Origin of the sequence: Brevibacterium luteolum (assembly GCF_025147615.1) — a bacterium.
Lineage (GTDB): Bacteria > Actinomycetota > Actinomycetes > Actinomycetales > Brevibacteriaceae > Brevibacterium > Brevibacterium luteolum.
Map to the genome: position 1 here is coordinate 1 of NZ_JALXPM010000011.1, position 54,955 is coordinate 54,955.

A 54,955-nucleotide genomic window follows, 5' to 3' on the forward strand; every position below is an offset into this window, starting at 1 on the left:
TGCCGAAGGAGTGCCTCAGCCGCGCGCTCGGCAGACGACGCTGCGGACCCGGTGACGACAGCGGACCTTTCGCGACTATCGTGGAACACAAGGAGCGGCGTATCCGCAGCGGCCACCCCGCAGCCGCCTGGCCCGCCTGGACTTCGCGCTCATGGCTGCAACGTCGCCAACCCGGCCCTGCGGGGACCCTCCGGCCAGATGCCGGACGCGAGCCGCGCCTCGGGAACGGACGAGAACGCCGCACAGCAGAACGGAGACCACATATGAGCCAGGACACTACGCGCGACGACGCCTTCCTCGCCGACTGGGACGTCCACACCACCTTCGGCGCGGTGCCCGGCACCCACGGAGTCGACCGGCAGGCAGCCACCGAGCCCGATGGCCAGCAGCGCCGCTGGTTCGCCAGTCTCATGCAGAAGCACGGGATGACGGTGCTCCGCGATGAGATCGGCAACCAGTTCGGGCTGCTCGAACTCGTTCCAGGTGCGCCCTATGTGCTCACCGGCTCGCACATGGACTCGCAGCCGACCGCCGGCCGCTTCGACGGAGCCTACGGCGTCATGGCCTCAGCGCATGCGGCGTTCCGGCTCGGCGAGCACTTCGCCGCCAATCCCGGGGAGGCGGCCTGCAACATCGCCGTTGTCAATTGGTTCAACGAGGAGGGCAGCCGGTTCAAGCCCTCGATGATGGGCTCAGGCGTGTTCACTGGCAAGCTCGGGCTCGACGAGGCGCTTGAGACTCGTGACAAGCAGGGAGTGACTGTTCGCGAGGCCCTCGATGCGATCGGCGAGCGCGGCGATGGACCAGTTGAACTCGACCTGGCCGCCTATGCCGAGATCCACGTCGAACAGGGCCGCAGCATGGACGAGGACGGCGTGACGATCGGCCTTGTCTCCGCGACGTGGGCCGCGCATAAGTACGAGCTGCGCATCCGCGGCGAGCAGGCGCACTCCGGCTCGGCGCTCATGGCCGATCGGCGCGATGCGCTGCTCGGGGCGGCCAAGCTCATCGTCGCCGCACGCGAGCTCGTCGACGACTACAACGAGGGTGCGCTGCACACCGCCGTCGGTGAGATCACCGTCTACCCGAACTCCCCGGTCGTCGTCGCCAGCGAGGCCCGCATCCTGCTCGACCTGCGCTCACCGAGCATGGAGGTCATCGACAGTGCGGCGAAGAAGCTGCAGGCGACCATGGCCGAGGTGGAGGAGAGCGTCGGTGTCGAGATCGACATCGTCCACGAGCACGCCTGGGACCAGAACCCGTACCAGCCGCAGGGCACTGCTCTCGCGCGTTCCGTCGCCGAGGCGCTGGGGCTGTCCCACGGCGAGGTGCTCACCGTCGCTGGGCACGACTCGACGAATATGAAGGACCTCGTGCCGACGGTGATGCTGTTCGTGCCGAGCGTCGAGGGGATCTCGCACAATCTCAACGAGTTCACCAAGGACGAGGATCTGCTCTCAGGCCTCGACCACCTCACCGAGGTGCTGCGCCGGATCGTGACCGACCCTGCGGTGGTGGCCGGGGCCTCAGGAGTCTGAGAGGTAGCCGGGGCCTCAACCGTCTGAGAGGTAGCCGGTCTCAGGGTCGATGTCGGCGAGGAAGTCACGGATCGCCTCGACATGGTCGTCGTCGGTCAGCTCGCTGGGCGGATAGGTCCCGCCTGCGAAGCCGTAGTCCGGGTTGGGTCCGGTGAGCCAGTCGTAGTAGTACTCTGTGCGACCTGTCTGCCGGATGCGGAACTGCTCGCCATCGACGGTGAGGCGGCGATCTTTCGCTGATGGCCTAGGCACGGCGGTGCACCTCCTGCAACTGATAGTCGGGCGCCTCGGTGCCATCGTAACGGGCCTTGAGCTGCAGCGACAGGTACAGCGAGTTGTGCCGGGGCTGATGCAGGTTTGCACCGTGGAACCACAGTTGCTCCTGCTCAGTCGGCCTCCACATGTCCTTCTCCTCACCCTGCCACGGGCCTGGGTTCTTGGTGATTTCCGGGCTCACCGCCGGACGGGCTGCCCAGGGGATGCACGAAGGCCCCCGCATGATATGCGAGGGCCTTCGTGACTGTGGCTCCGACCGGCGTCGATCCGGTGACCTTTCGATTTTCAGTCGAACGCTCTACCAACTGAGCTACAGAGCCAGATCCGCTGACAGCGAGTGCAGCTCGCCTGTCTGCTGATAGAACAAAGGCTCTTCTGAAACAGAAGAGCCGAATGCTCCGCGACCCTGACGGGACTCGAACCCGCGACCTCCGCCGTGACAGGGCGGCGCGCTAACCAACTGCGCCACAGGGCCATATTCATTTGTGTGCCGGATGGGGCGAACTCCATCCTACACGTACCCCCAACGGGATTCGAACCCGTGTCGCCGCCGTGAAAGGGCGGTGTCCTAGGCCACTAGACGATGGGGGCCTCCCGCATCAGTCTCCCGATGAGGCTGTCAGCTCCGGTTGCCCGGCGCATGAACCTCCGATAGCTTAGCGCACCGCTTGGTGGATTTGCAAAACGGGTCGGCGGGCTTTCCCTGTGACCTCGCTCACCGCGCCCGAGGTGGTCCGCGCCCCCGTGCTCACTCCGCCTGCCAGTCGGCTCGCCTCAGTGGACTGAGGTGCCTCAGTAGACTGAGGCCATGACATGCGGTCACCCTGATCATGCGGGTCCCGGCGAGCACGAGCCGCTCGAGCCGATCGACGATGCGACCTTCGAGGCGCTGTACGCGATCTTCGACGACCTCGTCGACGAGGTGATGGTCGAGCTGCCGGAAGGTGTGCTCGACTACATGGACAATGTCGTCCTCTTCGCCGAGGACGAGCCCCCGCCGGAGGAGCCGGACATCCTCGGTGTCTACGACGGCATCCCGCTGACCGAGCGCGGCGACCCGTGGGCTTTTGTGCCCCCAGACGTCATCTTCCTCTACCGCATCAACCTCATCGAGTTCTCCCGCACAGCCGAACGGCTGCGGGAGGAGATCCTCACCACGATCGTCCACGAGATCGCCCACCATCACGGCATTGATGACCAACGCCTCCACGAACTCGGCTGGGGCTGACAAAAACGCTTCTGGATCCGCCCGTCATCTCCTGCCGGATTGTCGAGCACGGACAAAAAATTGGTCATCGGACTGATCGGTCATTTAAAGTAGCAGTCGTCCACCCGTCCGATCAGCACCTACACACCGGCCCGCCGAACCGTCAGGTCCCCGACTGACCCGGCAGGCAGGAGGCAGCGAACACCCATGTCGATTGCAGCTCGATCACACGCCGCGGCTACCCCCGCCCTGCGCGTGCTCAACCTCGCCGGCATCGATTACTCGGTTCATGAGTTCGACCACGATCCGGCCCGCCGCCGCTACGGCACCGAAGCCTCAGAGAAGCTCGGCGTCGAATCCGGCAGAATCCTCAAAACGCTCATGATCCACGTCGATCAGGAACCAGTCGTCGCACTTGTGCCCGTCTCCGGACAGCTTGATCTCAAGGCGATCGCCGGCGTGTGCGGCGGCAAGAAAGCTCAGCTGACCGGCATCGCCGAAACCGAGCGCCGCACCGGCTACATGATCGGCGGCGTCAGCCCCTTCGGCCAGCGCAACTCCTCGCCGGTGGTCATGGATCTTTCCGCTCAGGACTTCTCCACCGTCTACGTCTCAGCCGGCCGCCGCGGCTTGGAGATCGAACTGCGTCCCGATGACCTCGTCATGCTCACCAATGCACAGGTCGCCCGTATCGCCAGCCTCGACTGACGACGCACCGATCCCAGCCGAACACCGGTCCCAGACGGGCACTGATCCCCACCGGCATTGCTCCCAGCCGAGCACCGACCAGCCGGCGCAGTGACACCAACCGATCCGGCACTGCAGCCGGCCTAGCGATAGACCGGATCCCCCACCTCGGGAGCGGCGAGTCCTGCCGAGACGTCAGCGAGCATCGCTGCACACGCTTCCACCTCGTCAGCTGGCACCGCGAAGACATGCCGCACGCTGGCACTGTAGTCGCTGTCGATGACCTCCCATCCGGCCTGCTGGGCCTGCCGCTGGGCGGCAGCCGCCGTGGCATAGTTCAACTCAACCGTCACCGGGGTCAGCAGCGTACGGGTCACCACCTGCGCGTCCTCGAGTGCCGCGGAGACCGCCCCGCCGTAGGCGCGCACGAGCCCGCCGGCGCCCAGCAGCGTGCCGCCGAAGTACCGGGTCACCACCGCCACCACATACGTCAGCTCATGGCCGGTGAGCACCTCCAGGATCGGGGCACCGGCCGTACCGGCCGGCTCGCCGTCGTCGTTGAAGCGCTGTGTGCGCCCATCGGCATCGAGGATGAAGGCCGTGCAGTGATGGCGAGCCTTCGGATGCGCAGCCCGCTGCTCCTCAATGACCGCACGGGCGGCCTCCTCGGTCTCGACTGGAACGACGCGGGCGATGAAGCGCGAGCGCTTGATCTCGATCTCGGCATGCGCCTCCCGACGCAGTGTCTGATAGCCCATGGGTGCCACTGTAGCCGCCAGCGACTCACGCGCTGGGAAGACGCTGGAGTGCCGGCCGGTTCACCGGTGCGTCCACTGCCCGCCGCGCATCGTCGCCTGCACGTCCAGCTCGGTCACCGCCTCAGGTGCGGTGGTGAGCGGGTCGCCGGTGAGGATGACGATATCGGCCAGCGCCCCGCGGACCAGCTGGCCGGCCTGGCTGGCATGTGCGCCGGTCATGCCCATCGCGGCAGCCGCGTCCGAGGTGTAGGCCGCCAGCGCCTCGGAGGCGGACAGACGCTCGTGACCGGGTCCCGACAGGCGGCCGGAGCGGGTCAGGCGAGTCATGAACAGCTGCATGCCGCGCAGCACATTGCCCTCCGCGCACGGCCGATCCGAGCTGCCGGCCAGCATCACCCCGGCGTCGAGGAACGAGCGGCCGCGGTAGAGCAGGTGGGCGCGTTCGGTCCCGATCGCTGCGAGCATCCCGTCACCGATGTTGTCGAAGAACGCCGCCTGCGGGGTCACCGCGATCCCGTATTCGGCAAGCACCGACAGCTGCTCGGTGCGGATCATACCGGCGTGTTCGATCCGGTTGGGAAACGCCGGCTTCCCGCATTCATCGACGGCTGCGGTGATGTTGGCGATCGCCTCATCGACCGCCCGGTCGCCGATCGCGTGGACGGCCAGCGACCAACCCGACCGGTAGGCCGCCAGCGTCTGGGCGCGCAGCACCTCGGGGTCCTCCTGCAGGTACCCGGCATCGGACTGGCCGACATAGGGGTCATTCAGCGCCGCCGTCCGGCCTGACAGCGCCCCGTCCATAAAGATCTTGACCGGGCCGAGGCGGATCTCGTCATCGCCGAACCCGGTCACCATCCCTAAGTCGAGGCCGAGCTCCGGACTGTCGGCGGCATGTCCGCTGACAGCATGGAGGGCATCGATGACGGGCATGAGCTGGGCGCGGGCGCGCAGCAGCCCCGCCTGGCGGGCCTGCTGATAGGCGAAGACCTCTAAGGGGGAGTGGCCGATCCAGCCGGCGGCGATCCCAGCCTCACCGAAGCTCGTGATCCCCTCCTTCGCGTAGTGGGCGGTGGCCAGGTCGAGGGCGTGGACGATCGTCTCAACCGAATACGGCCGGATGAGATCCTGCACCTGCGTCTGCGCGGTCTCCTCGACCAGTCCGGTCGGGCGGCCGGATGCGTCACGGACGACCTTGCCGCCGGGCGGATCCGTGTAGCCGGGTTCGAGCATTCCGGCAGCACGCAGGGCGGCGGTGTTGACGATCGCCGAATGGCCGCTGACCTGCCGCATGAACAGCGGCCGGCCACCGGTGATCCGGTCGAGCACCGCGATGTCCGGATAGCTGCCGGCATAGTCGTGGTGGGAGTACCCGGTCGCCTGAACCCACTCACCGTCAGGCAGCTGCGCTGCTGCGGCGGCCAGGCGGTCGTAGACCTCGTCGAGCCCGCCGGGGCAGTTCTCGACATCGACACTGGCAAGCGTCAGCCCGAACCACGTCGTGTGACAGTGCGCGTCGATGAACCCGGGAACCACCGTCGGCACACCCGCGCCGTCATCACCGTCTGCGCCGCTGCTGCCTCGACCGCCTCCACGGACGCCACCACCTGCGCTGCCGGTCAGCTCGGCGGCATCGACGACCTCGCCGGCCGAGGCGTACGAGCCCTCCAGCTCATCATCGAAGGCGACGATCCGGCCACCGGCGATCCCCACCGCCTCGGGCGCGGGCGGGGCATCACCGGGCTGCCCGCCAGCCCGGTCAGCTGCCATCGTGTGGATGCGGGCGTTGCGGATGATCGTGTCGAGTCGCATCTCGGATCTCCTTCTGAGCTTCTCAGCTGCGGGTGAAGCGGATCGCCGGGTCAGTGCGCACATGCACGAGCGCCGGCCCGGGATGGGCGAGTGCGGCCTCGAAGGCGGCGCCGAAGTCCGCGGTGCGGGTGACGCTGAATCCGGCCCCGCCGAAGGCGTTGGCGTAGGCGGCGAAGTCCGGGTTCTTCAGCCCAGTGCCCTCCGGCCGGCCGGGATAGTCGCGCTCCTGGTGGCCGACGATCGTGCCGTAGACGCTGTTGTCGTTGATGATGACGGTGATATTCAGGTTATGGGCGACCGCGGTGGCGAACTCCTGGCCGTTCATGAGGAAGCAGCCGTCGCCGGCGACGGCGAGCACCGGGCGGTCCGGGCACACGAGCGCAGCCGCCACCGCCGCCGGCATCCCGAAGCCCATCGCCCCGTTGCGCGGGCCGAGCACTGACGGGAAGCTGTGCACCGGCAGGTAGCGCGAGGCCCAGCCGGAGTAGTTGCCCGCCCCATACGTGATGATCGCATCATCCGGCAGCAGGCGGCGCACCTCGCCGAAGGCGGTATCCATATCAACATAGGCCGGGTCCTCATCACCAGTCGGTGCTGGGATCTCGCGCCACTGCTGGAACCGCTGCCGGGTCTCGGTGACCCAGTCGGGCAGGTTCGTCTCCGTTCCCGAGGCGGTGGTCGCCTCGGTGCCGGTCGTTGCGTCAGTGCTGGTGGTTGCGTCGGTGCTCGTGAGTGCTTGGGCGAAGCCGCGGGTGGTCGCGATGATCTGCTCATTGACCGGCCCGAAGTGCGCATGCAGATCCGGATCAGGGCTGATGACGATCGTGTGCTCAGGGCTGCAGCCGATCGAGTACGAGTTAGTCGAGACATCGGTGCGCTGGCAGCCGAGGTAGACGTGCAGGTCGGCCTCGTCGAAGGCCTTGCGGGTCAGGGGTGCCGAGCCGAAGCCGAGCGCACCGAGGTAGTGCGGTTCATCATGGTCGATGCCGTCATAGGCGCGGAAGTCGGCGATGATGCCCATCCCGAGCCCGGCCGCCCAATCGGCGACGGTGCGGGAGGACTGCTCATCCCAGCGTTCGCCGCCGACGATGAGCACCGGGCGGCGGGCTTTGGCGACCGCCTCGGCCACCGAGGCGATCTGTGCGGCGATAGGCACCACCTCGGGAACGGGACGCGGGGTGACGGTGGCCGCCTGGGTGGTGATGAGCTGCGGGTCCTCGGGCAGGCCGACGATGACCGGGCCGGGCCGGCCGGAGGCGGCGGTGTGCATCGCATCGGCGACGATGGCAGCGGCGCTGTCCGGGTCGTCGAGGATGAGGGCCTTCTTCACGGTCGTTCCGAACCAGCCGGCCAGATCGAACTCCTGGAAGGCTTCGCGGCCGCGGTGGTCGGTGGGGATGAGGCCGGCGAAGATGACGAGTGGGGTGGCGTCCTGGTAGGCGGTGTGCGCAGCGATCATGACATTGGCCGCGCCCGGCCCGCGGGTGACCATTGCGATGCCCGGCCGGCCGGTCATCCGGCCCTCGGCCAGCGCCATGAACCCAGCGCCTGCCTCCTGCCGGCAGGTGATCGTGCGGATGGCCGAATCGTGCAGGCCGTCGAGCACGTTGAGGTAGGACTCGCCGGGCACGCAGTAAATGCGCTCGACGCCCTCGGTTTCGAGCTGGGCGACGATGAGGTGCCCAGCCGAACGGGAGGCAGGGGTATCGGAGCCGGCGGCGGAGTCCTGTGCGGAGGCGGCAGGGGAGGAGTCAGCAGTGGAGGTGATGCGCGTCATAGCAACACTCAATCACAGATTCCCACCCGCGTGCAGGCGGGCGGCGCGGTGCTCAACGCAAACCAGTGGCGGTCGTCAACCCAGGTATCGGACATTCGGAGATCGCAGCGTCGAGGTTCGAGTGCTCGGCGACGTAGGCGTACGCATCTGGGTCGATCAACTCGAACAGTGTCTTGACCTCGACCAGACGATCTCCCAAACCAGTGCGAGTCGAGAATACGGGCTCATTGTGCGCTAGTCTGTTGCGGAATTTCACCACGCGAGCGACGAGGTCGTGCACCCTCGCTCGTTTGGTGCCCTTGGGAAACGCTCGGTGCAGCATCGGATTCCACAGCGTCGGCGTTCGCTCACCTAGGGTCAGGCTTGACCAGAACCCGAACGTTAGAGCGGCCACGACCTCCGCATGCGTTGGTGCAGAGCTCAGGCCCCGCTTGGCGTCAGTGATCCGCGCCTGGCTTGCAATATTGCGGCGGCGCTGCTGAGCGCGAGCACGCTGAACGCCCTGTTCCAGGTGGAACAGCGACGATTGCGGGTCAACGGTCCAGTCCGGAAATCTCCGCGTGAGTTCGCGGTCGTAGGCGTTGCGCAACGCGACTTCAAGATGTCCTACATCAACGATTCCGGCGGCTGCGACTTGCGAGTTCCATAGGTATGTCTCCATCGCCAAACAGTGGTCTCCACCTGCTACGTCGAGGTAGCGGCGGTACCGTGGCTCGCTTAGCCACCGTGCCGCTTGCGCGGCATCGAGCAAGGGCGCGTTATTGGCCGTATCTGCTATTCTAGAAGCATCGCCCCGCGGCAACCGCCCTCTGTCTGGCTTCGGTCAGTTAGGCACCGCGGGGCTTTGTTCTGCCAGCTCTCACACGTGCTGGAGGACTTCGACAACCCGGGACCGCTCGAACACGACCGGCATATCCGGGCTGAACGTGTAGCCGAACTCGGCGGCTTCGGCGGTGAAGAACCGCCGGTGCTCGGCCTGCCACGAATCAAGGTCGTCGTCTTCGCCCTTGAGCTGGACGAGGTCGAAGGTCAGCTCGTCGAAGGGGATCACCTGCACATCGGTGATCTCGACGATGCAGCCCGGGGTTCCGGCCCAATCGGTGATGATGCTCCGCTGGCCCGGCTCCGGCAGCGGTTCGTCTTCGATCTCGTAGGCGCGCAGACTGCTCGACGTCGCCGTCTTGCGACCGTCGAGCACGAGAGCCAGCAGCGTGTTCGCCTCGTCTTCGGTCATCCCGAAGTGCCAGGACTGAAGTTCTTCTGACATCGGTGCGTCTCCTCTCCACGCGCCGAGGCGGGGGCTGCCGGAAGGCGACCCCGGCCTCGGGAGCGGCAGTACTCAGCGCAGGTAACCGGGGATGTCCTCGGAGACCCGCGGGGCGATGAGCGAGCAGATGCCGGTGATCGCGGCGATGACGGCAAGCATCGCCGGGGCCGGCCACCAGGCGTTGTCGGTCGCGGCGAGGAACATCGTGGCGAGCATCGGCACGAAACCTGAGACCATCGCTGAGAGGTTCGCTGAGATCGCCACACCGGACAAGCGGTGCGAGGGCGGGAACAGTGCGGTGGTCAGCGCACCGTTGACGGCGTATGGGATCGACAGGCAGGCCACGCCGATGGTGACGCCGAGGATCACGAGCACGGGGACGGTCGATTCGATCATGAGGAAGATCGGGAAGGCGATGACAATCGTCGCGACACTGCCGATGACCGCCACGCGGGAGACACCGAGGCGCTCGGCCAGGCGGCCGAAGTAGATGAGCACGACGATCTCGATGGCAGCGGCAGCCAGGGTTGCGCCGAGCATGAGCGGCTTGGTCATGCCGAGCACGCCGGTGCCGTAGGAGACAACAAAGGTGGTGACGAGGAAGAACCCGCCGACGCCGAGGAAGTTCGCGCCCATCCCGACGAGCACCTGCGGGAACGACTTGCGGAACAGTTCGAGGACCGGGGCGGACTCCTTCTCACCGGCCTCTTCGAGCTCGCGGAAGATCGGGGATTCCTCCAGCTGCTTGCGGATGTAGACGGCGACGAGCAGCAGCGGGATCGCGGCGAGGAACGGGATCCGCCAGCCCCAGGCGTCGAAGGCCTGGGAGGGCACGATGACCGCCATGAGGAAGAACCCACCGGAGGACATGAGCGTGCCGATCGGGGAGCCTATCTGCGGGAACACGGCGTAGCGGGCGCGCTTGGCCGGCGGGGCGTTCTCGACGGCGACGGTGACCGCGCCACCCCATTCGCCGCCGACGGCCAGACCCTGGACGATGCGCAAAGCGACGAGCGCGATCGGCGCCCAGATGCCGATCTGGAAGTACGTCGGCAGCAGGCCGATGAGTCCGGTGGCCACACCGATGCCGATGATCGTGATCATGAGGACGGCCTTGCGGCCAATTCGGTCGCCGAGGTGGCCGAAGACGAAAGCGCCGATCGGGCGAGCGACGAAGCCGACACCCATGGTGGCGAACGACTGGATGGTGGCCATCGCCGGGTCCTCGGAGTGGAAGTACTGGACGTTGAAGACGATGGCTGCCGCAGTGGTGAAGAGGAAGAAGTCGTACCACTCCATCGCCGTGCCGACGAGCGCGGCGGTCGCGGCCTTGCGCGCGGTGGTCTCATCGACCTCGATGTACGGGGCGCGCGCTGAGGCGGCCTCGGACGGGCCGGCCTGATCTGACATTGGATCTCCTGAAGCGAAAGTGACTGCGACTGGCCGCCAGGCGCGCTGGGGAGCGCCGTGAGCACAGGCGTATCCCCGAACCACGTTACTCTCTCTGCCCGGCTCATGTGTGGGCTGATGCACAAACGTGACATCCGAACCGCAATGCTGTGCGGATGTACTGTGCGGCTGCACTGCGCGTGGTCATCCCAGCTCCACTCAGCGTCAGATGCCCGCACCTGCTAGCGTGGCAGGTACTCGGCAGTGACGCCGGCCGGCTCCTCAGCTCCGGTTTCGCTTACCGAGCACCCGCCCCTCACATCCCCAACCGGAGCCCCTCATGATCACCGACGGATTCCTCTTCCTCAGCCTGCTCATCACCATCTCGGCCGTCCTCGTCTACCTGGAGAAGCGCCGCGGGGTGCGTGTCTTCAGATTCGTGCCCGGCTTCGTGTTCCTCTACCTCATCGCCGCGCTGCTCAACACCATCGGCGTCTTCGGCGAATCCGACTCGATCACCGACGTCGGCGGTGGGGTCAAGGACGCGCTCCTGCCGGCGATGATCATGCTCCTGCTCTTCCAGTGCGACATCCGCCAGATCATCAAGCTCGGCCCCAAGCTGCTGCTGACCTACGCGGCCTCGGCCCTGTCGATCCTGCTCGGCTTCGTGCTGACATTCCTCGTCTTCCGCGGCCTGCTCGACCCCGAGGCGTGGAAGGGCCTGTCCGCGCTCGCCGCCTCGTGGACGGGCGGGTCGGCCAACATGGTCGCCGTTCAGGGGATCCTCGATGCTCCGGAGAACGTCTTCGGCCACGTGCTCATCGTCGACACGATCATCTACTCCGCGTGGCTGCTCGTGATGTTCTCCTCGGTCACCGTCTCCGACCGCTTCAACGCCTGGACCAAAGCCGACACATCCTATCTCGACGTCCATTCCTCCGCCGCAGCGACTGCCGTCACCGGCGCGCCCGCTGCCACCCGTTCGACCGGTGCGCCCGCTGCCACCGGTGCGCCCGCTGCCACCGGCGCCGAGGCGGGGGAGACTCTCGACCTCGTCTCTCTGTTCCGGGTGCTCGCCCTGGGCCTGTTCGCCTCAGCTGCTGCGACATGGATCGGCGGACTGCTGCCGGAGATCGGCGTCGTCGTGACCTCGACGACGTGGACGATCCTCATCGTGTCCGTCCTCGGCCTCATCATCGGCTCGACCCGCTGGGGCAAGATGCCCGGGTCTTCGGAAGTCGCCCAGATCATGCTCTACATCATCATCGGCGTCATCGCCGCAGGATCGGACTTCACCTCGCTCGTCGAGGCGCCGCTGTACCTGCTCGCCGGCGTCATGGTGGTGCTGATCCACCTCGTGCTCATGGTGCTGTACGCCAAGGCGACGAAGACCGAGCTGTTCAGCATCGCCGTGGCTTCGACGGCCAACATCGGGGGAGTGGCCTCAGCACCGGTCGTCGCGAGCGCCTTCAACCGGCAGCTCGTCCCGGTCGGTGTGCTCTTCGCACTCATCGGCGCCTTTGCAGGCACCTTCCTCGGTCTGGCCGTCGGTCAGGTGCTCGCTGCGTTCGCCTGATCGCTGGGATTGGCCGGCGGGCGCTGCCGGGGCCTCCGCGAATACTGGTCACACTTTGACCCTTTGAAGCACTAAACGGGGCCAAAGTCTGACCAGAGAATCCCCTGCGCGCCCCTGACCGCGCAAAGTTTGTAGAGCTGTTCATATTCTGAGGGCCGGATCATATGAATAGTTCTACAAACTTTCTCCCGGAGGCTTCCGGCAGACGACGAGCCAGCCTCGGCCCGGGGCATAGGGCAGATCGCGGACGTCGATTTCAGCCGCGCTGGTCCTCCGGGATCCGCGCGGCATCGGCGACCTCGCCGAACCACTCGTCGACGAGCTCGTCATACGACCCGTCCTCATACATCTCACCGAGCATCGCGTTGAACTCCCCGGCCAGCTTGTCGTTGCCCTTGACGACCGCAGCACCGAGCTGCTCATTGGTGTCGTAGCTTTCGACGAGCTCCAGGTTGTCATCAGTCTGCACCGCGGAGTAGATCATCGACACGTTCGAGACCATCGCGTTGACCTGCCCGGAACTGATCGCCTGGATCATGATCGTGTTGTCCTCGAACTGCACGGTCTCCGCGCCCTGCTCCTGGGCGTACTTCTCACCGGTCGTCGCCTGCTTGACGCCGACCTCCTTGCCCTTGAGCTCGGAGATCGACTTGATACCGGAGTCCTTGCGCACCATGAGCGCGAGGTTGTCGAGCAGGTAGGCGTCGGTGAAGTCCATCTTTGTCGCCCGGTCATCGGTGATCGTCATGCCCGCCAGCGAGATATCGCACTGCTGCGTATCGAGCACCGAGGCCGACTCGATCGCCTCGAAACCGGTGTCGACGAGCTCGTACTCCAGGTCGAGCCGCTCGGCGAGCTTCTTCGCCAGGTCGATGTCGAAGCCCACCGATTCCCCGTCGCGGGTGAACTCGAAGGGCTCGTACGGCAGCGTCGAGCACATGATGAGCTTGCCCTCCTGGGCCAGCTGGTACTCGTTGCCGCCGTCGGCCTCGCCGGATCCGCCCCCGCCGCAGGCAGAGAGCAGCAGGACACCGGCGGCAGCCAGTGCGGTCAGGGAGGTGAGGTGCCGTGTGCGTGTCATGTCGTCTCCTGTGCTGGTGAGCCTTCCGCTCGGGCCCGTTCCCGAGGCGGTCGCCCCGTTCCCGAGGCGGTCGCCCCGTTCCCGAGGCGGTTCTGGCCTAGTCCTCGTCGAGTCCGCCGGGGTGCAGGACGCGGGCGAGGAAGGACTTGGTGCGCTCGTGCTGGGGGTTGCCGATCACCTCGGCGGCCGGCCCCTCTTCGACGACGACGCCGCCGTCCATGAACACGACCTTGTCAGCGACCTCGCGGGCGAAGTGCATCTCGTGGGTCACGACGATCATCGTCATGCCCTCATCGGCGAGGTTGCGCATGACGTCGAGGACGTCGCCGACCGTCTCGGGGTCGAGCGCAGAGGTCGGCTCGTCGAAGAGCATGAGCGAGGGCTCCATCGACAGGGCACGCGCGATCGCCACGCGCTGCTGCTGGCCGCCGGAGAGCTGGTCGGGGTACCGGTCGGCCAGGTGGCCGAGGCCCACCTTCTCCAGACTCGCCCGCGAGACCTCGTTGGCGGCTGACTGGGAGCGCCCCAGGACCTTGCGCTGGGCGATCGAGCAGTTCTCGATCGCGGTCATGTGGGGGAACAGGTTGAAGGCCTGGAACACCATGCCGACGTGCCGGCGCATGACGTCGAGGTCGATGTCGGGGTCGGTGGCGATGAACCCGCCGACGTCGATCAGCCCGGAGTTCGCGGTCTCGAGCACGTTGATGCAGCGCAGCAGCGTCGACTTGCCCGAACCGCTCGGGCCGACGAGGCAGACGACCTCGCCGGGGGCGACGGTGAGGCTGATGCCCTTGAGCACCTCGACATCGCCGTAGGACTTGTGCAGGTCGTTGATCGTCACACCCGAGCGGGCGGCCTGCTCGGCGGTGGCGGCTTCGGCGGCTGCGCGGGCATCAGCGGCGGAGTGGGATCCGGTGCCGCCTGCCGCGGCATTCGCTTCGTTGTTGAACACAGGTGGCACCTACTTCTTGATCTTGGCGGTACGGGACTCGAACTTCCGGGCCAGGATGCCCAGCGGCACGGTGATGACGAGGTAGCAGGCACCGGCGACCACGAGCGGGGTTAGGCCCGCATCGGGGGCGGTGATCGCCTCACGGCCGAACTTCGTCAGCTCGTACTGGCTGGCGGCCAGACCCAGCAGGTAGATGAGCGAGGAGTCCTTCGTCATGAGGATGATCTCGTTCGTCAGCGGCGGCAGGATGATGCGGAAGGCCTGCGGGATGATGATCGTGATCATCGCCCGCGAATGCGTCATGCCCAGCGACCGGGCCGCCTCGTACTGGCCCTTCGGCACAGCCTGCAGGCCAGCACGCAGGGTCTCGGCGATGTAGGCAGAGGACACGATGCCGAGTGCCAGCATGACGGTGAGGTACGTGTCCATCCGCATGCCGAAGGCGTACGGGATGCCGTAGCCCAGCGCGATGAACACAAGCAGGGCCGGCACCCCGCGGAAGAACTCGATGTACAGGGTCGAGATCCACCGGTAGGGTCCGACGGAGGAGATCTTCATGAGCGCGAGCAGAACGCCCAGCGCCAGCCCGAGCACGAAGCCCAGAGCGGTGTAGATGAGGGTATTCTTCAGCGCGATCGTGATGATGCCGGGGAACTGGTCGGCCATGACCTGCGGGTTGAAGAACTTCCCGAAGATCGTGCCCCAGTCGGCGAGGAAGGCCGCGACGAGGATCGCGAGGACGAGGATCGCGTACTGGATGCCGCGGGACATGCGGGCCCGCTGGCGCATGGTCATTGCCACCGTATAGCTCCTAGTGGGGTGGGTGGAGTCGTGCTGCTGGCCCGGCTGCGGTTCGCGCCGCCGGCTGGCCGTTCGCTCAGGCGCCAACCCTGCCGCGCCCGAGGCGCGCCGGCGTCAGTGCGTCGGCACGCCGCGGGCGCAGGGCAACTGGATCAGGATCCGCGCTGGTCCTCCGGGACCTTCGCGGCATCGGCGACCTCGCCGAACCATTCTTCGACGAGCTTGTCGTACGAGCCGTCTTCGAACATCTCGCCGAGCATCGTGTTGAACTCATCGGCGAGTTCGGTGTTGCCCTTCTTGAAGCCGGCGCCGAGTGCCTCGTCGGTGTCGTAGTCCTCGGCGAGCTCGAGCTTGTCGCTGGCCTGGGTGGCGGCGTAGATCGTCGAGAGGTTCGCCACCGCAGCGTCGATCTGGCCGGAGGTGATCGCCTGGGTCAGCAGGCCGGAGTCCTCGAACTGCACGACCTTGGCTCCGGCGTCCTTGGCGTATGACTCTCCGGTCGTCGCCTGCTGAGCCCCGACCTCTTTGTCCTTGAGCTCGTCAAGGGACTTGATGCCGGAGTCCTTGGTGACCATGAGGCCGAGGTTGTCGAGCAGGTACTTGTGGGAGAAGTCGAACTTCGTCGCCCGCTCTTCGGTGATCGACATGCCCGACAGCGCCAGGTCGCACTGTGCGGTGTCGAGAGCGGAGCCTGATTCGATGGCTTCGAAGCCGGTGGTGACGACGTCGAGTTCGAGGTCGAGTCGCTCGGAGAGCTTCTTGCCCAGGTCGATGTCGAAGCCGACGGTCTCGTTGTTCTCGTCGGTGAACTCGAACGGCTCATAGGGGATGTCGGAGCACAGGGTCAGCTTGCCTCCGGAGACAGGCTGGAAGCCTTCGGCGCCGTTGCCGTCGTCTCCGCCTCCGCCGCAGGCGGACAGGACAAGGACAGATGCCGCCGTCAGGGCAGCAATGCTCAAGGATCGCTTCACGGAATTCCTCCTGGTTGCGGTGCGGTGAGGTTGTCACCGGGTGGTGCGAACCCGGCGCCGGTGCTCCGGCGCCCACCGAAAGTGCGGTGTGCGGTTGAGCTTATCGTGAAGCATGTCACAAGTCATAGGCGGCTGTGCGGCACTGGTGATTGTGTCCAAATCGTGTCCGCTCCTCCCGGTGCCCGAGGCGGGATTCAGACGGGGCCGGTCACCGGTGCCGAGGCGGTGGATGGCCCCGCTCCCGAGGCGGTGGATGGCCCCGCTCCCGAGGCGGTGGTCCCGGTGGTCTCGACTGCCTCCGTGGCGATCGCCGCCAGTGTCCGCTCAGCCAGAGCTGCAGCCCGCGGGCCGGTCATGAACTGCGGCTCGGTCGCCCGGGAGATGGCGATGCCGTCGAAGGTCGCCAGCGCCCACCCGGCTGCCGCTTCAGGATCGGGGTGCTGCGGGTGGGCTGCTGTGATGAGTTCGCTCATCTGCTTCCGCAGCTGGGTCCATGTGCGGGTGTGGATCTGGGCGAGTGAGGGGGTGACACGGGACAGGGCGACGAAGTCGAGCCAGATGCCGGCGGCAGCGAGGTCGTCCTCGCTGATCGAGCAGAGCATGAAGGACAGGTGGCGCAGCACTGAGGCGGCCTGCCCTGCCGCTTCGGCGGGAGTGCCGGCCGGTTCCAAGGTGCTGAGGTAGTCCTCGATGTCGGCGGTGACAGCATCCGAGGTCGCCGCCATCGCTGCAGTCAGCATCGCGGCCTTGCTGGGGAAGTGGTGCTGGACCGCGCCGATCGACACCCCGGCCTGACTGGCGACCGTGCGGACGGTGGCCTTCTCGATTCCGCCTGCAGCGATGACGGTGACGATCGCCTCGACGATGTGGTCTCTGCTGGTGCTCATGGATCCTTCTCTGTCGGCGGTCACGGTGCTTGCGCACCGGGAATACAAGCGTATTGCACACCTGACCATACGACTGTATTGTTTCGGCTATGAAGACCTCACCCACCCGCGGGGCAGCGGCTCCCGCCGTTCGTGACGACCGGCCAGCCAGTCCCGCTGATGCCTCCGCTCGTGACGTCGCATCTGCCCCTGGCTGCCGACGCATCGCCGGACTCGACATCGCCCGCGGTGCCGCCGTGCTCGGCACGCTCGGCACCAATATCTGGCTCTTCACCCACCCCGCCGGCCTGCTGGGCTCCCTCCTCGATCCACTCGCCGGGATTCCCGCAGGTGCTCAGACGCTGGCCTTCCAGGTGCTCAGCTCCCTGAGCAACGGCAAGTTCCTCTCCCTGCTCATGATGATGTTCGGCATCGGCGTGTTCCTGCAGTTCACCGCCTGGCGCAAGCGCAGCGGGCGCCGCGGCTGGCTGCGCACCTACGCCCCGCGCGCAGGACTGCTGTTCCTCGACGGGCTCATCAACTTCATCCTCATCGCCGAATTCGACGTGCTCATGGGCTATGCCGTCACCGGCTTCATCGTCGCCGGCATCATCGCCACCTCCCCACGCAGCGCACGCATCTGGGCCTGGGTGACCGGGGTCCTCCATGTGCTCGGCATCGGCCTGCTCAGCCTCCTGCTGCTCACCCAGCCGGGAAGCGCCAACGGAGGTGCCGGTTCCGAGCTCACCGGCTCGGCCGCCGACTGGCCGCTGTGGCACGGCGTCAACCCCTACCGCGAGGCCGGCTTCACCGAACTCGCCGTCTTCCGCCTCGACAACAGCCTCATCTTCCGCGCCGAACCGATCTTCACCCTCGCCATGGGCATCTGCCTCTTCCTCATCGGTGCCCGCCTGTTCGCAGGAGGCATCTTCACCCCAGGCGGCGCCCGGCTGCGCCGCCGCTGCCTGCTCATCGGCGCCGCTGCCGCACCTGTCGACCTGCTCTTGGGCATCATCGGCTCCCCGGCCGGGATCGTCGCGCAGCGCTACCTCACCGCCAGCCTCGTCGCCGTCGGTCTGCTCGCCCTCATCGCCCATGCCAGCCTGCACCGCTGGATCCCCCGGGTCATCGAGACCGCGTGCGCGGCCGCCGGGCGGATGTCGCTGAGCGTCTACGTCGGCCAGAACCTGCTCGCCGGCGCCCTGTTCTTCGGCTGGGGTCTCGACCTCGCCGGCCGGTTCCCCGATGCCCGCCTGGCGCTCACCATCACCGGTTTCGTTGCCGTGCTCGCAGCCGTCATTGCCTTCGCACTCGTCTGGCAGGCGATCGCCGCCCGCCGCGGCGTGCGCGGACCGGCCGCCCGCGGCCCCCTCGAATGGCTCACCCACCTGGCACTTCAGAAGCTCACCTGACTACCCAGCCACCGCCTCGGCGCCGGCGCGAACCGAACCGCGCAGCGGCCCCTGTCCACACCCCCTCCCCTCGCGCTCATTGTTGAACAATTGCTAGAGTGTGTCGCGTCACAGGGCAGCCACCGCACCGGTGCCGCCCGCGCCCACCCGAGCGAGGAAGCACGATGAGCAGCCACACCCCGGACCCCACGCCCGATCACACCGGCGCCCACACAGCCCAGCCAGGCGACACCGCCCCGGCAAACGGCACCCAGGCCGATGCGAAGAAGGCGGTGACGATCGGGGCGACCGGTCGCACCGCGATCTTCGGGGCCATGTTCCTCATGGCCACCTCCTCGATCGGCCCGGGTTTCATCACCCAGACCTCGGTGTTCACCGTCCAGCTCGGCGTGGCCTTCGCGTTTGCGATCCTCGTCTCCGTGCTCGTCGACATCGCCATCCAGCTCAACGTCTGGCGGGTGCTCGGCGTCACCGGGCTGCGTGCCAACGAACTGGGCAACCGGGTGCTGCCGGGTATCGGCTGGGTGATGGCCGCCTTCGTCTTCGTCGGCGGGCTCATCTTCAACATCGGCAACATCGGCGGTGCCGGCCTGGGCACCAACGCGATGCTCGGCATCGACGCGAAGATCGGCGGCGCGGTCTCAGCGCTCATCGCGATCTTCATCTTCCTGTCCAAGCGCGCCGGCGTCGCACTCGACCGCATCGTCGTCGCACTCGGCGCGATCATGATCCTGCTCATGCTCTACGTCGCCATCGTCTCCCAGCCGCCGGTCGGCGAGGCGCTGAAGAACACCGTGCTGCCCGAGGAGGTCGACTTCCTCGTCGTCACTACCCTCATCGGCGGCACCGTCGGCGGCTACATCACCTTCGCCGGCGCCCACCGCCTCATCGACTCGAAGATCACCGGACGTGAGAACGTCGGCCACATCACCCAGGTCTCGGTGCTCTCGATTATCATCACCGGCGTCATGCGCGTGCTGCTCTTCCTCGCCATCCTCGGCGTCGTCGCAGGCGGCGTGACGCTGTCGCAGGACAACACCGCCGCCGATGCGTTCCTCGCCGCCGCCGGTGAAGTCGGCCTGCGCGTCTTCGGTGTCGTGCTGTGGGCCGCCGGCCTCACCTCGGTCATCGGCGCCTCGTACACCTCGATCAGCTTCGTCACCACCCAGCGGACGAGCGCGCGCACCCGCAACCTGCTCACCATCGCCTTCATTGCCGTGTGCGCGACCGCCTTCCTCATCCTCGACCAGGCCCCGCAGACACTGCTCATCTTCGCCGGCGCCTTCAACGGCCTCATCCTGCCAATCGGCTTCGCCGTCGTCCTGTGGGTCGCCTGGGCCCGCCGCGACCTGCTGCACGGCTACCAGTACCCCAAGTGGCTCGCCGCCCTCGGTACGCTCACCTGGCTGGTCACGATCTGGCTGGGCTGGAACTCGCTCACCGGCATCGCCGCACTCTGGCAGGGATGACGATGGACACCGCTCCCGAGGCACCGGCGGGCTCCCCGTTCACCTCACCTGCGCAGGCCAGGGCGGCCTTCCGGGCCGGTCTCGACCGGCCGACCGCCGGCCTGTGCCCGGGGTTCACGCCGACGAACCTGCTTGCTGTGCCGCGCGAGCATGCCTTCGACTTCCTGCTCTTCGCCCAGCGCAACCCCAAGCCGATGCCGATCATGGGAGTGCTCGAAGCCGGGCAGACGAGCTCGCCGCTGCTTCAAGGCGGGGATATCCGCACCGATGTGCCGGCCTACCGGATCTACCGGAACGGTGAGCTCGCCGAGACCGTCACGGATGCCACCGCGTTCTGGCGAGACGACATCGTCAGCTTCCTCATCGGCTGCTCGTTCACCTTCGAGACCGCGCTGCTGGCCGCCGGTATTGACATCGCTCACATCAGCCAGAACGTCAACGTGCCGATGTACCGCACCTCGATCGACACCGAACCGGCCGGGATCTTCTCAGGCCCGCTTGTTGTGTCGATGCGCCCGCTGCCGGCGAACCAGGTCGCCGAGGCGGTGCGCATCACCTCCCGCTACCCGGCCGTGCACGGAGCACCGGTGCACATCGGCAACCCGGCAGAGATCGGCATCCGCGACCTCGGCAACCCTGACTACGGCGATGCGGTGACGATCCCGGATGGGCATCTGCCGGTGTTCTGGGCCTGCGGGGTGACCCCGCAAGCCGCGCTGCTGGCCGCCCGCCCGGAGATCGCGATCGCCCACTCACCCGGGAAGATGCTCATCACTGACGCCCGGGATGCCGAGTTCCAGGTCCCCTAAGTCCAGGTTCCCGAGGTCGGTTCCTCATAGGCCGGGCGTACCTGCGTGAGGAGACCAAGTTCAGGACAGCAGCTCGCGGACCTCGCTGCGCGCCCGGTCGAGGTAGCTGCGCATCTCCTCAGCGGCCTCGCGGCGCCGGCCGCTTGCGGCAAGGTCGGCGATCGTGGCGTTGAGCTCGATATAGGGGTAGTGGAAGCCGCGGCGCTCGGCTGAACCGCGGATGAAGACGAGCCGCATGAGCGCGAGCACCCGGGTCATGACCTCGTTGGCGTAGTAGGACTCGGCCGAGGCGATGATCGCCGAGTGGAACCGCTGGTTGGCATCGCCGACCGCATGGGGGTCGCCCGCCTCGCGTGCGGCCCGCCCGGCGGCCACACAGTCCTTAAGCGTGGCCGTGTCGAGCCGGTCCGACCACTGCAGGACGGCCGGTTCGAGCAGCGAACGGCACTGGTAGATCTCATCGACGTGCGAGATCTCCGGCAGCGTCACATGCACCCCGCGGTGCGGCAGCCGCACGACGACCCCGTAGCCCTGCAGTGCGACGAACGCCTCGCGCAGCGTGTTCCGGGAGACCTCCAGCCGGGTGGCCAGGGCAACCTCGTGGAGCTTCTCGCCAGGGGCAAGCTGGCCGGTTGAGATCTCCTCCAGTAGCGTGTGGGTCACCCGCTGCTGTGCCGATACGAATTCCATGGTCACGCCGCCATAGTAGGAGACAATCGCGGTAGCGGCGGCTGTGATCTTTCTGTCATGTTCCCTTACCGTTCCCATACGCCCTCAGTACCAGCCTCGCGCCGCATCCTCGGCACGGTTCAGGAGATCCGCGCGAGCACCTGACCTGCCGAAACGCTGTCACCTGCATCCAGGGACTCACATGCAATCGTTCCGCCGGACGGGGCGGAGACATTGGACTCCATCTTCATCGCCTCGATGACCGCGACCGTCTGCCCGGCCTCGACCGCGTCGCCGTCTGCCACCTTCCACGTCACGAAGCTGCCGGCATATGGGCTCGTGACCTCCGCTCCCGAGGCGTCGGCGCCGTTGTCGGTGCTGCTCGCCTCGGTCTCGGTGTCCGCGCCCGTGGTGCCGGCAGGCTGGGCCTCGCCGGTGGACGCACCGCTTGGGGCTGGGCTGGCGAGCCGGCTCAGCAGCTCAGCAGGCAGACCGAGCTCGACGCGCTTGCCATCGAGTTCGACGCCGAACCGGGTGAGCGGCTGACCGTCACGTTGATCGGCGAAGACCTCGGTGCGTTCGAACTGCTCGGCGAAGTCGTTTTCGATCCAGGTCGTGTGGACGGCGAAGTCATCGGCGAAGTCAGAGTGTTCGAGCACTGCCTGGTGGAACGGCACGACCGTGGCGACTCCCTCGATGACGAGTTCGCGCAGCGCCTGCCGGGCACGCGTGATCGCCTGGTCGCGGTCGGCACCGAAGACGATGAGCTTGGCCATCATCGAGTCATAGGCACCCGGGATCGTCGACCCGCTCGTGACCCCGGTGTCGACGCGGATGCCCGGGCCGGTCGGGGCCTCGAATCGGGTGATGGTGCCCGGGCAGGGGACATAGCCGTTGGCGACGTCTTCGGCGTTGAGCCGGAACTCGATCGCATGCCCGAGCTGCGGCACAGTGATCTCGCTGTCCCCACATGCGGCATTGCCGTCAGAAGCATCGCCGTCGGCGAAGGATAGTGGCAGGCCGGCGGCGATCCGGAACTGCTCGCCGACAAGATCGACGCCGGTCGTCATTTCGGTCACCGGATGCTCGACTTGCAGGCGCGTGTTGACCTCCAGGAAGCTGATGGTGCCGTCTTCGGCGATGAGGAACTCGACCGTGCCGGCGCCGACGTACCCGGCAGCGCGGCAGATCTTCACCGCACCGGCGCGGATCGTCGCCTCCTGCCAGGCGGTGAGGAACGGCGCCGGGGCCTCCTCGACGAGCTTCTGGTTGCGCCGCTGCAGCGAGCAGTCCCGCAGCCCGACGACGAGCGTGTGCCCGTGCGCATCAGCGAGGACCTGCGCCTCGACATGGCGGGGGCGGACGAGGAACTTCTCCACGAAGCACTCCCCGCGCCCGAACGCCGCCACCGCCTCACGCCCGGCGGCAGCGAAGGCGTCTTCGACATCGTCGAGCTCGTGGACGACCTTGAGCCCGCGCCCGCCACCGCCGTAGGCGGCCTTGATCGCAATCGGCAGGCCGTGCTCTTCGGCGAACGCGTGTGCCTCTTCCCAGTCCTCGACCGGCCCGTCCGAACCTGGGGCCAGCGGAGCGTCGACCGACAGCGCGATCTCGCGGGCGGTGACCTTGTTGCCCAGCTTCTCGATCACCTCTGCCGACGGTCCGATCCACGTCAGCCCTGCCTCGGTGACGGCGGAGGCGAACGCGGCGTTCTCGGCTAGGAACCCATAGCCGGGATGGACGGCATCGACGCCTGAGCGCAGGGCGGTCTCGATGAGGGCCGGGATGTTCATGTACGTCTCGGCCGGGGCAGTGCCGGGCAGCCGGTGGGCTTCATCGGCGATGCGGGCGTGGAGTGCGTCGGCGTCGGCATCGGAGTACACGGCCACTGAGCGCAGCCCGTGGTCGGCGGCGGCGCGAGCGATGCGTACGGCGATCTCACCGCGGTTGGCGATGAGCACAGATGAGAGCGTCATGGGGGATCTCCTGCTGAGTCGGCGGCTGTCTCGAAGACGGTGAAGCGCACCTGGGCACCCGGCGGCAGCTGGGCGGCGAGGTCGAGGTCTTCGGCGATGACGGTGGCGATGACCGGATACCCGCCGGTCACCGGATGGTCGGCCAGGAACAGCACCGGCTGGCCTTCCGGCGGCACCTGGATCGCACCGGAGACCATGCCCTCACTGGCGAGCTCCCCGGTGTCCTCGGCCCGGCGCAGCGGCCGGCCGTCTTCGCCTGCCTGCAGGCGAAGGGCGATGCGATTGGACTCCTGGCTGACCTTCCACACTTGGCTGGTGAGCGTCTCCAGCTCACCGGGGGCGCACCAGTCATCTCTCGGCCCGGGCACCACCCGCAGCTCTGCGGTCGTGAGATTACCTTCCGGTAGGGTCGCAGGCTCCGGTCCGCCGACGGCACCGACATCGGGGGTGACGGGAACCTTGAGCTGCTGGCCGGCACTGATCGGTTCGGGGCCGAGCCGGGAGAGCGTGTCGGTCGCCGTCGAGCCGAGCACCTCGCTGGTGACGAACCCGCCGCGGACCGCGAGATAGCTGCGGATCCCGTGCGTCGGCGCACCGATCTCGACACTCTCACCGGCCGGGACGACGAGCGGGGTGCGCAGCGGGGCGGGCTGCCCGCCGACGGTGACCGGCGCCTCGGCTCCGGTGACGGCCAGGGTGAGGTCGGTCTCGGCACGCAGCCCGAACCCGCCGAAGAGGCATTCGATGACGGTGGCGTCGCCGCGGTTGCCGACGATCCGGTTGGCCTGCCGGGCTGAGGCGCGGTCGAGCACCCCGGAGGTCGGCACGCCGGTGTCGCCGTGGCCGGTGCGCCCGCGGTCCTGGAACAGCGCCTGCAGGCCCACGGCGGTGACGGTCGCGGCCGGGCGGGCCGGCTGGCTCGCCGGCGCCGAGGCGGTGGCCGGGGAGAGCGTGATCTCCTCGCTGACGGCCCGGTAGCGGATCTCATCACCCGGGCTGATGCGGTTGGGCGGGTCCTCGCCGAGGTCCCACACCGGGGTGGGGGAGGAGCCGAGCAGCTGCCAGCCGCCGGGTGAGTCGATCGGGTAGACGGCGGAGAACGGCCCGGCCAGGGCGACGGAGCCGCGCGGCACCTTGGTGCGCGGGGAGGCCCGGCGCGGGGTGTCCCAGCCGCTGCCGGCGGCGGTGCAGTAGGCGAAGCCGGGGGAGAACCCGCCGAAGGCGGCCAGCCAGTCCTCGCTCGTGTGCCGGTCGATGAGTGCTTCAGTCGAGATGCCGTAGTGCTCGGCGACTGCCCCGAGGTCCTCACCGTTGTAGACGACGTCGATGTCGATGCGTTTGTGCGCACCGGCGGCCGCGTCATCGGGGGTCAGTGCGCGCAGGGCGGTCAGGGCTGTGTCGAGGCCGCGGCGGGTGGCGGCTTTGAACAGCAGCGTGCGGGCGGCGGCGATGACCTCGATCTGCGCGTCGAGCGGGTGGGCGCTCAGATGCGCGTGCCAGGCCATGACGGTGGCGGTGTCGGGCAGTTCGATGAGCACCGAGCGGGTGCCCATGAGCCGGAACTCCGGGGTGCTGGTCACTGCGCCGGGCTGGTCGGCCGGGCTCATGCGAAGCTCGTGACCGACACGCCGGCTTCGTCGAGGGCCTCGCGGATGGCTTTGGCCATCTCGACGGCACCCGGCGAGTCGCCGTGCACGCAGATCGACTGGGCGTCGACGCGCAGGGTCGAGCCGTCGCGGGCGGTGACCGTGCCCGAGGTGGCCATCTCGATGACCCGGGAGCGGACAGCATCGATATCGGTGACGACCGCATCGTCCTCGGAGCGGGAGACGAGCGTGCCGTCGGGGTTGTAATTGCGGTCGGCGAAGGCCTCGGTGATGACCTGCAGGCCGGCCTTGACGGCCAACTCAGCGGCGATCGAACCGGGCAGCAGGAGGAGCGGGACGCTGCGGGAGAAGGCGCGCAGGCCGTCGATGACCGCCTGAGCGTGCTCGGCATTGCGCACGAGCGCGTTGTACAGCGCGCCGTGGGGTTTGACGTAGCGGACCTCGGAGCCGTGCGAGCGGGCGATCGCGTCGAGGGCACCGATCTGGTAGAGCACCTCGTCGGCCAGCTGCTTGGGGTCGTAGTCGATGAATCGGCGGCCGAATCCCGACGGGTCGTTGTAGGCCGGATGCGCCCCGATCGTCACGCCGCGAGCGGCGGCCTGGCTGACGGTGGCCGAGATGCCGTGGGGGCTGCCGGCGTGGAAGCCGCAGGCGACATTGGCCGAGGAGACGACGTCGAGGATCGCCTCGTCATCGCCGACGGGGATGCCGGCGACCGATTCGCCCAGGTCGGAGTTGACGTCGATGCTGCTCATAGCTTCTCCTCCAGTTCGCCTCGGCGGGCCGCACTCCCCTGATCGTTGTTGAACAATTCTACGGGATGCGGGCCGGTGTGGGGCCGGGAGGGGCTGGGGAAAACGGCCGGCACCGCAGGCGGTGGCTCAGCCGATGGGGTGCCGGGTCTCAGTAGCCGGCGGCGCGGCGAGCCCGGCGCTCATTCACCCGGCGGGTCTCTCCGCGGATGGTGAAGCAGGAGATGACGGTGCCGACGAAGAAGAATCCGCCGGTGAAGAGGAACAGCAGACCCATGACGATCTTGCCGATGTAGAAGTACTGCAGGCCCGCGATGAGGACGAAGCCGAGGAGGGTGAGGACGAGGGCGAGGCCGGGATCCTTGGCCGGTTCGGTGGCGTAGGGCGACATGCGAGCTCCTTTCGCGAACAGGTGCGCGTGCTGGTGCTCTTCTAAGTGTGCCCTATCGGCATCCGAACCGGCTGGGAGCACTACCTGGCGGACGCCAGAGCCGACCGCGTGCCTCAGCCGAACAGCTGCACACCGGCCATCGCAAGCCCGCCGAAGAGCACGCCCCAGGCGATGATCGACACGATCTGCCAGCGCGCCACAGCGTTGCGGGAGGCGCCGAAGGAGACCATCGCCATCGAGGTGATCTGGCTGGGCAGCACGGTCTGGCCGAGCAGGCTGACGCCTGGTACGCCCCACCGGTCGAAGGCTTTCCTGAGCCGTGCCTTCTTCGGTGAGTCAGCCGGCTTCTTGGCAGTCGCCCGGGCGCGGATCTTGTGGGCGCCGTAGACGAGGGCGAGCATCGACAGGACGTTGCCGAGGATCGCAGCCGGGATCGCGACGACGGGGTGGACGCCGGCGACGATGCCGATGACTGAGCCGAAGTAGGACTCGACGAACGGCAGTGCGGAGATGAGGATGATGCCGGCCCAGCGGGCCCACACCGGCAGCGAGGTGGTGAATTCCTGGAGTGCTTCGAACATGGTCCTTACCTTTCTTATATGTGGATTGGGAGCAGTGGTAAGTTTCCGACCACTCCGGGGATGCGGGGCATGGCTGTCATGGTTTTACCCGCTTGATGCATGGTCGAAGGAGATTGGCCACCTCGCATCCTGCAACGGCTCGACCGCTGATTGAGAAACGCGACCGATCGCTGTGTAAGGACACGACGGCGTAGCCGTTGAACACGGAGTGGGACACGTCCACACCTACGGAAGGAACCGCTATGGCCGACCTGTTCGCTGGCATCGACGCCGGCAAGTCCCACCATCACTGCGTCGTCATCGACGCCGACGGCAACAGGCTTCTGTCGCAGAAGATCACCAACGACGAAACTGTCATCACGAACCTCATCGACGAAGTCAACACCCTCACCGATCCCTCGGGATCGGTGACGTGGGCGACAGACCTCAACCGAGGTGGTGCCGCGCTGCTCATCGCGCTGATGAACGCTCACGGGCAGACCCTGCTCTACATTCCCGGGCGCACCGTCTACAACGCTGCGGCCACCTACCGCGGTGAGGGCAAGACCGATGCCAAAGACGCCGGAATCATCGCCGACCAGGCCCGGATGCGCCGTGATCTGCAACCCATCAGGCTCGGCGACGATATCGCAACCGAACTGCGACTTCTCACCGCCCACCGCACCGACTTGACTTGCGACCGAACCCGGGCGATCAACCGGATGCGAGCCAGCCTCGGCGAGTTCTTCCCCGGCCTGGAAGCCGCGTTCGACTACTCGACCTCGAAGGCTGCCCTGCTCCTGCTCACCGGGTACCAAACCCCAGCAGAGATCCGCCGTATGGGCGCAAAGCGCCTGACCGCGTGGTTGAAAAAACGTGGAGCCAAATCGGCTGCCCGGGTCGCTGACATCGCCGTCGACGCCGCGCACAAGCAGCACACCACCGTGCCCGGCCAGGACGCGGGTGCGATGATCGTGGCCCGGCTCGCTGCTGAGATCCTGCGGCTGCGCGACGATATCACCGGCATTGAGAACCGCATCGAGAACCGGTTCCGTGAGCATGCTGATGCCAAGATTCTGCTGTCGATGCCCGGATTCGGGCCCCTCCTGGGGGCCGAGTTCACTGCTGCGACCGGGGGCGGGATCGCTCAGTTCGACAGCGCGAACCGGTTGGCCGGAATCGCCGGCCTGGCACCGGCACCGCGGGACTCGGGCCGCATCAGCGGCAATCATCATCGACCGAAACGCTACGACCGCAGACTGCTGCGCGCCTGCTACCTCGCCGCGCAAGCTGCCTCCCGGTGGTGTCCGGTGTCGAAGTCGTTCTACGACCGGAAACGCGCTAAGGGCAAGAGCCACAAACAGGCGATCCTGGCCCTGGCACGCCGACGCATCAATGTGCTTTGGGCAATGCTGCGAGACCGCACAATGTTCAGCCAAGGAATTGCCCCCATACCGGAGTGCATCACTTGACAACTTCATTGAGATTCTCCTTCACGAGGGGTGGCTTCACGCAGGGCTGCGCTCGTCTAGTACAGCGTGCTAGTTCAGTGTACTAGTACGGTGTGCTAGATTGTCAAGTGACGATCGGAGTCGTGAACGAAGCGCTGGAAGAGGTGCGTGACGGGAGGAGTCTGATGGCTGACAGGCGGGAGCAGATCGTCGAGGCCGCCCTTGAGCTCGTCGAGTCCGGCGGGCCAGGTGCTGCGAGCGTGCGAGCTGTCGCCGAGCGCGCCGGCATCGGCGCGAGCACGCTTCGGTACTATTTCCCGACCCAAAGTGCGCTCTTGCGCGCAGTGGCTGAGCGGGCCTATTCGCGTGAGGTGACCGATCTCGACATCGCGAACTCCTCACGGGATCCAGCCGAGCGGCTGACCGAGTGCATGCTGCAGTTCCTGCCGCATGATGACGAATCGACGCGCTCGCTGCTCGGCATCTGGGTCACCCAGATGTCCAATGCCTTCGGCCCGGAGGCTGATGACTCCAGTACGCGGATGTTCTCACGGCTCTACGAGATCGGGTTGGCCAGGGTCGAGTCATGGCTGCGCGTCCTCGCCGCCGAAGGGCATCTTGCCGAAGTGGACATCCCCGACCGCGCCTCGCTGCTGAGCGCGGCCTGCGATGGGCTCATGCCGCAGTTCGGCGCCACCGACCTGGAGCTGACGCTCGATGTCGCCCGCAGACGACTGCGCTGGCTGTGCGGAGCCGTGCTCGACCACACGCCCTGAACCCGAAACGCGTGCCACGCACCGCCCGGGGGCACTCGAGAAGAGAAAGACCCCGGTTCGCACGATCGCGCGCAAACCGGGGTCGGAAGCCTCAGCACAGAGGGCTCAGGGGGGACTCAGCGGGGCTCAGACCATCACTTCGATCAACCGCGGTCCCGGCTCAGCCAGTGCCTCGGAGAACGCGGCGTCGAGCTGCTCGACGGTCTCGACACGACGGGCCGGCACGCCCATCCCCTCGGATATGGCTGACCAGTTCGGCACCGGGTCGCTGAGGTCGAGCAGTGCGCTGGCCTTCGGGCCGAAGTCCGGCACCCCGACATTGGCCATCTCATTGCGCAGGATCTGGTACTTGGCATTGTTGAAGATGAGCGTGACGACGTTGAGGCCTTCGCGGGCCTGAGTCCACAGCGCCTGCGGCTGGTACAGGCCCGAACCATCGCTTTCGAGCGTGATGACCGGCCGATCCGGGCAGGCGATCGCGGCACCTGCGGCCACCGGCATCGCATAGCCGATCGACCCGCCGGTGCCGGAGAACCAGTCGTGCGGGCGCGCCGTGGCGGTCTGTGCCCAGAAGCTCCCGCCGGTCGTGAGGGACTCATCGACGACGATCGCGCCCTCAGGGATCGCATTGCCGAGGAACGCGCTGATCTTCTCCGGGGTGATCGTGCCGCTCGGCATGCCCGGCAGAGACAGCTCGGCAATATGGCCGCGGCCCTCGGCGGTGCCGGCACCGGAGGCGATCCCATCGCCGGGGACATCAGCACCGGTGGCACCGACCGCCTCGGCGAGAGCCTCCAATGCGGCGAGCGCATCGCCTTCGCGCGGGCAGATCTCGAAGAAGGTCGTGCCGGCGGCAGTGAGCACGCTCGACTTGTCCGGGTAGGCGAAGAACGCCACCGGCTCCTTCGAGTCGACGAGGATGAGCGCATCGAAATCGGCGAGCAGCTCCTGGGACGGCCCCACTGGGTACGGCACCTTGAGTGTCGTCACCCGCCCGGCGCCGCGTTCGGTGCGAGGGGCGAAGGTGTCAGACAGCAGATGGGCGCCGGTGGCAGCAGCGATCCGCCCGGCCACAGCGAGCTGATCGGCCCGCACAGCTCGCCCGCCCATGAGGATCGCAGTGCGCGCACCGGAGGCGCGCAGGCGCTTGGCAGCGGCAGCGATGACGCGCTCATCGAGGACCGGACGCGGCAATGCGGCGGCAGTCGGCACGGCCGGGTCGCCGTTGACCGGGTTCCAGGCGGTGTCGGCGGGCAGGATGAGCGAGGCGACGCGGCCAGCCTCGGCCTGGCTGATCGCATCGGCGGTATCGGCGGCGATCGTGTCAGGGGAGGGTGAGGTGCGCACCCAGTGGCTGAACGGGCGGGCGGTGCCCTCGATGTCCGAGGTCAGAGGCGCATCGAGGTGCCGGTGGTAGGTGGCGTGATCGCCGATGACATTGACGATCCCAGCCCGGGCGCGCAGAGCGTTGTGCATGTTCGACAGGCCGTTGGCCAGACCTGGCCCGAGGTGGAGGAGAGTCGCGGCAGGGCGATCGGTCATGCGAGAGTAACCGTCAGCCGCACCGGTGACCGTGCCCTCGAACAGCCCGAGTACGCCGCGGATCTTCGTCGCCTTGTCCAAGGAGGCAACGAAGTGCATCTCCGAGGTGCCGGGATTGGCGAAGCACACCTCGATGTCGTTGTGCTCAAGGGTGGCCAGGAGTCTGTCGGCGCCGTTTGTCATCGGTTCTCTGCTTTCTCTCATCAGCTGGCGCTGTGTGTCTCAGCTGAAGCTGCGTTGTCACTGCCGCGGGTCGACTGTATCAGCGGTCAGTGGAGCATGGGGCCGACCGGCTGGGACCCGCAAGTCAGGGGCTGGCGGCGCGGCGGTGCGCTGCCGTGCGGCTGACAGTCCTCATCTCATCACCGCCTGCGGATGCCCGCAAGACGCCAGATGGAGTGAGCTGCGCGCCGGGCTCGTTGACCAATGCTCTCACCAGCAGTCATGCGCAAACAGCATTGGATATACGTCAAAATAGTATTTGATGTGCATCACCGCAGGCCACTACGGTCAGGAACCATTGCACATGTGGTCTGCCGGCAGCGTGGTCGACAGGAACAGCCACTCCGCACAACCGAAAGACGCCTTATGTTCACCGACGCACAGAATACGGCCCTGGCGGTCATCGTCTTCGTCTACTTCCTGTTCCTCGTGGTGCTCGCCGCCGTCATCAACCGGCGAGTCAAGACCTATGAGGACTACAGCGTGGCCGGACGCACCGTCTCCGTGTTCCCGATGATCCTCACTCTCATCGGCACCGCGATCGGCGGATCGATCCTGCTGGGCTATATGACCAACGGCTTCGCGCTGGGCATGGGTCAGATATGGCTCGCCCTTGTCGCCGTAATCCCCTCGATCATCCTGGTGACCGTGCTGGCCAAGCCGATCCGTCGTATCGGCGAGCACCACGGCATGGTCACCCTCGGCGATTTCACCGCACTCGTCTACGGCAAGCACGCGCGGATCCCGACTGCGATCTCCATGCTCTTCGCCTACTGTGCGATCACCGGAATGCAGTTCGTCTCCATCGCTCTCATCCTCAACCTCACCACCGGCATGGACGTCACTATCGGCATCCTCGTCAGCTGGGTGATGCTGACGATCAAGACCGTGCTTGGTGGCCTCAAGGCCGTCGTGTTCCAAGACGCGCTGCACGGCACTCTGCAGACCGTCGGCATCTTCGCCCTCTTCGTCGTCGTCATCATCGTCTCCGGCGGATGGGACAACATCCAGGCCAATGCCAAGGCCGTCGACGCAGGCCAGATGATGAACGTCTTCAACATCCCGCCAGCAGAGTTGGCCGTCCTCTTCCTCACCGTCGGCGGCTACCAGTTCGTCCGCCAGGACCTGTGGCAGCGCATGTGGGCCTCGAAGACGATGAAGGTGCTCACCGTCAGCTTCTGGGTGGCGATCGTGCTGCAGACCCTCATCGGCGTCGCCGTGGTGCTCCTCGGCGTCATGGGCCGGTTCGGGCTGCAGCTGACAGACGCGGATCCAGCGCTCATCTACTACGAGATCATCGGCGCGGTGTTCCCGTTCCCACTCGTCGTCATCATGCTCATCGCGCTGCTCGCCACTGTCATCTCGACAGCCGATTCATTCTTCCTGGCAGGCTCATCGTCGATCGTCAACGACATCATCAAGCCGCGCCTAGCCGACCAGCACTCGCCGAAGCTGCTGACCTACTCGAAGCTCGCTGTGCTGCTGACCTCGGTCGTGGCCCTCATCATGGCTCTCTACATTCCGCAGCTGATCGTGCTGTGGGTCACCGGCACCGCGATGCTCGTCTCCGGTCTGCTCGCGCCGGTCATCTGCGGCCTGTTCTGGAAGGGCGTCACCCGTGCCGGCGGCCTCGCGGCGATGTGGAGCGGCCTGGTCATCGCCGTCATCTGGCAGCTCACCGGAGAGCCCTTCGGCTGGCATCCCGTCTTCGTCGGCCTGCCGGTCTCGATCGTTGTGCTCATCGCCGTCTCGCTGGCCACCCAGTCGACGAACACGCGCACCGAGTCCTGGTACTCCGAAAGCAAGCGGATGCTCACTGAGGAAGAGCGTGGCAGCACAGCCGCACAGCCGGCGGCAGACGGCGGGCCCGCCCAGGCCGATGCACCGCGCGGCCGCCTGGAGTGACCTGCCGAGCGAGAACACCGACCGATGACACCGACGTCGGCACCGCGCCGCTGTGCCGACACCAGGAGGAGACCCACCCATGACCCACCCCCGCACGTCCACTGACATCACCACAGATGCACCTACCGCTGCGACAGCCAGCCCCCAACGGCACGCTGATCGAATCTTCCACTCCGGGGCGATCCTCGACACCACGCGCAGCGCCCCGGCGGCCGCAGGGCAGGCGCCGGTGACGGAATTCGTCGAATACGAGGCACTCGCCGTCGCCGACGGCGTCGTCCTTGCCGCCGGCACCCGCAGCGAGGTTGAGGCCTTCGCCGGACCGGGCACCGAGTTCGTCGATCTCGGCGGTGGAGCGATGCTGCCGGGCTTCATCGAGACGCACATCCATCTGGGGATGTTCGGTCAGACGCTGTTGGAGGTCAACGTCCGCCCGAGTGCGGTGTCGTCCATCGCTGAGATCAAGGACGCCGTAGCGAAGGCGACGACCGAAGTGAATCCGGGGGAGTGGATCACCGGATTCGGCTGGGATGAGAGCGGCATCGAGGAGGGGCGCGGGCCCACCCGCGACGACCTCGACGAGGTGGCCCCGGACCATCCAGTGATGCTGCGCCGCACGTGTGGACACATGGGAGTGGCGAACTCCGCTGCCCTCGCCGCCTCAGGCATCACCGAGGACACGGCCGACCCTGCCGGCGGGGCTCTCGTGCGCGATGACAGCGGTCGTCTCACCGGCCTCGTGCAGGAAACCGCGCTGGATCTGATGGCGGTGCCGGCCACCGGCGAAGCCGAAACAGAAGCCGGCATCACACTGGCCCAGGACGCCTTCCTCGCCTCCGGCATCACCACCGTTCACGACCTTGCCGCACAGAGCGAACACATCCGCGTGCTCTCGCGGATGCGTCAGGACCGCGCACTGCGCGTGCGCGTCCGGCCCTGGATGTGGGCACTCGACGGGCTCTCGTTCACCGGATGCCTCGACACCTATGTGGAGGCCGGCATCACCTCCGGATTCGGCGATGACTGGGTGCGAATCCAGGGCATGAAGTTCATGCTCGACGGTTCGGTTGGGGGCCTTACCGCTGCCGTCGCCGAACCCTATGAGGGCACCGACGCCACCGGCATCCTCGTTGCCGACGTCCCGCAGGCCCACCCTGGCGTGCTCAAAGCCGTGCGCCACGGCCTGCGCGCAGCCATCCACGGAATCGGCGACCGGGCCGTCGAAGTCGCCGCCACCGTCCTCGACCAGGTTGCCGCCGAGGTGCCGGAGACTGCGCAGATGCGCTGCCGGATCGAACACTGCGCGCTGCCGCGGGAGGCTGACTTGGAGATCATGCAGCGCCACGGCATCATCGCCGGCTCCTCCGTTGGATTCCTCCACCGGATGGGCGACCGGTACGGTGAGGTGCTCGGGTCTGAGCGGATGGCGCGCGTCTACCCTCAGCGGACCTTCATCGACCGCGGAATCAGCGCCCCGCCGAACTCCGACTGCCCGGTCACCGAGGCCAACCCCTGGCATGCGATCTCCGCAGCCGTCACCCGCACCTCGGCAACCGGGCAGGTGCTCGACACCGCGCAGAACATCACTTTGGCCGAGGCGATCCACGGTTTCACCCGCGAAGCCGCTGCCGCATCCTTCGAAGAGGACACCCTCGGCATCCTGCAGGCCGGTGCGCTGGCAGACCTCGTCGTCCTCGACGTCGACCCGCGCACCGTGCCGGAGGCGGAGTTGGCCGGCGTGCAGACCAGGCAGACCTACGTGCAGGGCCAGCTGGCATACGATGCGGAGTCTGCCGCACCGTGAGCACGCCTCCTGCGGGTCAGCGGCACCCGTGGGAGAATCCGGATATGAATCTCCGCCGGCTTGAGAGCTTCCTCGCTGTCGTGCGCTGCGGCACGGTCACCCGTGCCGCGCAGGAACTGCACATCGCGCAGCCGGCGCTGAGCCGGCAGCTCAAGACGCTGCAGCGCGAACTGCGAGTAGACCTGTTCGAACCGGCCGGCGTCGGATTGCAGCTCACCCCGGCTGGGCAGGCGTTCCTGCCGCACGCCCGCAGACTCGTTCAGGAGTCGCAGCGGATGGCGAACGCGCTGTCGAACATCCGACTCGGCAGCATCGGGGTGCTCACTGTCGCCGCCACACTGGCCTCAACCCGCGGATTCCTCGCCCCGTTCATCTCCACGACCTCGGCAGAAGATCCCACACTCGTCGTCGAGGTCGCTGGGCACTACGAGCTCATCGGCCTGCTGGCCGGCAACACGGACATGGCCGTGACCCCGGAGACCCCAACCCCTGCGGTGGAGAGCATCGAACTCGGACGCTTTCCCATCTGGGCACATGTCGGCCCGCAGCACCGATGGGCGGTCCAGGGCCGTTCAGAGGTCGCCATCGACGAACTGGCCGCAGAGCAGCTCATTCTGCCTACCGCCCACAGCGTCAGCCGCCGGATGCTCGACATGAGCGCAGGCGAGCGAGGCATCGGCGTGAGTCCCGTGCACGAGACCGACGACGGCGCTGCGATCCAGGCGCTCGCTGCCGCCGGTCGCGGAGTCGGTGTCACCACCGAGTTCGGCTCCTTCGACACCCGCCCAGTGCGCGTGATTCTGCCGGCGGCGGCCACGGCGGGTTCAGGGAAGCGGATCACCCTGACGCTGCCTGTCCACGCCGTGTGGCGGCCAGGGCACTACGCGCGCACCGTCATCGCAGACATCGCTGAGCGAATCCGCGACTTCGCCCACACCCATCCGGCGATGAGTGACGTGGATTGAGAAGGCCGTGCGCCTCCCCCCGACCTCGCTGACATCGCGCACCATGGCCCGATGATGCGTCCATCGACGCAGACGACCGCGGCGGTGCGCAGCAGCATCTTCCCGTTACCGCACGGAGTCCGGTGTCTCAAACTCCCGACAACTGCTCTCCGCTCATCCAATCGAACGTGCGGACTTTCTCATCTGCAGCTTCCTCTTGAAGATCTCTGTCCGGTCAGTCGGATCGCCCCCGTCGGCCCTTGTGCCGAGCCGCTCCCGCCTCTACAGTGAATACACTGTATACAAAACGTATGGCGGGCAGCGCGGCCCGCCGCCTCACTCACGCTCAAAGGAGTAGTCGTGTACGTCTATAACACCTGGTACGTCGCCGCCTGGAGCTACGAAGTCACCGACAAGCCCACCGCCCGCACCATCTGCGAGCTGCCGCTCGTGCTCTTCCGCACCCAGGACGGCCAAGCACACGCGCTCGTCGACCGCTGCGCTCATCGCGGCTTCCCGCTCTCGGAGGGCCGGGTCGTCAACGACTCCGTCGAGTGCGCCTATCACGGCTTCACCTACGGCCGCGACGGCCGCTGCACGCGTGTGCCCGGCCAGACCGCGCTGCCCGACCGCGCCCGCGTCGGCACCTATCCGGTCCACGAGAAGGACGGCTGGATCTGGGTCTACACCGGCGATCCGGAGCGCGCTGACATCAGCGACATCCCCGACACCCACTGGCACAACGACCCCGAATGGGCACCGGTGTTCCACTCCCTGGGCATCAACTGTCGGGCCGAACTCGTCCACGACAACCTCCTCGATCTCACCCACGAATCGTGGATCCACCAGACGACCGTCGGCGACGACTACATCTACGAATACGGCGTCACCGTCGAAGTCGAGGGCAACACTGTGAGCGTCGACCGATTCATGCCCAGCGTCGAGGCCCCGCCGCTGTATAAGGACACGATGGGCATCTCCGGGCCCTACGACCGGTTCCACTGCACCGAATTCCATGTGCCCAACCACCACACCCTGCACTCGGGCATCACAGCCGAGGGCCAGCCGCGCGAAGACGGCTACCTCATCAAGGTCACCAACGCGATCACCCCGATCGACGCCGACCACTGCTGGTACTACTACTGCTTCGCCCGCAACTTCGCCGTCGATGACGAGCAGGCGACCAAGGACCTCGAAGTCGGCCTGGCCACCGTCCTCAAGGAGGACGCGTGGGCGCTTGAGAACCAGGAGCGCGGGCTCAAGACCCGCCCGGCTGATGAGTTCGACGTGCTCATCGCCCAGGACGGCGGGGTCGCCAAGGCGCGCCGCATCATGAACGCCCTCATCCGCGCTGAGCAGCGTGAGGCGGATGCGAAGCACGAGGCGTCTGAGAAGAACGCCGTCGCCGCCTCGGGCGGGACCGCCAGCACCGCGAACACCGACCCCGTGGACAGCGCCGCCCAGCCGGCTGGTCAGGAGGTGTGAGCGATGTGGATGCTTTCGCGCGGCAGCGCCCTCGACGCCTCCGGTGAGGCCGCCACCATCGGCGCCGACTACACCGCCCGAGCCGGCAACGGGCGGGTGCTCGCCTCGTGCCCGGACTCCCCAGAGCGCGGAGACCGCTGGAAGTGGACGATCCGGTTGACCGGGGCCGAACCCCACGCCGGCGTGGACATCGACCACGACCCCGAACTTGTGACCATCACCCGCACCACCGTCGAAGGCCCTGGTGAGAAGGACCTGGACCGCGCCACCGGCAGGCAGTTCGTCATCGTCCCAGTCGCCGGCGCCTGCCAGATCAGCATCGCCGGAGGCCCATGGGCCCGCGACATCACCCCCGGCGACGTCTACATCGCCGAAGGGGAGGAACCTGAGACCCTGCGCATCTCCGCCGCTGATGCCCGCACCCGCGTCGAGGCGATCGAGATCGCCGCCGCCGACGGCGGCCCGCTGCGCTGGGTGCCCTGAACGGCCAGTGCAGAAGGAGGAATCATGCCCGAACTCATCGACATGAAGGTCATCGGCACCCAGGCGGTGTGCGAGGACGTCATGGCCGTCGAACTCGAACGCGCCGACGGCGGCCCGCTGCCCACCTGGAGTCCCGGCTCCCACATCGACATCGAACTGGCTGCAGGGCTGGTGCGCCAGTACTCGCTGTGCTCGGACCCGCGCGTCCCGCGCACCTGGCAGATCGCGGTGCGCCGCGAGCCCCGCTCCCGAGGCGGCTCGGACTTCGTACACGATCAGCTCGCCCCCGGCGCGGTGCTGCGGGCGACTGTGCCGATCAACCGGTTCGCCTTCGACGACGCTGACGCCTACGTCTTCATCGCCGGCGGCATCGGCATCACCCCGCTGCTGCCGATGCTGCGGCAGGCGTGGTGGCGCAAGAAGCCGGCACGTGTGTACTACCTGGGCCGCAGCCGGGGCCGGCTGCCGTTCGTCGACATCGTCGAAGAGCTCTGCGACGACGTCACCGTCCACGAATCCGCGACCGCCGGCCGGCGCGACATCGCCGCTGATCTTGCCGGACTGCCCGCCGGCGCGCGCGTCTACGCCTGCGGGCCCGATGCGCTGCTCGACGGGCTGGCCATCATCGCCGAACAGGAGGGCTTCGCTGACCGGCTGCACACCGAGCGGTTCGTCAACGAGACCGGCGAGGGGGTCACCGTCATGGCCGATGACCGGGAGTTCCTCGTCGAGACGAACACCGGAGCCGAGGTGAGAGTCCCGGTGGGCTGCAGTGTGCTCGAAGCTCTCGAAGGGGCCGGCTACCGGCCGTTCAACTCCTGCCGGGAGGGCATCTGCGGATCATGTGAGACCGATGTGCTCGCAGGAGCAATCGATCACCGCGACTCCCTGCTGTCCGAGGCTGAGCGGCAGGCCGGAGATACCATGATGATCTGCGTCTCCCGCTGCACCGGCGACCGACTCGTCCTCGACATCTGAGCGCCGGGACAGCTGAACGCAAGGGCATGAGAACGACGACAGCGCAGACACCGCAGGAGAGGAGGCACCGATGGCCAACCTGACCGCTGAGGTCAAAGGCAAAATCACTGCCGCGGTGGCCAGCGGTGAGCTGGCCCCAGGCACGGTGCTGCGCCAGGAGCACATCGCTGAGCGCTTCGGCGTCTCGCGCACCCCTGCCCGCGAGGCGCTCGTGCAGCTGGCTGCCGCCGGGGTGGTGAGCCAGCGCAGCGGCCGCGGCTTCGAAGTCTGCCCACTGGACGACACCACCGTCGCCGATGTCCAGCAGGTGCGCTTCAGCCTCGAGGCGCTCGCCCTGCGCTCGCTGACCGGCCAGCTCACACCTCGGGCGCGGCTGGAGCTGTCCCACCGGCTCGACCAGGCCGAACTCGCCCTTGACGACCCGGCGGAGTTCTTCGAACTCTCCCGCCGCTTCCACATCGAGCTCGTCGACGCGTGCGCGAACTCCTATCTGCGCTCAGTGCTCACCAGCGTGTGGGACCATCCGGTCCAGCAGCGCATCGGCGCCCGGGCCGGAGCCGACCGCGCCCAGCGGCAGGCGACGCTGGCCACCCACCGGGAGCTGCTGGCCGCGCTTGCAGACGGCGACGGTGCAGCCGCTGAAGCCGCACTGATGCGCTGCCACACTGACTGATGTCTCAGCTGCTGTGCTGCAATGTCCGGTGCGGGGTGCGATGAGGTGCGGTGCTCTGGTGTGAAGTGCGGTATTGCGGTGTGCGGTCCCGGGCGGAGGCGAACGCACACCCTCCGCAGCCGGTTCGCAGCTGAATGTGAGGGCTGCGACCGCCTGGGCTCACGTGTCCCTGTTTACGTCAGCGTCACCGACAGGCCATGTCGATCTGTCACTCTCGGGAGTATGGATGCAACGATTTCGACTCTTCGCACCTGGATCGAGACCACCGGACAGCAGTGGCTGGCCGATGACAATATCACCGGCATCGACATCGCCCACAAGGTCGTCGAGGGCTTGACGCTCGATGCCGTGTGCCTGCGCTTCACCGTGCGCCGCAAGCTTGCGGCTGCCGACCCCGCTGCCATCATCCCGCCGTATGTCAGCATCGGCGAGCGCATCGTTCCCACTGATGTGGTCGAAGCCCGCCGGTTTGCCGCCGCTGGCCAGCCGGCCCGCGCCTGCGCCTGATCGACGCTGACCCGGCTGTCTGTCGCCCCATGACGTAGACTGAGGGCATGGCTGCACCGGATCGCAAGACTCCAGGACCATCGGTCAAAGACGACGAGATGTATGAAGCGCTGCGCCGTGAGGGCAACAGCAAGGAGAAGTCCGCGCGCATCGCCAACGCCGCCGCGCAGGATTCCCGCTCTGACGTGGGCGAACGCGGCGGGCATGCCGACTCCTACGAGGACTGGACCGTCGACCAGCTGCGCAAGCGCGCCGCCGAACTCGATATCGCCGGCCGCTCGGAGATGAACAAAGACGACCTCATCGCAGCCTTGCGGGGGTGAACTTCGCCCGCACCTGGGACCGTTATCACCGGCGTGGCCTCCGCTGGCCTGCTGCACGGCATCGCCGGCAACGGTAAGACCCCGATGAGCGGATACCAGGTCCCATGCGCTTTCGGCCCCGCCGGCAAGCCAGACGGCACGACGCTCGCCCCCGGATCGGTCGCAACGACCGGTGACGCACCCGCTGCAGCTCCCGGCACTCCAAGAGGCGGGTGTCAGCCCTCAACTCCGACCGCACGGCCAAAAGGCCGAGGCGCTCTCGAAGGACGCTGAGCACCATTATGCCGCTGTCGTCGACTACACCCCACGACAGCAGGCCGGCCGCGCATCGTCATCGCCGCGCACGCGGAGCTGAAGAACCTGCACACGCAGCGATTCTGCGAAACCCTGGGCCGCGCGGAGGAGCCGGGTTACGATGGTGCTGACAGCGACGTCATCTGACCCAGGGGGTCCCATGGCCACGGAATCGCAGCACAGCACCACAGACCGCAGTTCAGGGGAGGGGATCGGTTTCGCCCTGCTCGAAGCGGTCTTCGCCACGACACCTGCCGACCGCGCATCGGATGCCGATACAGATGTCGTGCACCGGCTGGAGACGTTCCACGAGACCTACCCGAACGTCGGCGATGACCTGCAGGCGCTCATCAACCTCGGTGAGGCGCCCGTGCGCGAGGTGATGGGCGAGGACCAGATGGCCGGCCGGCTCAAGAGCGAAGCGCTCATGGACGTCGCGATGACGTTCGCCAACCTCGACCCGCGCATATCGACCGCAGCTGATGCGGCCGCCCACTCCTGTGAGGAGCTCGAGGCTGCCTATACCGCAGTCCCCGGTCTGGGTACGGGCACCTTCGAGCAGTTCCTCACCCGGCTCGGGCTTACCGACTCCGAGGACTGATCCGCAGTTCCCGCCGCGCTGGCTCAGCGGTCTGAGCCGGTGCGGTGATCGGGGTCCGCGTCCTCGTCAGGATCGGATTCCCGGAGCTCGGGCTGCGGTGCCCGGCCGGCGCCTTCGAGTTGCCGGCGGGCCTGCTCGGTGAGCTTGACGCGTTTGGCGTCGATGATCTCGTCACGACGGGCGAGGACGCCGAAAGAGCCCAGACCGGTGCCGAGGATGACGAACAGCGGCCAGAACCAGATGACCGTTCCGGAGACGATCGAGGTGAAAGCCCAGATCGCCACGCAGATGCCGACCGGGCCTGCGACGATCCCCAGGAGCGCCTTGCGCCGCTGCGACCGGTAGTGCTCGAGTGCTGCCGCGTCGATCTCCTCGCGGGTGAGTGGAATGCCCTCATCGAGCTCGGCCAGCGCCGACTTCTGCGGGCCGACATCTGGGGCGAGATCGGACAGCAGCGGCGGCAGCTGCCCGAGGGTCTTGGCCGCGTTGGCGGCATCGGTGCGCTCCTCGAACTCCTCGCGGTCGAGGCGGCCATGCGCGTAGGCCTCGGCGAGGAAGTCGCAAACCGTCGAGCGGTCGGCAGTCGAAGCCCGCAGATCGGGATTGCGGCGCGGGTCATGCGCGAACTGCTCCCAGGGACTTCCGCGGCCGGTCATGACAGCAGAGTATCTCAGATCACGCGAACTTCCAGAGTCCGATCGAGCCGACCGGCGGTCATCGGACGGGAGAGCCTATGAAAGGCACAGGCGTCACTCTCGACGGAGGCGGCTTCTCGTTGACCGAAGACGGAGCACCAGTCATCGGCGACTGCCTGCTGGCGCTCACCGGCTCACTGCAGCTGCGGGGGTGTTGCATCCGACCGCCAGCGGTGATGCCGCCTTGTCCGCCGAGCGGTTCGAAGCCGCCTTCAGCGCCCGGGCCCGCCCCTCGGTGCTCTCCCTGTTCGGTCCGGACCCGTGAGCCCGACTGTCGGGGCCTGCTGTGCGCATGGATCTCCGGCGGCGAGTACACCTTCGGGTATGCAGTCGGCGACTATGCAGCTGCTGTTTTCACCGACGGCACGTTCGCCCACACCGTCGCGGACGGAGGTCAGCGCCATGCCCTCCGCCTCGCCGGCGGCCTGGCGGAGACCCTGTCGATGTTCGGCCACGACGGCACACGCGCATCTCACTGACAGTGCGAAGGCGTAGAGTGAAGAGCGCAGTCTGCATCCACGAAACGACAGCTGAGCGAATCGAGGAAGAATGCTCTCCACTCTCGTCCGCATAGGCGGCCGTCTGGCCCTGGCCCCGATCTTCATTACCGGTGGCATCAACGCCGCCAAGAACCCTGCCGGCCGACCCGACAAGGCCGCCGCCACTATCGGCACTCTCCGCGAATACGTTCCAGCGATCCCCGAGAACGACGAACTCGTCGTCCGCCTCAACGGCATCGTTCAGGCAGCTGCCGGAACCGCACTCGGCCTCGGTGTGCTGCCGAAGGCCTCAGCAGCTGTGCTGCTGGCCTCCCTTGTGCCGACTACGATCGCCGGGCATGACTTCTGGAACGAGACCGAACCGGACAAGCGTGCCGGCCAGCAGCTGCAGTTCTCCAAGAACGCCGCCATCATCGGCGGGCTGCTGAGCATCATCGGCTCCCGCCGGTGACGGCACTGAGCCGCCATAGACCGAACCCGCCCCGGCCGAGGCTACCGGCCGGCTCGGGGCGTCCGCCGGGGTGGCCTTCGCTGGTTGCGATGGCACTCGGGCCAGCGGGCTGCCGCTGGCTCGGACTGCTGCTGGCCGCCGGGTTCGGCTGCGACCGTAGGTCGGAGTTGGGCGCCGGGGGCCTCGCTGCTCGTGCTCATCGGGCTCTCCGCCGGTGTTGCCCAGGCGGCGGCCCTGACGATCATGATGAGCCGCGCTGACACCCCGCAGGAGACCGAGCGCGCCAGCGCGCTGTGGAACATCTGCTTCGACATCGGCCTGGGCCTCGGCGCGCTCGCCGGGGGAGCAGCCGTGCGCCGGTGAGGCCGCGTCACTCGCAGCCGATGCCGTCACCGTCGCGGTCCAGGTGCGAGCCGTAGCCCGGCTCCCCGACGTGCACCGGCGCCCCGCCGCGATCACGCGCTTCGGTGCAGTTCCTATAGGCACCGCCGGGACCTGAGCCCGGGCCGGACCCGCTGCCGGACCCGCTGCCAGACGACCTGCCGCTGCCCGACCCTGAGCCCTTCGACTTTCCGCTGCCGGCACCTGACCCGCCGGATCCACCGGAACCGCTCGAACTCTGCTGGGAAAGCGCCTTCGTCCCCGGCGCCTCTGCGTATCCGTCGACGTCGCCGCCGCGCGCACTCGGCCACTCGGCTGCCGAGGCGAAGGCCGGCTGATCGTCGCATGAGGACAGCACGCGGATCATCGCCTCCTTCTCCGGCGGCACGACCCAGAGCTCGTACTTGTGCTTGACCGCGATCTGCCGGGCGACGTACTCGCAGCGGTACGGCTTGTGCGGTGGCAGCCAGGTCGCCGCTTCCGAGTCGCCCTTCTGCGCATTGAGCCAAGACTCGACGGCGAGCAGATTCCGCGGATCATTGCCGAACTCCACCGCAGTCGAGGCGTCGAATGACCGCGCGCCGGTCTGCCAGGCGTTCGACAGCGACACGATGTGATCGATGTCGATGTTGTTGCCGTCACCGCGGATGCAGTCGAATGTCTCCCCGGAGAACTTCGAGCCCAGCGTCCCGCCGAGCACAACACACCCGGAACGGCGCAGCGTGATGCCGCGAAGATCGCGGCGCAGCACATCATTGCGGGTGTCGCAGCCGTTGCGGTCGGTGTCGTTTCGCCAACCGAAGAAGTCACGGTCATAACCGGTCTTCGGTGCCCGGCCCTTGACCTCCAGCTCGGCGAGTATCGCCAGAGCGGTGCCGGTCTTCGCCTCCGGCAGCGGCGTCTCTGACGGGGTCGGCGACGCCGAGGTGCCGGCCGGGTTAGGAGTCTGGGCTGCCGGGACCGAGGCGGTGGTCGCCTCGGCAGTGGCCTCCGTCGCGACGGTGGCGTGCGGCTCGTCGGATCCGGAGTCGGCGAAGGCGCCGATGACAGCAATCGCGCATGCGCTCACCACAGCGATCCAGAACCGGCGGCTTCGCCGCTTGGTTCCCGTGGACGACTTCGGTGTCGAACGGAAGGATCCCGATGACATGGGACGGCGTGCAGGCATGGGCATCAGTCTTCTGTGCAGGGCAGCGGCTGAGCTGCGCGAGGGCGGGAGAAGCGAGCGTCGTACATCGTCGGTGGCACGTGATCGACAGACCGACGCTCATCCATTCGAGAATACGGGATGGGGTACACGCGGAGGCGCCCGGGTGCAACCGTGAGACCAGGCATCCTGCACCTCGGGCCCGGCTGGTGTCGGGTAGGGTTCCTAGAGAGGAGTTGGGACTGCGCGGCAACCCGTCGCTGAGCGTTCGGCCGTCTCCCCGTCGACCGACGGTGGACAGGTGGAATCGATTCTGCCGAGTGAGGAAGGAAGATGATGACGTCGACTGCGGAGTCGCTGCGGACGCCTGCTTCGGTGCACGAACGCATCCGGCACAAGATTGTGCGCAATGAGATTCCGCCGGGCCGCCGGGTCAATATCGATTCACTCGCGCGCGAGTTAGGTGTATCTCAAACCCCGATTCGAGAAGCGCTTCAGCGGCTCGAAGGGGAGAACCTCGTCATCCGTGAACGTGGCCGCGGCTACGCCACGACGGAGCTGCTGACGGAGGCGCAACTTCAGCATATCTTCGAAGTGCGAATGCTCCTCGAGCCATGGGCCTGCCGGGTGGTCGCGGTTGACCGCGCGGGAAATCCCGGACCGGCGCTGTTGACGCTGGTCGACGAGTTCGAGAGTGAGCACGCTGATGTCTGCGCACGCATCGATCTTGCCGCCCACGACACGGAATTTCATACTCTCATCCACGCATCAACGGCTAACGAATTCCTCTCGAGGTCACTTGCTGGCCTTCATGCTCAGGCGAATCTCTTCCGGCTCTACGGCCACGACATCGACAGCGTGAGCACCCTCACCGAACATCGCGACGTTGCGCAAGCTATCGCCGACTGTGATGGCAGCGCGGCGGAGGAGGCGATGCGCACTCATCTGCTGCGTTCTCTCGACCGCTATCTGCCGGCATTGCGCGGCGAAGCGCCGAACGATTTCGTTGCTCCGCCACCTGCGCGCATCAGGTGACCGGCTGATTCCGATTCCAGTGCGGAGTGTGATGGTGCCTGTGATGACATAGGGCTGAAGGCCGGATCGGCCGGCCGGCTAGGGCAGGGCGGCAAACTTAGCCCAAGGTTTTCTCGTGTTGGATCGACTTTCTCCGTGGTAGCGAACCCATGCCGTCAAGCCTATAGCAAAATCGTAAATCCTATATTAAGGTGAGTTTTAACCGGCGTGAGCTGGACCACTTACTACCTGGAGGATGGATGAAGCTGTGGCGGATCGGCGAAGCGGGGTCTGAAACCCCCGTCGCCAGCATGGACGGCACGACCTACGACGTCAGCTCTCTGACGACTGCCTATGATGCGGACTTCTTCGCGCGCGACGGGCTTGCTCAGATCGCTGACGCGATAGCGGCTGGTGAGCTGCCAGCAGTCGAAGTCGACGAGAACGCGCGCATTGGTGCCCCGCTGACACGTCCGCAGGCTCTTATCTGCATTGGCCAGAATTATGCGGCTCATGCTGCGGAATCCGGGTCGGAACCTCCGAAGCGCCCGATCATCTTCTTCAAGCACCCGAATACCATCGCCGGACCGAACGACATGGCCTATATTCCCAAGGGCTCGAAGAAGACGGACTGGGAAGTTGAGCTCGGTGTCGTCATCGGCAAAGAGGTCAGTTACCTCGACTCGAACGAGGAAGCCGCCGAAGCCATTGCAGGCTACGTGCTGTGCAACGACTTGTCCGAACGTGATTTCCAGCTCGAAGTCTCGGGCGGACAATGGTCGAAAGGCAAAGTGGCTCCCGGGTTCTCGCCATTGGGCCCCTGGATGGTGACAGCAGATGACATCAATGCGCACAACCTCAGCATCCGATCGTGGGTCAACGGCGAGCCGAGACAGGACTCCACCACCGCAGACATGATCTTCAGCGTCGAAGACATCGTCCGTGACCTCAGCCAGTACATGAAGCTCTCGCCCGGCGATGTCATCCTCACTGGGACGCCCCAAGGCGTTGCCCTCTCCGGACGTTTCCCGTACTTGTCCGCCGGCGACGTCGTCGAAGTCGAAATCGAAGGTCTTGGCCGCCAGCGCCAGGAATTCGCCAACGCCTGAGAGGAAACAATGAATACCACACCCGACGACCTGCACGGTCTCAGAGCTATCGTCACTGGCGGAGCTTCAGGCATCGGCGCAGCGGTGACCACCGCATTGCTCGATCGTGGCGCCTCGGTCGCCGTCTTCGACCTGAATCCCGAACCGGCAGATCTGCGCGCCCGAGGCTATGCCGTCAATGTGGCCGACGACGCCACTGTTACAGCCGCCGTTTCCGCTGCTGTAGCCGACATCGGCGGAATCGACATCGTCGTCAACAATGCCGGAATCGGGGCACAGGGTACCGTCGAGGCTAACAGCGATGAGGAATGGCGCACTGTTCTCGACGTCAACGTCCAGGGCATTGTTCGTGTCACCCGCGCCGCCCTGCCACACCTGCGGGAGTCGTCCCACGCCTCCGTGGTCAACACGTGTTCCATCGCGGCCACCGCTGGGCTTCCCGACCGCGTCCTGTACTCCGCTTCGAAAGGAGCGGTTTACTCAATGACGCTCGCGATGGCTGCTGATCATGTACGCGAGGGAATCCGGGTCAACTGCGTCAACCCGGGCACCGCCGACACTCCCTGGATCGGCCGACTGCTCGATGCCGCAGAAGACCCGGATGCCGAACGCGCTGCGCTCAACGCCCGCCAGCCGTCAGGCCGTCTCGTCTCAGCAGACGAAGTAGCCTCGGCCATCGTCTACCTCGCATCACCTGCTTCATCTGCGGTGACGGGCAGTTCACTTGCCGTCGACGGCGGCATGCAAGGTCTGCGCCTGCGCCCAGCCTGAATGAGCCCGGCATCAGCAACCATCTTCGAACAAGAGAGACGGCATGTCCATCATCACCGCAATCGACGTCCTCGACGTCCGTTTCCCCACCTCCGCTTCGCTCGACGGGTCGGACGCAATGAATCCCGATCCAGACTATTCAGCCGCGTACCTCACGATCGAGACTGACGCCCCGGTCGCTGGTGCCGACGACGGAAGCATGCCGGCTGCCACTGCAGAGACCGGGCACGGATTCGTCTTCACCATTGGCCGCGGCAACGACGTCCAGGCCAATGCGATCCGTGTCATCGCCGAACGACTCATCGGACGCGAAGTCGAACCTCTGCTTGCCGATATGGGCGCTACCTGGCGCGAATTCGTTCACGATTCGCAGCTGCGTTGGCTCGGACCCGAAAAGGGTGTCAGCCATATGGCCATTGGTGCGATCATCAACGCGCTGTGGGATCTCAAAGCCACCCGGGCCGGACTGCCCCTGTGGGAGCTGCTGGCCCGTATGAGCACGGAGGAGATCCTCTCCCTCGTTGACTTCCGGTATCTCACCGACTTTATGACGCGGGAAGATGCCCGTACCATCCTGCGCCGAGCAGAGTCAGGCAAGGACGCGCGCATCGAACGGCTACGGGAGTGCGGCTACGCCGCTTATACAACGACCCCTGGATGGCTCGGCTACTCCGACGAAAAGCTCACACGTCTCTGTCGTGAAGCCCTGGAAGCAGGATTCGGTCAGATCAAGCTTAAGGTCGGAGCTGATCGTGCTGATGACATCCGCCGGTTGTCGATCGCGCGCGAGGTCTGCGGGCCAGGCTTTCCCATCGCCGTCGACGCCAACCAGCGATGGGAAACTGCGGAGGCTATCGACTGGATCGGCGAACTCGCACAGTTCGATCTTCACTGGGTCGAAGAGCCGACCAGTCCTGACGATGTGCTCTCCCACGCAGACATTCAGGCTGCTATCGAGCCTGTCCCGGTGGCCACCGGAGAGCACTGTCAGAATCGCATCCTCTTCAAGCAGTTCCTCAGAGCCGACGCCCTGCGGGTCATGCAGATCGACGCGAGTCGAGTGGCCGGAGTCAACGAGAACATCGCAAACCTGCTGCTGGCGGCACATGCCGGTGTGCCGGTCTGCCCGCACGCCGGGGGAGTCGGCTTATGCGAACTCGTCCAGCACCTCTCAATGTTTGACTCAATTGCGGTCTCAGGCGAGCTTGACGGTCGCTGCATCGAGTTCGTTGATCACCTTCATGAGCACTTCTTCGACCCTGTCGATGTGCGCAATGGCCGTTATTGGCCAACCGGAGCCCCAGGTGCCAGCGCTCGGATGAAGCCTGAGGCGCTGCGCAGGTTTCAGTTCCCCGACGGTCCCGAATGGTCCCGCTCCGTATCAGCGCCCGACGCTACCGGCCCGCTGCAGTGAGCTGACACGGTCCTGACATGTCCCATTGCGCCCCACACACGCGCAGACCCCACACCCGAAAGGTTCAATGATGAACTCCGCCACCCAGGTAACGCCGCGCCTCAACCGCGACCATTCCACAGAGCCGATCCCACCGAAGGTCATCTTCATCGCCATCCTGGCCGGCTTTTCAGGCCTGCTCTATGGCTACGATTCCGGAGCGATCTCCGGTGCGCTGCCACCACTGACTGAAGATTTCGGCCTGGACGCCACTCAACAGGGAATCATCACCTCGCTGCTGCTGTGGGGTGCGCTGCCGGCCATTATCGGAGCTACCTTGGCTGCCCGCCGGTACGACCGGCGCCACATCCTGCTTGTCGCTGCTGTCATCTTCGTCGTTGGATCTATCGCCTGTGCCATCGCGCCGACAGCCGAGTTTCTCATGGTCGCTCGCTTCGTTCTCGGGCTTGCGGTCGGCATTGCAAACATGTTCGGACTCATTTATCTCTCCGAACTCGCACCGACTCGCATCCGCGGCATGCTCACCGGTCTCTACCAGCTGACCGTCAACATCGGCATCCTCGCCGCCTATATCGTCGGCGATGTGCTCCAAGCCTCCGGTTCGTGGCAGTGGATGCTCGGAATCGGCGCCTTCCCGGCTGTGATCTTCCTCGTCGGCATGATCATTGCTCCGGCCAGCCCACGATGGCTCATCATGCGCGGTCGCGAGGACGAGGCACTCGGCATTCTGCGTTCTCTGCGCGGCGGCGAGGACTTCGCCCAGGCCGAAGCCGCAGACATCCGGCAGTCGCTGGCCCAGCAGCAGGCCGGCATGCGGGGTCTTTTCACGACCGCCCGCCGCCCAGTGCGGATGCTCATCGTCCTGACGTTCTTCCAGGTCTTCACAGGCATCAATGCTGTTGTGTACTACGCGCCGATCATCTTCCAGAACGTCGAGTCGATGGGCGACAACGCCGGCGCGATCGCTAATTACGGTGTCGGTTCCGCACTGGTTCTCTCGACTGCCATCGCCCTGCCGATCATCGATAAACTCGGCCGGGTCAAGCTGCTGGCTACGTCGATGGCTGGGCAGGCCGTGGCGATGGTTGTGCTTTGGCTGTTTCCCGATGCCGGAATTCTGACGATCGCGGCCGTGTTCGCCTACACGTTCGCCTTCGGCCTCGGACTTGGTCCTGTGTTCTGGCTGCTTGTGCCCGAGGTACTGCCATTGCAGACTCGCGCGATCGGCATGGGTGTCATCACGTTCCTCCAGTACACGTTCAACGCTTCATTCGCCGCTGCCTTCCCACCGGTCCTCGAAGCCATCGGACCCGTCATCTTCCTCATCTTCGCCATCCTGTCCGCTATCGCGTTCTTCTACGTGATCATGCGAGTGCCGGAGACAACAGGCAAGTCGCTGGAAGAGATCGAAGCCTACTGGCGGAACCGGTGATCAGCCATGCTCAAAACTCCACTGTTGCATCCTCAATTGTTGGCGGCGCTCGCTCGCAGCGGTCACGGCAGCCAGATACTGCTCGCCGATGGCAATTACCCGCACAGTACAGGAGCGCCAGCCAGCGCTGAGCTCATCCATCTCAATGTCGCTCCCGGGCTGCTGAGCGTCCCAGACGTACTAGGGCCACTCCTTGCGACGGTGCCCATCGAGGCAGCGGCCATCATGCTGACAGCGCAGGGCTCTGAAGCTGAGATCGTGGCGGGATACAGGCAGCAACTGCCCGGAGTCGCTTTCACCGGCTATGAGCGGTTCGCCTTCTACGAGGCAGCCCGGCGGAAGGACGTCGCGGTGGTCATTGCCACGGGAGAGCAGCGACAGTACGCGAATCTACTTCTCACCATCGGCGTGCAGAAATGATCGACGCGCACCTGCATCTCTTCGACAGAGATCGCTTCTCCTATCCGTGGATGGACGGCAAACGCCTACCCCACACCTCGGTACTCGATGAGACGGAACCATCTGCAGACGTACGCCCGCGCCCAGCGATCATTGTCGAAGCTGGCGTGCGCGCTGACCAGGCAGGAGCGGAAGTGGCGTGGATCCACTCCCTTGCCGATCTGCACCCTGAGGTGCTCGGGATGGTGGCCGCGATCGATTTTGACTCCACCGATTACGTACCGCAGCTGAAAGCGTACGCGCAGGAGCCGATCGTCGTCGGTGTCAGGCACAACTTCGAGGGCCTCCCCGCGGGTGGACTCAACACCGCCGCTCACCGTGACGGTATCGCAGCATCGATCGATCTGGGACTGACAGTGGATCTATGCGTACGCGCCGATCAACTGGTCGAACTCGCCAGATGTCTCAGAAAGCTTCAGATCGCAGGTGCAGACACCAGCCGCTGCGTCCTTGACCACCTCGGCAAGCCTCTTATTTCCCGCTGGGGCAATGACGGTGGAGCCGTCCGAGAGGCCTTTGAAACGTGGAGCAGGTGCTTGCAGCAGCTTGCAGCTGACACCGCCGCGGTTGTGAAAATCTCGGGCCTCGGAGGTCAGCTGGAGGGAGCGCCATCTACGAGACAGTTGGCAGATGCGCTGCGTACCTATGGCGGCGTGGCGCTTGAGTTCTTCGGCCCCGAGCGGGTCATGGTCGGAAGCGACCATCCTGTCTCGACGTTTCCCCGCGGACTGCGGCTCGCTGACTGGGACGCGACAATTGACGACGTCATACGTACCGAATGGTCTCAGACAAATCCGTGCCACACTGGCAACGAGAGCGCGAGCGTACGTGCTGTGAAAGCAATCTGTGAGGACACGGCTCGCAGGTTCTACCTCGAGAATCGTCCGGTTGCGGCCACCGGAGACTGAGTGGCCCGGATGACGGGCAGCCGGAAGATGAATGGCTGCAGGAGTGCAAGCGATAGGAACTGAAGGAGAGCGTCATGAAGCTCAAGAACCCCACCGTTTCACGACTGCGCGAGACCGCCCGTCTGGGATTCGGCGGAGCCCCGGTCGGAAACCTTTACCGGAGTGTCTCCGATGCGGATGCTCACGGCGCAGTGGTCGCGGCCTGGGATGCCGGCATCCGCTACTTTGACACCGCACCGCATTACGGTCTCGGCCTGTCGGAGCGCCGACTGGGAGTGGTGCTTGCCGACAAGCCGCGTGACGAGTTCCTCCTCTCGACTAAGGTCGGCAGACTTATCCGCCCGGCTTCAGCTCCGACGGAAAAGGATGATGAGGGCTTCGATGTTCCTGGATGCCTCACCCGGGTGCGCGACTACTCGCCGGGGGGAGTGCGCCGATCAATCGAAGAGTCGCTCGAGCGGCTCGGACTCGACTGCATCGACATCGTGTACATTCACGACCCTGACGATTATTGGACGGAAGCGTTAAATGGTGCTGTTCCCGAACTCGAACGCATGCGAAGTGAGGGCATGATCGGAGCCTGGGGTGCAGGAATGAACCAGGCAGAGATGCTCACCCGGTTCGTAGTCGAAACGGATATCGACATCGTAATGATGGCCGGACGATACACGCTGCTAGATCAGCGTGGACGCCTCGACCTCATCCCCAGCTGCGAACAGAACGGCGTAGGGGTCATGAATGTGGGCGTATTCAACTCCGGCATTCTTGCCACCGCAGATCCGCAGCAGCACGCTACTTACAACTACGCTCCAGCCGATCGCGAAATCATCGAGCGGGCGAAGGCACTTGCTGCTCTGGCATCCGATTATGGTACGACTCTTCCAGCTGCTGCCGTGCAGTTTTCGCTGCGTGATCCGGCCATCACTGGAATCGCGTTGGGCATGCGGACAGCCGAGCAGGTGGAAGCAGACGTAAAACTGTTTGAAGCTGAAGTTCCACAGGCGTTCTGGAGTGAGGCGGTGGGCCGCGGTCTGCTGAAAGCAGATCCGGCCGCATCCTGACCGGAGACTGCTCAATCAATAGCCGAACAGTCCGGGCAACCAGAGGCTCAGAGCCGGCACCACTGCGATGAGAAGCAACGTTGCGAGCATCGGCAGGTAAAACGGCGCGGTTTCGCGTATCACCTCGGTAAAGGGTGCCTTTGCCACTGAGGACATGACGAAGAGAACAAGTCCCACCGGAGGTGTGAGCAGGCCGATCATAAGGTTGAATACGAGCATCACACCGAAATGGACGAGGGAGAGCCCGTACAGCTCAGCCACGGGAGCGAGTACCGGCACGAGGATGAGGATCGCGGCAGTGGGCTCGAGCATCGCCCCGACGATGAGCAACAGCACATTGACCAGAAGCAGGAAGACGATGGGCCGATCCGTGAGCCCGATGATGAACTCAGCGGCCACCTGAGGCGCCTGCTCACGAGTGAGCACCCATCCGAACAACGCAGCAGCGGCGACGATGAACAGCACCGCACCCGTCGTCTCTGCAGTCGAGGTCAGGACCCGCTTAACGCTCTGTCAACGACGCGTGAATACTGACCCCTAGGCGACGGGTGAAAATTGACCCCTGTCGCACATGCTAGGAGGCATGATTTCGATGGAGAATTGGGCTGAGATACGCCGGTTGCACACTGCTGAGGGTGTTCCGATCAAGGAGATCGCGCGCCGGTTGGGATTGGCGCGGAACACGGTGCGTTCGGCGTTGGCTTCGGCAGAGCCTCCGCGGTACAGGAGGGCGAAGACCGGGTCTGTGGTCGATGCGTATGAGCCTGAGATCCGCAAGCTGCTGCGGGATTATCCCAAGATGCCGGCGACGGTGATCGCTGAACGGGTCGGGTTCACGCATTCGTTGACGGTGCTGAAGGATCGGTTGCGGGTGATCCGCCCCGAGTATGTCGGGGTCGATCCTGCTGATCGGCTGGTGCATGAGCCCGGTCAGGTGGCTCAGATGGATCTGTGGTTCCCTGAACCTAGGATTCCGACGGGCATGGGTAATGTGCTGGTGTTCCCGGTGCTGGTGATGACGTTGACGTTCTCACGGTTCCTGACTGCGGTGATGCTGCCATCGCGGCAGTCCGGGGATCTGCTGGCTGGGGTGTGGCAGCTGATCGCGGCGGTCGGGGCGGTGCCCAAGACACTGATCTGGGATCGGGAAGCAGCGATCGCTCCGAAGGGCAAACCGTTGGATCCGGTGGCAGCCTTCGCTGGCACTTTAGCTACACGGATGGTGATCGCACCGGCGCGGGATCCGGAGTTCAAGGGCATGACTGAGCGCAATAACCAGTACCTTGAGACCTCGTTCCTGCCGGGTCGGAAGTTTCGGTCCCCGGAAGATTTCAACTCTCAGATGAGCGAGTGGATCACTTCGAAGGCGAATACTCGCACGATCCGGTCCTTAGGCGCGGCACCGGTTGAGAAGCTTCCTGCGGATCTGGCTGCGATGACACGGCTGCCCCCGCAGGCTCCGGTGACCGGGTTACGGGCGCGGGTGCGACTGCCACGGGATTACTATGTCCGCTTGGACGGCAACGACTATTCCGTTGACCCGCGCTGTATCGGACGCCTTGTTGATGTCGCTGCCACGCCCACACGAGTCCAGGTCCGGTGCGAAGGGGGCCTGGTGGCCGATCACCTCCGCTGCTGGGACCGTCACCAGGTGATCACCGATAGCGAGCATGTCGAGATAGCCCAGCAGCTACGCGCCCAGTACTCGACCAGGCCCCTGCGGCCAGCAGCCGAGCCGCGCGGCGTCGAGGTCCCGACACGATCTCTTAGCGTCTATGACAGTGTCTTCGGGCTCACGACCGGTTCGCGCGCTGATAAGGGGGCCGTCGCATGAGCCAGACACGAATCGAATCGACCCTGGGACATCTGGTCAAAGCGCTAAAGACCCCGACGATCGGGAAGGTCTACGCCGAGCTAGCCGAGACAGCACGCGCGCAGGGATGGTCACACGAGGAGTACCTCGCCGCGGTGTTAGATCGTCAAGTCACCGACCGGGAAGCCAACGGCACCGCGCTACGGATCGCGGGCGCGCACTTCCCGGCGGTGAAGACTCTTGAGGACTTCAACACCGACTACCAGCCCGGACTGCGCCGCGATGTCCTGGCACACCTGGCATCCTGTGGCTTCATCGCCAAAGCCGAGAACGTCATCTTGCTCGGCCCGCCAGGAGTCGGGAAGACCCACCTGGGCATCGGCTTGGGCATCAAAGCCTGCCACGCCGGCTACCCAGTCGCCTTCGATACGGCCACCGGCTGGGCCAACCGCCTGGCCGCAGCGCATAACACCGCAGGCGGACTCGAACGAGAACTCAAACGCTTACGCCGCTTCCGGCTGCTCATCATCGATGAGCTCGGCTACCTGCCCTTCGACGCCCAGACCGCGAACCTGTTCTTCCAGCTCGTCGCAGCACGCTACGAACAAGGATCGATCCTGATCACCTCGAACCTGTCCTTCAGCCGGTGGGGCGAGATCTTCAGCGATGACATCGTCGCATCAGCCATGATCGACCGACTCGTCCACCACGCCGAAGTCCTACCCCTTGACGGCGATTCCTACCGCGCCAAAACACGCCGCGAACTACTAACGGAAAACGACTGAAACCAACACAACCACAACAACAGGGGGTCAAAATTCAGCCGTCGCTAAGGGGTCAAAATTCAGCCGTCGTTGACACGCTCGTCCACGAGAGATTGCGATAGACCAGTGCGAGCATCGCCACATAGGCGACTCCGAGCGCGCTTGCCTCGGTCGGGGTGGTGATCCCGGAGAGGATCCCGCCGAGAATGATGACGGCGGCACCAGCCGGAGGCACCGCCCGTGCGATGGATCGCAGGCGCGGTCCCCATGCTACTCGGTCGGCACGCAAATTGCTGTGGCGAATGTGAGCGCGAAGACCATAATCGTCAGCGTGGCGACGAGGATGATTGCCGGAATGATTCCGGCGACGAACAACGCCCCAACTGACACACTAGCGGTCACTGCATAGATGATCGCGGGAATCGATGGGGGGATCATCGGAGCG

At 66.1% G+C, this 54,955-nt stretch carries 56 protein-coding genes, 3 tRNA genes and 1 pseudogene (2 of these 60 running past the window's edge); 31 read left to right on the forward strand and 29 right to left on the reverse strand.

The features are described 5' to 3' along the window. The first annotated feature begins 263 nt into the window (after positions 1–263). On the forward strand, positions 264–1,538 hold the full coding sequence (locus M3C25_RS04290; RefSeq protein WP_259855163.1) for a M20 family metallo-hydrolase: 1,275 nt from the start codon (positions 264–266) through the stop codon (positions 1,536–1,538). Between the two features lie 15 nt (positions 1,539–1,553). Here the strand turns inward: M3C25_RS04290 and M3C25_RS04295 are convergent, their stop codons facing one another. The 5 genes from M3C25_RS04295 to M3C25_RS04315 all read right to left on the reverse strand — a co-directional run bounded on the left by M3C25_RS04295 (position 1,554) and on the right by M3C25_RS04315 (position 2,405). Further along, positions 1,554–1,790, reverse strand: coding sequence for a hypothetical protein (locus M3C25_RS04295; RefSeq protein WP_217006194.1), 237 nt, complete (start codon positions 1,788–1,790; stop codon positions 1,554–1,556). Further along, the gene (locus tag M3C25_RS04300; RefSeq protein WP_217006196.1) at positions 1,783–1,941 is read right to left on the reverse strand and encodes a hypothetical protein; all 159 of its coding nucleotides are present in this window, start codon (positions 1,939–1,941) and stop codon (positions 1,783–1,785) included. Before M3C25_RS04300 ends, M3C25_RS04295 begins: the two co-directional genes overlap by 8 nt. 120 nt (positions 1,942–2,061) lie before the next feature. After that, positions 2,062–2,134: transfer RNA gene (locus tag M3C25_RS04305), tRNA-Phe, on the reverse strand. Positions 2,135–2,215: 81 nt separating this feature from the next. Beyond that, positions 2,216–2,289: transfer RNA gene (locus tag M3C25_RS04310), tRNA-Asp, on the reverse strand. 43 nt (positions 2,290–2,332) lie between these two features. Continuing rightward, positions 2,333–2,405 (reverse strand) — tRNA-Glu (locus M3C25_RS04315). 217 nt (positions 2,406–2,622) lie between these two features. Here M3C25_RS04315 and M3C25_RS04320 point away from each other — a divergent pair. Both M3C25_RS04320 and ybaK read left to right on the forward strand, forming a co-directional pair. Beyond that, positions 2,623–3,042: a metallopeptidase family protein gene (locus M3C25_RS04320; RefSeq protein ID WP_102162085.1), complete on the forward strand. Its 420-nt coding sequence runs from the start codon at positions 2,623–2,625 to the stop codon at positions 3,040–3,042. Between the two features lie 186 nt (positions 3,043–3,228). Continuing rightward, positions 3,229–3,729 carry a Cys-tRNA(Pro) deacylase gene (gene ybaK, locus M3C25_RS04325; RefSeq protein WP_102162084.1) on the forward strand — a complete coding sequence of 167 codons (501 nt, stop codon included), beginning with the start codon at positions 3,229–3,231 and terminating at the stop codon, positions 3,727–3,729. 122 nt (positions 3,730–3,851) lie between these two features. Here ybaK and M3C25_RS04330 read toward each other — a convergent pair whose 3' ends face one another. The 6 genes from M3C25_RS04330 to M3C25_RS04355 form a co-directional block, all read right to left on the reverse strand. Then, entirely contained in the window at positions 3,852–4,466 is a 615-nt protein-coding gene (locus M3C25_RS04330; RefSeq protein WP_102162083.1) for a YigZ family protein, read from the reverse strand. A gap of 60 nt (positions 4,467–4,526) precedes the next feature. After that, on the reverse strand, positions 4,527–6,278 hold the full coding sequence (locus M3C25_RS04335) for an amidohydrolase (protein ID WP_259855164.1): 1,752 nt from the start codon (positions 6,276–6,278) through the stop codon (positions 4,527–4,529). A gap of 22 nt (positions 6,279–6,300) precedes the next feature. Further along, positions 6,301–8,055 carry a thiamine pyrophosphate-dependent enzyme gene (locus tag M3C25_RS04340; protein ID WP_259855165.1) on the reverse strand — a complete coding sequence of 585 codons (1,755 nt, stop codon included), beginning with the start codon at positions 8,053–8,055 and terminating at the stop codon, positions 6,301–6,303. A 52-nt stretch (positions 8,056–8,107) separates the two neighbouring features. Next, the gene (locus M3C25_RS04345; RefSeq protein WP_259855166.1) at positions 8,108–8,722 is read right to left on the reverse strand and encodes a hypothetical protein; all 615 of its coding nucleotides are present in this window, start codon (positions 8,720–8,722) and stop codon (positions 8,108–8,110) included. 192 nt (positions 8,723–8,914) lie between these two features. Continuing rightward, positions 8,915–9,322 carry an ASCH domain-containing protein gene (locus M3C25_RS04350; RefSeq protein WP_259794713.1) on the reverse strand — a complete coding sequence of 136 codons (408 nt, stop codon included), beginning with the start codon at positions 9,320–9,322 and terminating at the stop codon, positions 8,915–8,917. A 72-nt stretch (positions 9,323–9,394) separates the two neighbouring features. Further along, complete coding sequence (locus tag M3C25_RS04355) at positions 9,395–10,732, reverse strand: MFS transporter (protein WP_259855167.1); 1,338 nt, start codon at positions 10,730–10,732, stop codon at positions 9,395–9,397. Between the two features lie 319 nt (positions 10,733–11,051). On the opposite strand from M3C25_RS04355, the gene M3C25_RS04360 reads away from it, so the two are divergent. Beyond that, the gene (locus M3C25_RS04360; RefSeq protein WP_259855168.1) at positions 11,052–12,287 is read left to right on the forward strand and encodes a DUF819 family protein; all 1,236 of its coding nucleotides are present in this window, start codon (positions 11,052–11,054) and stop codon (positions 12,285–12,287) included. Positions 12,288–12,543: 256 nt separating this feature from the next. On the opposite strand, the gene M3C25_RS04365 is transcribed toward M3C25_RS04360, so the two are convergent. From M3C25_RS04365 to M3C25_RS04385, 5 genes are all read right to left on the reverse strand, one after another. Then, entirely contained in the window at positions 12,544–13,368 is an 825-nt protein-coding gene (locus M3C25_RS04365) for an ABC transporter substrate-binding protein (protein ID WP_259855169.1), read from the reverse strand. A 97-nt stretch (positions 13,369–13,465) separates the two neighbouring features. Then, positions 13,466–14,209, reverse strand: a complete 744-nt coding sequence (locus tag M3C25_RS04370; protein WP_102162159.1) for an amino acid ABC transporter ATP-binding protein — start codon at positions 14,207–14,209, stop codon at positions 13,466–13,468. A 120-nt stretch (positions 14,210–14,329) separates the two neighbouring features. After that, positions 14,330–15,121: an amino acid ABC transporter permease gene (locus tag M3C25_RS04375; RefSeq protein ID WP_102162075.1), complete on the reverse strand. Its 792-nt coding sequence runs from the start codon at positions 15,119–15,121 to the stop codon at positions 14,330–14,332. Between the two features lie 152 nt (positions 15,122–15,273). Next, positions 15,274–16,092 (reverse strand): ABC transporter substrate-binding protein, encoded by an 819-nt coding sequence (locus M3C25_RS04380; RefSeq protein WP_259855170.1) that lies wholly within the window; start codon positions 16,090–16,092, stop codon positions 15,274–15,276. A gap of 194 nt (positions 16,093–16,286) precedes the next feature. After that, the gene (locus M3C25_RS04385; protein WP_259855171.1) at positions 16,287–16,979 is read right to left on the reverse strand and encodes a TetR/AcrR family transcriptional regulator; all 693 of its coding nucleotides are present in this window, start codon (positions 16,977–16,979) and stop codon (positions 16,287–16,289) included. An 89-nt stretch (positions 16,980–17,068) separates the two neighbouring features. On the opposite strand from M3C25_RS04385, the gene M3C25_RS04390 reads away from it, so the two are divergent. The 3 genes from M3C25_RS04390 (at position 17,069) to M3C25_RS04400 (ending at position 20,648) form a co-directional block, all read left to right on the forward strand. After that, positions 17,069–18,370, forward strand: a complete 1,302-nt coding sequence (locus M3C25_RS04390) for a DUF418 domain-containing protein (protein ID WP_259855173.1) — start codon at positions 17,069–17,071, stop codon at positions 18,368–18,370. Between the two features lie 164 nt (positions 18,371–18,534). Beyond that, positions 18,535–19,839, forward strand: a complete 1,305-nt coding sequence (locus M3C25_RS04395) for an NRAMP family divalent metal transporter (protein WP_259855174.1) — start codon at positions 18,535–18,537, stop codon at positions 19,837–19,839. Positions 19,840–19,841: 2 nt separating this feature from the next. Further along, positions 19,842–20,648 (forward strand): putative hydro-lyase, encoded by an 807-nt coding sequence (locus tag M3C25_RS04400; protein ID WP_375545095.1) that lies wholly within the window; start codon positions 19,842–19,844, stop codon positions 20,646–20,648. A 60-nt stretch (positions 20,649–20,708) separates the two neighbouring features. Here M3C25_RS04400 and M3C25_RS04405 read toward each other — a convergent pair whose 3' ends face one another. The 6 genes from M3C25_RS04405 to M3C25_RS04430 form a co-directional block, all read right to left on the reverse strand. After that, positions 20,709–21,338 (reverse strand): GntR family transcriptional regulator, encoded by a 630-nt coding sequence (locus M3C25_RS04405; RefSeq protein ID WP_257995120.1) that lies wholly within the window; start codon positions 21,336–21,338, stop codon positions 20,709–20,711. Positions 21,339–21,457: 119 nt separating this feature from the next. Then, positions 21,458–23,293, reverse strand: a complete 1,836-nt coding sequence (locus tag M3C25_RS04410) for an acetyl/propionyl/methylcrotonyl-CoA carboxylase subunit alpha (RefSeq protein WP_259855176.1) — start codon at positions 23,291–23,293, stop codon at positions 21,458–21,460. Then, positions 23,290–24,900 carry a 5-oxoprolinase subunit B/C family protein gene (locus tag M3C25_RS04415; protein WP_219722609.1) on the reverse strand — a complete coding sequence of 537 codons (1,611 nt, stop codon included), beginning with the start codon at positions 24,898–24,900 and terminating at the stop codon, positions 23,290–23,292. Before M3C25_RS04415 ends, M3C25_RS04410 begins: the two co-directional genes overlap by 4 nt. Then, entirely contained in the window at positions 24,897–25,655 is a 759-nt protein-coding gene (locus M3C25_RS04420; protein ID WP_102162068.1) for a LamB/YcsF family protein, read from the reverse strand. Before M3C25_RS04420 ends, M3C25_RS04415 begins: the two co-directional genes overlap by 4 nt. Positions 25,656–25,803: 148 nt before the next feature. Then, a complete protein-coding gene (locus M3C25_RS04425; RefSeq protein ID WP_102162067.1) occupies positions 25,804–26,043 on the reverse strand; it encodes a hypothetical protein in 240 nt (79 codons plus the stop codon). A 113-nt stretch (positions 26,044–26,156) separates the two neighbouring features. Beyond that, positions 26,157–26,624, reverse strand: coding sequence for a hypothetical protein (locus M3C25_RS04430; RefSeq protein WP_102162066.1), 468 nt, complete (start codon positions 26,622–26,624; stop codon positions 26,157–26,159). Between the two features lie 242 nt (positions 26,625–26,866). Between M3C25_RS04430 and M3C25_RS04435 the strand changes: the two genes are divergently transcribed. Together M3C25_RS04435 and M3C25_RS04440 are read left to right on the forward strand one after the other, a co-directional pair. Next, positions 26,867–28,075, forward strand: coding sequence for an IS110 family RNA-guided transposase (locus tag M3C25_RS04435; RefSeq protein WP_259855177.1), 1,209 nt, complete (start codon positions 26,867–26,869; stop codon positions 28,073–28,075). Positions 28,076–28,239: 164 nt separating this feature from the next. Next, a complete protein-coding gene (locus tag M3C25_RS04440) occupies positions 28,240–28,830 on the forward strand; it encodes a TetR/AcrR family transcriptional regulator (protein WP_165883712.1) in 591 nt (196 codons plus the stop codon). A 126-nt stretch (positions 28,831–28,956) separates the two neighbouring features. Here the strand turns inward: M3C25_RS04440 and M3C25_RS04445 are convergent, their stop codons facing one another. Further along, on the reverse strand, positions 28,957–30,555 hold the full coding sequence (locus tag M3C25_RS04445; protein WP_259855178.1) for an acetolactate synthase large subunit: 1,599 nt from the start codon (positions 30,553–30,555) through the stop codon (positions 28,957–28,959). Between the two features lie 405 nt (positions 30,556–30,960). Here M3C25_RS04445 and M3C25_RS04450 point away from each other — a divergent pair, with 405 nt between their 5' ends. The 10 genes from M3C25_RS04450 to M3C25_RS04495 all read left to right on the forward strand — a co-directional run bounded on the left by M3C25_RS04450 (position 30,961) and on the right by M3C25_RS04495 (position 40,591). After that, a complete protein-coding gene (locus M3C25_RS04450) occupies positions 30,961–32,499 on the forward strand; it encodes a sodium:solute symporter family protein (protein ID WP_217006239.1) in 1,539 nt (512 codons plus the stop codon). A gap of 79 nt (positions 32,500–32,578) precedes the next feature. Then, on the forward strand, positions 32,579–34,303 hold the full coding sequence (locus M3C25_RS04455) for an amidohydrolase (protein ID WP_217006241.1): 1,725 nt from the start codon (positions 32,579–32,581) through the stop codon (positions 34,301–34,303). A 44-nt stretch (positions 34,304–34,347) separates the two neighbouring features. Continuing rightward, positions 34,348–35,268: a LysR family transcriptional regulator gene (locus M3C25_RS04460; RefSeq protein WP_259855179.1), complete on the forward strand. Its 921-nt coding sequence runs from the start codon at positions 34,348–34,350 to the stop codon at positions 35,266–35,268. A gap of 339 nt (positions 35,269–35,607) precedes the next feature. Further along, on the forward strand, positions 35,608–36,732 hold the full coding sequence (locus M3C25_RS04465) for an aromatic ring-hydroxylating dioxygenase subunit alpha (RefSeq protein WP_259855180.1): 1,125 nt from the start codon (positions 35,608–35,610) through the stop codon (positions 36,730–36,732). Positions 36,733–36,735: 3 nt separating this feature from the next. After that, on the forward strand, positions 36,736–37,215 hold the full coding sequence (locus M3C25_RS04470) for a hypothetical protein (protein ID WP_259855181.1): 480 nt from the start codon (positions 36,736–36,738) through the stop codon (positions 37,213–37,215). Between the two features lie 24 nt (positions 37,216–37,239). Beyond that, on the forward strand, positions 37,240–38,193 hold the full coding sequence (locus tag M3C25_RS04475) for a PDR/VanB family oxidoreductase (RefSeq protein ID WP_259855182.1): 954 nt from the start codon (positions 37,240–37,242) through the stop codon (positions 38,191–38,193). 70 nt (positions 38,194–38,263) lie between these two features. Continuing rightward, positions 38,264–38,866 carry a GntR family transcriptional regulator gene (locus M3C25_RS04480; protein WP_170274506.1) on the forward strand — a complete coding sequence of 201 codons (603 nt, stop codon included), beginning with the start codon at positions 38,264–38,266 and terminating at the stop codon, positions 38,864–38,866. 222 nt (positions 38,867–39,088) lie between these two features. Then, positions 39,089–39,373 (forward strand): hypothetical protein, encoded by a 285-nt coding sequence (locus M3C25_RS04485; RefSeq protein ID WP_259855183.1) that lies wholly within the window; start codon positions 39,089–39,091, stop codon positions 39,371–39,373. 47 nt (positions 39,374–39,420) lie between these two features. Further along, positions 39,421–39,696 (forward strand): DUF7218 family protein, encoded by a 276-nt coding sequence (locus M3C25_RS04490; RefSeq protein WP_259855184.1) that lies wholly within the window; start codon positions 39,421–39,423, stop codon positions 39,694–39,696. A 454-nt stretch (positions 39,697–40,150) separates the two neighbouring features. Beyond that, positions 40,151–40,591, forward strand: coding sequence for a hypothetical protein (locus tag M3C25_RS04495; RefSeq protein ID WP_259855185.1), 441 nt, complete (start codon positions 40,151–40,153; stop codon positions 40,589–40,591). 23 nt (positions 40,592–40,614) lie between these two features. Here the strand turns inward: M3C25_RS04495 and M3C25_RS04500 are convergent, their stop codons facing one another. Continuing rightward, positions 40,615–41,247 carry a DUF1707 SHOCT-like domain-containing protein gene (locus tag M3C25_RS04500; RefSeq protein WP_259855186.1) on the reverse strand — a complete coding sequence of 211 codons (633 nt, stop codon included), beginning with the start codon at positions 41,245–41,247 and terminating at the stop codon, positions 40,615–40,617. 588 nt (positions 41,248–41,835) lie between these two features. Between M3C25_RS04500 and M3C25_RS04505 the strand changes: the two genes are divergently transcribed. Further along, on the forward strand, positions 41,836–42,237 hold the full coding sequence (locus M3C25_RS04505) for a DoxX family membrane protein (protein WP_170274501.1): 402 nt from the start codon (positions 41,836–41,838) through the stop codon (positions 42,235–42,237). Between the two features lie 192 nt (positions 42,238–42,429). After that, a complete protein-coding gene (locus M3C25_RS04510) occupies positions 42,430–42,600 on the forward strand; it encodes a hypothetical protein (RefSeq protein WP_259855187.1) in 171 nt (56 codons plus the stop codon). 7 nt (positions 42,601–42,607) lie between these two features. On the opposite strand, the gene M3C25_RS04515 is transcribed toward M3C25_RS04510, so the two are convergent. Further along, positions 42,608–43,786 carry a GmrSD restriction endonuclease domain-containing protein gene (locus tag M3C25_RS04515; protein ID WP_259855188.1) on the reverse strand — a complete coding sequence of 393 codons (1,179 nt, stop codon included), beginning with the start codon at positions 43,784–43,786 and terminating at the stop codon, positions 42,608–42,610. A gap of 312 nt (positions 43,787–44,098) precedes the next feature. Between M3C25_RS04515 and M3C25_RS04520 the strand changes: the two genes are divergently transcribed. The 8 genes from M3C25_RS04520 to M3C25_RS04555 all read left to right on the forward strand — a co-directional run bounded on the left by M3C25_RS04520 (position 44,099) and on the right by M3C25_RS04555 (position 51,933). Then, positions 44,099–44,800 (forward strand): GntR family transcriptional regulator, encoded by a 702-nt coding sequence (locus M3C25_RS04520; RefSeq protein ID WP_259855189.1) that lies wholly within the window; start codon positions 44,099–44,101, stop codon positions 44,798–44,800. A 239-nt stretch (positions 44,801–45,039) separates the two neighbouring features. Then, complete coding sequence (locus tag M3C25_RS04525) at positions 45,040–45,888, forward strand: fumarylacetoacetate hydrolase family protein (protein WP_102162051.1); 849 nt, start codon at positions 45,040–45,042, stop codon at positions 45,886–45,888. 9 nt (positions 45,889–45,897) lie between these two features. Next, entirely contained in the window at positions 45,898–46,659 is a 762-nt protein-coding gene (locus M3C25_RS04530) for an SDR family NAD(P)-dependent oxidoreductase (protein WP_102162050.1), read from the forward strand. Between the two features lie 43 nt (positions 46,660–46,702). Then, the gene (locus M3C25_RS04535; protein ID WP_102162049.1) at positions 46,703–48,073 is read left to right on the forward strand and encodes an enolase C-terminal domain-like protein; all 1,371 of its coding nucleotides are present in this window, start codon (positions 46,703–46,705) and stop codon (positions 48,071–48,073) included. A 70-nt stretch (positions 48,074–48,143) separates the two neighbouring features. Then, entirely contained in the window at positions 48,144–49,505 is a 1,362-nt protein-coding gene (locus M3C25_RS04540) for a sugar porter family MFS transporter (protein ID WP_102162048.1), read from the forward strand. A gap of 6 nt (positions 49,506–49,511) precedes the next feature. Continuing rightward, the gene (locus M3C25_RS04545; protein ID WP_102162047.1) at positions 49,512–49,925 is read left to right on the forward strand and encodes an RbsD/FucU family protein; all 414 of its coding nucleotides are present in this window, start codon (positions 49,512–49,514) and stop codon (positions 49,923–49,925) included. After that, positions 49,922–50,872, forward strand: a complete 951-nt coding sequence (locus M3C25_RS04550; protein ID WP_259855190.1) for an amidohydrolase family protein — start codon at positions 49,922–49,924, stop codon at positions 50,870–50,872. Before M3C25_RS04545 ends, M3C25_RS04550 begins: the two co-directional genes overlap by 4 nt. 74 nt (positions 50,873–50,946) lie before the next feature. Then, positions 50,947–51,933, forward strand: coding sequence for an aldo/keto reductase (locus M3C25_RS04555; protein ID WP_259855191.1), 987 nt, complete (start codon positions 50,947–50,949; stop codon positions 51,931–51,933). 15 nt (positions 51,934–51,948) lie between these two features. On the opposite strand, the pseudogene M3C25_RS04560 reads toward M3C25_RS04555, so the two are convergent. Continuing rightward, positions 51,949–52,431, reverse strand: a pseudogene (locus M3C25_RS04560) (TRAP transporter large permease subunit); the annotation flags it as partial. 85 nt (positions 52,432–52,516) lie between these two features. Between M3C25_RS04560 and istA the strand changes: the two are divergent. Further along, positions 52,517–53,767 (forward strand): IS21 family transposase, encoded by a 1,251-nt coding sequence (gene istA, locus M3C25_RS04565; RefSeq protein ID WP_259855192.1) that lies wholly within the window; start codon positions 52,517–52,519, stop codon positions 53,765–53,767. Next, complete coding sequence (istB, locus tag M3C25_RS04570) at positions 53,764–54,531, forward strand: IS21-like element helper ATPase IstB (protein ID WP_259855193.1); 768 nt, start codon at positions 53,764–53,766, stop codon at positions 54,529–54,531. The genes istA and istB overlap by 4 nt, the downstream gene beginning before the upstream one ends. Positions 54,532–54,583: 52 nt before the next feature. On the opposite strand, the gene M3C25_RS04575 is transcribed toward istB, so the two are convergent. Further along, positions 54,584–54,799 carry a TRAP transporter large permease subunit gene (locus M3C25_RS04575; RefSeq protein WP_259855194.1) on the reverse strand — a complete coding sequence of 72 codons (216 nt, stop codon included), beginning with the start codon at positions 54,797–54,799 and terminating at the stop codon, positions 54,584–54,586. Continuing rightward, positions 54,781–54,955, reverse strand: partial view of a TRAP transporter large permease subunit gene (locus tag M3C25_RS04580; protein WP_257995108.1) — the 3' portion only. 62 nt of this gene lie beyond the right edge of the window; only the last 175 of its 237 coding nucleotides appear in the window; the start codon falls outside the window, past its right edge; the stop codon is at positions 54,781–54,783. The genes M3C25_RS04575 and M3C25_RS04580 overlap by 19 nt, the downstream gene beginning before the upstream one ends. After that, positions 54,902–54,955 carry the final stretch of a TRAP transporter large permease subunit gene (locus tag M3C25_RS04585; RefSeq protein ID WP_257995107.1) on the reverse strand. 438 nt of this gene lie beyond the right edge of the window, so 54 of the gene's 492 nt are visible here — the last part of the coding sequence; its start codon lies off the right edge, out of view — the gene reads right to left on this strand; its stop codon occupies positions 54,902–54,904. Before M3C25_RS04585 ends, M3C25_RS04580 begins: the two co-directional genes overlap by 116 nt.

What these genes read in the sequence shown, in the direction of transcription:
- M3C25_RS04425 (WP_102162067.1), bottom strand. Translation starts at nt 26,043, where the DNA reads ATGTCGCCCTACGCCACCGAACCGGCCAAGGATCCCGGCCTCGCCCTC.
- M3C25_RS04355 (WP_259855167.1), bottom strand. Translation starts at nt 10,732, where the DNA reads ATGTCAGATCAGGCCGGCCCGTCCGAGGCCGCCTCAGCGCGCGCCCCG.
- M3C25_RS04505 (WP_170274501.1), top strand. Translation starts at nt 41,836, where the DNA reads ATGCTCTCCACTCTCGTCCGCATAGGCGGCCGTCTGGCCCTGGCCCCG.
- M3C25_RS04400 (WP_375545095.1), top strand. Translation starts at nt 19,842, where the DNA reads ATGGACACCGCTCCCGAGGCACCGGCGGGCTCCCCGTTCACCTCACCT.
- istA (WP_259855192.1), top strand. Translation starts at nt 52,517, where the DNA reads ATGATTTCGATGGAGAATTGGGCTGAGATACGCCGGTTGCACACTGCT.
- M3C25_RS04410 (WP_259855176.1), bottom strand. Translation starts at nt 23,293, where the DNA reads ATGACGCTCTCATCTGTGCTCATCGCCAACCGCGGTGAGATCGCCGTA.
- M3C25_RS04530 (WP_102162050.1), top strand. Translation starts at nt 45,898, where the DNA reads ATGAATACCACACCCGACGACCTGCACGGTCTCAGAGCTATCGTCACT.
- M3C25_RS04415 (WP_219722609.1), bottom strand. Translation starts at nt 24,900, where the DNA reads ATGAGCCCGGCCGACCAGCCCGGCGCAGTGACCAGCACCCCGGAGTTC.
- M3C25_RS04430 (WP_102162066.1), bottom strand. Translation starts at nt 26,624, where the DNA reads ATGTTCGAAGCACTCCAGGAATTCACCACCTCGCTGCCGGTGTGGGCC.
- M3C25_RS04365 (WP_259855169.1), bottom strand. Translation starts at nt 13,368, where the DNA reads ATGACACGCACACGGCACCTCACCTCCCTGACCGCACTGGCTGCCGCC.
- M3C25_RS04520 (WP_259855189.1), top strand. Translation starts at nt 44,099, where the DNA reads ATGATGACGTCGACTGCGGAGTCGCTGCGGACGCCTGCTTCGGTGCAC.
- M3C25_RS04340 (WP_259855165.1), bottom strand. Translation starts at nt 8,055, where the DNA reads ATGACGCGCATCACCTCCACTGCTGACTCCTCCCCTGCCGCCTCCGCA.
- M3C25_RS04350 (WP_259794713.1), bottom strand. Translation starts at nt 9,322, where the DNA reads ATGTCAGAAGAACTTCAGTCCTGGCACTTCGGGATGACCGAAGACGAG.
- M3C25_RS04460 (WP_259855179.1), top strand. Translation starts at nt 34,348, where the DNA reads ATGAATCTCCGCCGGCTTGAGAGCTTCCTCGCTGTCGTGCGCTGCGGC.
- M3C25_RS04455 (WP_217006241.1), top strand. Translation starts at nt 32,579, where the DNA reads ATGACCCACCCCCGCACGTCCACTGACATCACCACAGATGCACCTACC.
- M3C25_RS04290 (WP_259855163.1), top strand. Translation starts at nt 264, where the DNA reads ATGAGCCAGGACACTACGCGCGACGACGCCTTCCTCGCCGACTGGGAC.
- M3C25_RS04300 (WP_217006196.1), bottom strand. Translation starts at nt 1,941, where the DNA reads ATGTGGAGGCCGACTGAGCAGGAGCAACTGTGGTTCCACGGTGCAAAC.
- M3C25_RS04390 (WP_259855173.1), top strand. Translation starts at nt 17,069, where the DNA reads ATGAAGACCTCACCCACCCGCGGGGCAGCGGCTCCCGCCGTTCGTGAC.
- M3C25_RS04515 (WP_259855188.1), bottom strand. Translation starts at nt 43,786, where the DNA reads ATGCCTGCACGCCGTCCCATGTCATCGGGATCCTTCCGTTCGACACCG.
- M3C25_RS04420 (WP_102162068.1), bottom strand. Translation starts at nt 25,655, where the DNA reads ATGAGCAGCATCGACGTCAACTCCGACCTGGGCGAATCGGTCGCCGGC.
- M3C25_RS04540 (WP_102162048.1), top strand. Translation starts at nt 48,144, where the DNA reads ATGAACTCCGCCACCCAGGTAACGCCGCGCCTCAACCGCGACCATTCC.
- M3C25_RS04450 (WP_217006239.1), top strand. Translation starts at nt 30,961, where the DNA reads ATGTTCACCGACGCACAGAATACGGCCCTGGCGGTCATCGTCTTCGTC.
- M3C25_RS04440 (WP_165883712.1), top strand. Translation starts at nt 28,240, where the DNA reads ATGGCTGACAGGCGGGAGCAGATCGTCGAGGCCGCCCTTGAGCTCGTC.
- M3C25_RS04330 (WP_102162083.1), bottom strand. Translation starts at nt 4,466, where the DNA reads ATGGGCTATCAGACACTGCGTCGGGAGGCGCATGCCGAGATCGAGATC.
- M3C25_RS04525 (WP_102162051.1), top strand. Translation starts at nt 45,040, where the DNA reads ATGAAGCTGTGGCGGATCGGCGAAGCGGGGTCTGAAACCCCCGTCGCC.
- M3C25_RS04470 (WP_259855181.1), top strand. Translation starts at nt 36,736, where the DNA reads ATGTGGATGCTTTCGCGCGGCAGCGCCCTCGACGCCTCCGGTGAGGCC.
- istB (WP_259855193.1), top strand. Translation starts at nt 53,764, where the DNA reads ATGAGCCAGACACGAATCGAATCGACCCTGGGACATCTGGTCAAAGCG.
- M3C25_RS04545 (WP_102162047.1), top strand. Translation starts at nt 49,512, where the DNA reads ATGCTCAAAACTCCACTGTTGCATCCTCAATTGTTGGCGGCGCTCGCT.
- M3C25_RS04435 (WP_259855177.1), top strand. Translation starts at nt 26,867, where the DNA reads ATGGCCGACCTGTTCGCTGGCATCGACGCCGGCAAGTCCCACCATCAC.
- M3C25_RS04395 (WP_259855174.1), top strand. Translation starts at nt 18,535, where the DNA reads ATGAGCAGCCACACCCCGGACCCCACGCCCGATCACACCGGCGCCCAC.
- M3C25_RS04320 (WP_102162085.1), top strand. Translation starts at nt 2,623, where the DNA reads ATGACATGCGGTCACCCTGATCATGCGGGTCCCGGCGAGCACGAGCCG.
- M3C25_RS04335 (WP_259855164.1), bottom strand. Translation starts at nt 6,278, where the DNA reads ATGCGACTCGACACGATCATCCGCAACGCCCGCATCCACACGATGGCA.
- M3C25_RS04480 (WP_170274506.1), top strand. Translation starts at nt 38,264, where the DNA reads ATGGCCAACCTGACCGCTGAGGTCAAAGGCAAAATCACTGCCGCGGTG.
- M3C25_RS04405 (WP_257995120.1), bottom strand. Translation starts at nt 21,338, where the DNA reads ATGGAATTCGTATCGGCACAGCAGCGGGTGACCCACACGCTACTGGAG.
- M3C25_RS04500 (WP_259855186.1), bottom strand. Translation starts at nt 41,247, where the DNA reads ATGACCGGCCGCGGAAGTCCCTGGGAGCAGTTCGCGCATGACCCGCGC.
- M3C25_RS04475 (WP_259855182.1), top strand. Translation starts at nt 37,240, where the DNA reads ATGCCCGAACTCATCGACATGAAGGTCATCGGCACCCAGGCGGTGTGC.
- M3C25_RS04360 (WP_259855168.1), top strand. Translation starts at nt 11,052, where the DNA reads ATGATCACCGACGGATTCCTCTTCCTCAGCCTGCTCATCACCATCTCG.
- M3C25_RS04555 (WP_259855191.1), top strand. Translation starts at nt 50,947, where the DNA reads ATGAAGCTCAAGAACCCCACCGTTTCACGACTGCGCGAGACCGCCCGT.
- M3C25_RS04385 (WP_259855171.1), bottom strand. Translation starts at nt 16,979, where the DNA reads ATGAGCACCAGCAGAGACCACATCGTCGAGGCGATCGTCACCGTCATC.
- ybaK (WP_102162084.1), top strand. Translation starts at nt 3,229, where the DNA reads ATGTCGATTGCAGCTCGATCACACGCCGCGGCTACCCCCGCCCTGCGC.
- M3C25_RS04485 (WP_259855183.1), top strand. Translation starts at nt 39,089, where the DNA reads ATGGATGCAACGATTTCGACTCTTCGCACCTGGATCGAGACCACCGGA.
- M3C25_RS04550 (WP_259855190.1), top strand. Translation starts at nt 49,922, where the DNA reads ATGATCGACGCGCACCTGCATCTCTTCGACAGAGATCGCTTCTCCTAT.
- M3C25_RS04535 (WP_102162049.1), top strand. Translation starts at nt 46,703, where the DNA reads ATGTCCATCATCACCGCAATCGACGTCCTCGACGTCCGTTTCCCCACC.
- M3C25_RS04495 (WP_259855185.1), top strand. Translation starts at nt 40,151, where the DNA reads ATGGCCACGGAATCGCAGCACAGCACCACAGACCGCAGTTCAGGGGAG.
- M3C25_RS04445 (WP_259855178.1), bottom strand. Translation starts at nt 30,555, where the DNA reads ATGACAAACGGCGCCGACAGACTCCTGGCCACCCTTGAGCACAACGAC.
- M3C25_RS04490 (WP_259855184.1), top strand. Translation starts at nt 39,421, where the DNA reads ATGGCTGCACCGGATCGCAAGACTCCAGGACCATCGGTCAAAGACGAC.